This window comes from Tenacibaculum gallaicum (assembly GCF_003387615.1).
In the GTDB taxonomy this organism is placed as follows: domain Bacteria; phylum Bacteroidota; class Bacteroidia; order Flavobacteriales; family Flavobacteriaceae; genus Polaribacter; species Polaribacter gallaicus.
Map to the genome: position 1 here is coordinate 288241 of NZ_QUNS01000001.1, position 57671 is coordinate 345911.

A 57671-nucleotide genomic window follows, 5' to 3' on the forward strand; every position below is an offset into this window, starting at 1 on the left:
GCATTTCCAGACTCAGTAAAATCTAAGGCATTCCCTCCTGTCCTAATCCTTCCTCCTGATGTTATATTTTTTGCCACATTTACAGAATCATTACTTTGAATATATTCTGTATATAAGCTCGACCCAATGGTTTTAACACCTGTTATTGTTTGATTAGTATCAATCGTAACAAAATTTCCATTGGCTTCTCCTGATAGACTACTTAAATCTACTGTAAAAGTTGAGTTATCATCACGAGTAAATGTCGCTAACCCATTAGCATCTACAGTACCACTTACCAATCGTGCTAAATTAGTGTTATCCAAATAGGGTGTTAAATCAACTTGTGAGACACTTACTCCGTCTTTTAATAAATCAACCGTATTGGTTCCAGAAATTGGGGATAAGCTATATTCTGGAACTTGCTGTTCAGAAGCCACACTTACCTCTCCTGTTTCATCAATTACAAACCTTCGGTTTGCCTCTCCTTCGGGTTGTTTGGCATCAATATAACTATCAATTAAATCTGCATATTGTTGTTGTGTTGGCTTATCGCCTGTTTCAAAAAATTGTTTTAAGGTTTCTTTGTTTTGTTTCATTTTTTGTTCTTTTTTATCGTTTTTATTTTTTTTTTTGATAAAAAAGAGCCGCTAAAAACTGTATTTTGCTAGTGGCTAGACTTTTGTTTTTTAATTTATGAAGAGTATACGTTCGTCTGATAAATACCCGAAACTTTTATAGAACCATCTGTAAATGAAACTGATGAGTAGTAATTCACCGGGTTTCCTACTGTCCCATTATCGTGTTTTAACACACGAAATTGATTGCTAGAAAACGGGCTAGTATATAACAGGTCGTAATTAACATTTCCCCCCGTAGAAATAATAATATTTGTGCTTTTTTCAACATCAAAAATGTTAAAAATGTTAAAAGGAAATCCACCTATTATTAATTCTCCTGTTGGTGTTCCTGTTGTAGTTACATTATTAATACTATATGAAAAAGTTACACTATTTCCTACTCTTGAATAAACACCTTGACCATTAAAAGCATAAGTTGCTCCTCCCCCTAGGTCAACTAAAGTAGGCGTAAATGTCCCTTCCTCATAAAAATTTGCTTTTTGCAAACCAGCATTCGTAGCATCAGCTAAAGGTAAAACTGCATCTGTTCCTGTGCTAGAAGCTACCGTTCTTGTGGCTGCATCATATGATAAATTTGTAGTTCCTCCGCTACCTGCTGTCGCATTAATTATAGGTTGTAGAGGGTCTGTAGCATCAATCGTAATGTTTGAACCTGCTTGTAATTGTGGGATATCATTTAAATGAGCTATAATACCAGATTTACCTTGAAGTGTATGAACTGTGCTCCCTACAATATCTGCCTCAATGGTGGCTGAACCTCCATTTCCAGACTCAGTAAAATCTAAGGCATTCCCTCCTGTCCTAATCCTTCCTCCTGATGTTATATTTTTTGCCACATTTACAGAATCATTACTTTGAATATATTCTGTATATAAACTCGATTCAATGGTTTTAACACCTGTTATTGTTTGATTAGTATCAATCGTAACAAAATTTCCATTAACTCCTCCTGATAGACTACTTAAATCTACTGTAAAAGTTGAATTATCATCACGTGTAAAGGTTGCCAATCCATTAGCATCAACAGTACCTGATACTAATTGTGCTAAATTGGTATTGTCTAAATACGCTGTTAAATCAATTTGTGAAACGCTTACTCCGCCTTTCAATAAATCAACGGTATTAGTTCCTGAAATAAGTGATAAGGTATATTCAGGTGCTTGTTGCTCAGAAGCCACACTTACCTCTCCTGTTTCATCAATGACAAATCTGCGGTTGGCTTCTCCTTCGGGTTGTTTGGCATCGATATAGCTATCAATTAAATCGGCATATTGTTGTTGTGTAGGCTTGTCACCTGTTTCAAAAAATTGTTTTAAAGTTTCTTTGTTTTGTTTCATTTTTTGTTCTTTTTTATCGTTTTTAAATTATTTTCCTGATAAAAAAGAGCCGCTAAAAACTGGATTTGCTAGTGGCTATACTTTTTGTTAATTATTTTTAATACAACTAGCTTAATATCTCCTTTGATGTATATGAGAAGTTTATGTATAACGTTTCATTATCCCAAACCCTATCTTTAATATTTACTCTTCCTAAATCATGTCTTACATAACAACCATAATTCTCATGAGCTTGTATATTATAAACGGTTCCTGAGACAGATACACCAATGGGGAAACCATCAATGTTAGGTGCTATATATACTTCTCCATAAGTAGCTTGACCATCAGACGTTACACCTGATAATATTATATCAACAAAAACACGGTCTCCAATAGTATAATACTCACCTTTTACTTGTTGCACTGAAAATGAAGATCCTGCAGCAAAAAAACTAGGTGTAAATACACCTTCTGTAATATTAACTCTAGGAGCTGCATTAATCACTGGTTGTAAAGGATCTGTTTCATCAATCATAATATTAGTTCCTGCTTGGTAAGTTGGAACTTGCTGTTCAGAAGCGACACTTACCTCTCCTAATTCATCAATTACAAACCTTCGGTTTGCTTCTCCTTCGGGTTGTTTGGCATCGATATAACTATCAATTAAATCGGAATACTGTTCTTGAGTAGGTTTATCTCCTGTTTCAAAAAATTGCTTTAATGTTTCTTTGTTTTGTTTCATGTTTTGTTCTTTTTTATCGTTTTTAAATTTGTTTTTGATAAAAAAGAGTCACTAAAAAGAGTGTTAGCGACTAAACTTTTTCTTTGTCGTTGTTTTTTTGTTTTTCGGTTGTTTGCTCTAAGGTACCTTGCATACCCGCTTGTTTTAACAAACTGTGCAATGCTTTAAAGGGGTTTACTCCATAAATTTTGTTGTAGTTTTCTAAAATTGACTTAGTTTCGGTAATAGCTATAAATCCTGCTATTATTTTTAAAAAAGGAACTTCATTTACAATGTGTTTTTCTAAAAAATAAGCTGATATTATTACCAAGTTATAAATAACAAACTTAGAAATGGTATGTCCAATTCGTTCGCTTTTTATAGGTATTTGTAATTTTAACGAGGCATAGGCTCCTGTAATAAAATCAACTACTATTAGTAACATCATGGTAGTTAACACTCCATTTAAAGGCGACAATAAAGCAAGCAACCAAAAAATGAAATGCGAAAATTTATCCATTCTTTTTTAATTTTCTAAAGTCTAACACCCTTTTTTTAGGATATGCTTTAATGCTTACACTATTTCCTTGATTCCCTCCTAATAGATATACATATCGTTTGGTTTCTTTAATTAAAAAACCAATATGTCCTTTCCAACTATTAGGATTTTCTCTCCATAAAACTACCACATCTCCTGGTTCTGGATTTGTAGTAGAGTCTCCTACCGACAACCAACTACGCGCTGTTAATTGGTTAGTGTGTTCATAACCGGCTTTTTTGGCTACCCAATTTGCAAAGGCACTGCACCAAGCGGTTTCATCTTTAAATTTTCCTCCATCAAAACCTAATGAAGTAAAATAGTTTATAATTTGAGGATGATCTTTTGAGCCTTTCACCTCTTTGACTCCGTATTGCGATAACGCTACTGATATTAAATTATTCATACAAATGTTTAATTTTTTTAAAGCGCTTGCAGACAAAACTTGTAAGTTGTTGATTCTTTTTCTTTTTCTAGACCTGAAAGGGGTTAATCATAACTTTTTTTCGTTTCTGCTTACATTAAAGATTAATAAATAACAATGAACTGTTAGAAAAGCAAGACAAATATATAACATATTACAATTAAAAACAAAACAAATTACAAATATTTTGCATTATGTTTTAATTTAGAAATGTTCTCTGAAATTTTATAAAAGAAAAACCAACTAAATTTAAATTTAGTTGGTTCCAATATTAATACCTAATTTAGAAGGAAACTCACTAGATTACATTCTTTAAATAAAACTAATCTTCTATATTTTATATAAGTGCTAATAAAAAATTAACTCCTCAAAAGAATCACAAATAAATTGTAATCCACTCCCATCCCAATAAAGTAGATAAACAACACCATAATCTTCACCTTTAGTAGAAATACAATATGTAGCTCCTCCAGAATTCTGTCCAAAAGGATACAAAAAATAGGTAACTCTTTATCATTAATCTGATAGTTATCTATAATTTCATTAACTGTCACTAAATCATCTATAGCATCCAATACATCTTTATCCTCATACTTTGAATCAATTGAGTAGAAAAAATCGAAATCAAACTCTAAATCTACTTTTTTAGAATAAAAAAGATTTATCTGGATAACCTCCATTATGTTTTAAAATAAAATTCTTATAAGTGTCAGGTAGATTAAGATTAAACTCATTAAGAAAACTATTAAACTCTTCTAAACTAATTGATTTTTCACTTTCCGTTATTTTTATATCTTTCATTTTACTTAATAGTCATTATCTTCTGAAAGACCATTCAAAAACTCTTCAAAAGAATCCGCTAGAAGTTCAGGCTCAATTTCTCCCATATCCATTGGCAAGTAATAAATTTTACCATAATTTTCTCCTTCGTTCAAATCCATACATATCTGATTTCCCCCTGGATCATAAGCAAAAGGAAGATAACCAATAGGTAAAAAATCTTTTAAGTCTTTAATGTTTTCTTCAAGAGTATCGTCTCCATTTTTTATTGGGTTAAAATGAGCTACATTTACGCCTTGAAAATAATCCTTATCTGGAGCCCCTCCGTTAAATTTCAACATATGTGTCTTATATGTTTCTGGTAAAGTGAATTTAAATTTTTCTTCAAAAGCTACTAAATCTTCACTTATGATGTTTTTCTCTGTTAAAATAAAACTAATCATGTTAAATATTTTGTTAATAGTATTGAAAATACAGATTGTCCTGCTGATCCAAAGTGTTTATACGTTGCTTTATGAGCCTTTCTTGAAACTAATTGCATTGTACACCCTAAATTTTCATCTAAATCATCTAAATGATGCCAGGTATAGTTTTTTAAAATAGCTTTTTGTTTTTTTCTATCAGTTATTCCCATTTTTTTGAATGATTCCTTAAAATCTAAATCCCTACTTCCTTTTATTTGGATTCTAACGATACTTTTATCATTATACAAATGAGAGGTACCTTTGAAGTCAGGAGATGTACCATTTTTACTCATAGGAATATCATATCCTTTTTTCTTTGCATTTTCAGGATTATACTTTGATGAACTAGCTCTGAGCCTTTTATTAACCTTTTCTATTATTTTTTTTCTCTCTTCTTTTGTCTTTTTTGTAAACTTAATAAAACTTTCAAAATCTTCTTTTGCAACTCTGAAAATTATGTTTCCAAACTCATCAAAAACATCAATATTAGTCTTAAGAAATACTTTTACATAATTTCCCTTAGCAATAATTGATATTTGCTTTTCATAAGCACCAATCTCCTCTAATTCATCCAAATACTTTTTAGCATCAGCCTCATTAAGTTTTTTTAGTTTCTCAGCAAGTTCTTCTACTTCTTTTTTTGTTCCCCTGAAAAGCTCTTTACCATCTTTTACTAAAGCATATAGATTTTCTCCAACAGGCACTGGAACACCACTTGCCAACACAGGTTGCTGTGGCACTTTTTTAATGGCTACATCAAGCTTTTCAAAAAGTGTATAAATATCATCCCTAAAAGTTCTGGTTGCCTTAGATAACCCTTCAAAAAACTCATCTAACCATTTTCTTAGTGTTTTAAGGTGTTTTGGAATGTTTTTTATAAAGTCTGCAATAATAGTACCTACCTTTACAAATGTATCGATACCAAATTGTACAGTATTCCCTAACGCTTTTGCTGCTTTTTTAGGTATTTCTGCTAACGCTTTATACGATCGTAACGTTTCTTTTAACGCTTTAGCAATCGTTCCCGTTCCTCCTGTTAAAAAGAAGGTAACTACCTCTGAAGCTACAAAACCAACAAAGAAACCAATATAATACCCTAAGGCTCCTGGATCTATTTTTACTTTTATATCTGAGGTTAAAAACCTAAATACAATTTTTACAGCATATGCTGGCATACTGGCTATAAAGCCAAAAATAGCTTTTAAGTTCTCTAGCGTAAACAGCGCTACAAAACTATCCATAAGGTTTTCAAAACTCTCTGCAAACAAACTTAGGTAACTAGCTGGATTTTCAAAGAACTCAGTACTTTGTATGGCTGCGTTTAGCACATCAAAGAGCATTGCTAAAATATCAATAAACGATTTAACAAACTCTATAATACTGTTAATTAATCCTACTAAGAGTCCGTTGATGTACTCGTATAGGTTTAATAAATGGTTTGATACGCTATCAAAAAAGTCTCGTAGCTGTGTAGGAATAGCATCCAATACCTCTATTACCTTACTAATATCAAATGGTATCAATTTTGCAAATCGTCTTTTTTTAAGCAGTAGTTTTGCTATTGAAGTGGCTTGTGTAGCTGCTGGTTGTATATAGGTTTTATAAACGTCGTTGCTAAACTTTTCTACATCAAACAAATTATCTTCTCCTCGCAATTTGGGTAATAACGGATTGTATTTAGACCCAGATTCATCTTTAAAAGCCGTATTCCACCGTTCTTCTCCTAACTTTAATTTGTTTACTTCTTTACTTGCGTTTTTTAACCCGCCTGATATATCTGTAAAAACATCTTTGGTAGACCATCGTATGATTCTTCCTCCTTTCAATAGCTTTTTGGTAACCAGCAAATAAAACACACTATCTTCCTCTGCTAATTCTTCTTTGATCATTTCAGAAAGGTCATTGGTTTGTACCTGAACTCCAAAAGCTTTTGCTACTTTAGAAAGAGTTAATCTATCTACCTCTGGTAAAGTTTTTACATTTTTCCCTTTATGAATTCTGAATACCGTACCAAAAGCATTCGTACCTCCACCAGATTCTATAAACACAACTATTTGATGTGTATTTACTTTGGTAATATTTTGGTATGCTCTTTCTAGTTTTGCTCCGTTATCTGAAACAAATACCGTAATAAACGCATCGTATTCAATGCTGATTTCTTCTTTCTGTTTTGACTTTGAGCTGTTTTGAATCTCAAAAAAAACATCATCTTTAAGTATGTCTCCCCAAAGCTTTATATAAAACTTTTCGTTTATTTTATAATAGGAAATTTCTCCAAGACTAAAGTCATAATACGACTCTATAAACGCTGTGTTTTCTGGGCTTATATCGTAATCAAAATCATTTAAAATTTCACCTACTGGTTGTGGATTTTCTTGCAAAAAAAAATCTCCATATTCTCCAGATAATGTACTATTGATATGTAAAAACCACTTATTGGGATTTTGTACTCCTTTTTCTATTTCTACATATATATTGGGGCTTGGAACTGTTGTTTCTTTTATTTTTTGTTGCTGAACATCTGAAAACACCACCAATCCATTAAAATTGGTTTTGTGTTTAAAATGTTTGCTTCCATATTCATGAGCATGCATATTTTTTGTCTTTTATGATTAGTAAAAAACAAACCTCACCCTGCTCTTCTCTTTTAAAGCAAAGAGAAGAGTATTAGAAGTGTTATTACGAGCTATACTTGGCAATCCTTTAGGTTTAAAACTCTTGATACATAGATTGCTTCACTTTGTTCGCAATGACGTAAAAAATATAGGGTAAGATTTGTGACTGTGTGTATAGAAAAATGTTTGTTTAACAAACATTTTTACTGCACTTATGCTACATTGTTGGTATCGCCTACAATATCGTAATCTACACCATCTGGTCCATCTCCTATCTTATAGGTACTTACATCAAATAAGCCTTGACCTTCACAGTCTGGATTACACGGCAAACCTCCTTCATTTAATACTACAGAATCTGCTTGTAACACAGTTAACGTTGTTGGCACACGGGTTTCCCAAGTGCCTTCCACTTCACCTTCAATGGTTTGCATTTCTTCTGCAACAGAAACATATAAATCGTCATCCATATCGGTAACCATTCCTTGACCATTCCAAATTTCACCAGTTTTCATATACCAGTTTACAGCTTCTTCAAAACCTGGACGTACAGGTACTACTGATCTTGCCATACCACTTTGTAAAAAGGCTTGGAAAACAGGGTCGCTACCTTCGTTGTGCTCAAAATTAGCATCCCAATTACCTTCTGCTCCATAGAAATAAGGATAAAATGTGTACGCCATAATTTCCCAATCAAATGCTTGTTCAAAAAACTTAACTGTTTCAGCATGCTTTTGAAATTTAGACGTTCTCGCTACATGCTTAGCATCCGCTTCTTTACCATTCTCTTTATAATTATCCTGAGCGGTAACAACATCAAAAGGTTTTGTCATTAAGTCGATAGCAATACGCTTTAACTCACGCTTTTCGATACTACGATTGATTTGAGAACTCAATTCTTTTTTCTTTTCATTTTGCTCGTTCTCTGTTGCCTGAGACTTTACAAAGTCATTGTATGCTAAGACCCTTTCATTATATGCATTTATTATAGCTTTATAAGCCTCGTTTTGCCATTTTCTCAATGCTTCGTTAGTCCTATTACACTTTACAACAACATTAAAATTTCCTGTTAATGAATCAAAGCTTGAGGCAGAAACAGCTAATAAGTTTTTTGCTCCTGAAAAACTAGTACCTGATTTAAACGAGAATTCTCCATCTCCTTTTGCTTCATTTTCTTGAATAGTATTACCCACTGCTATACGAAGTCTTCCTCCTATTTTACCTGAATCATGGGAATATAAATTACCTACCACCTCAAAAGATTCTGTAATATAATTTTCTAAAATTTCAATCTCATCAGCAACAACACTTCCTTCTTGACCTTTTAAATCTTTAAAATCTAATTTATAAGATTTTGTTATAATAATCTCTTCCTCAGGATAATCAAAATGCTCAACTCCGTATCTAGATAAAACATTAGCATAATTATATTCATTTAAGCTAGAGGAAGTTATTATTTTCTCTGTCAATTCACTCGGATGTATCGGTTTTTTAGGAATAATTAACCCTTCAATAGTTTTTTCACTTCCTTCTCCATTTTTCAAATATGATTCAATATAAAACTTAGCTGGTTCTGGTAACGCAAATTCATACATTAAGCGCTTACCATAATTTATCAACTTATTCTTATAAATCTTATCTACCCAACGATACACTCCTGTGACATGCTTATCTCCTTTACGGTTATCAAATCCATGAGTATTATTCTCTTCATACTCTCGCAATATACGAGACGTACGTTTGGTACTAATCTTCTTTACCACTCGTTCTAAGGCTCTTTCTGTTACCTCTTGCGCATACGTTTGTGCTTGTAGGTTTGAATCTGAAGAAGAATTAGAAGATGAAGTATTAAAGCTTGTTCCTAAACTTAAACCAAAACCAGAATAACTAGCATTAGCCCCAAAACTAGTAGCATTATCACTATTTACAATAAACGACGCTTCGTTTTGCATTTCATTACGTTCTGTTGAGGTAGTGTCTGTTAGGTTTTCTACTTCTTTTTCTGTTGTTGTTTCCGTAGTTGTTTCTGAAACTCTTAAATCTCTAGTAGAACGCTCTTTATATTCGCGTGCCATGATATTTTCTATGTGTGACACTTCTCCAGGCACATAGCAATACACTTCTTGTTCTACTCGTCTAAAATCTGCTACTCCTAATTGAGATATTCCATAAAGAACACCTTTTCCATCAGCACTTGTACCCCCTGAGTCATTGCCACTAACTATACATTGACCAACAAACTTGTTAGCAATTTCATAGTATCCATCATCAAACTTAACCTGAAACATAATGTTTTTAAACTCTAACGACACTCCGTTACTTAAAACAAAACTACCGTCCAAACCAAATACAGGTCCTGAAATTAACTGCTCTAAATTTTCTGGAAATAATTCAATTCGTAACAATGTATCATCAAAACTAGCAGGACTGCTTTTAAATGAAGTACCACTATACGGTACTTGAGCATCAATATCATCTAAAGTATAGTTTGCTTCTGTTACTCTTACATTAGTAGAATCTTCAACCTTTAAAAACATAATAATTTTTGATCCTTTCCCCATTTGACCAAAAACATCTCCCGAATAAGAGTACAATGGTGTACTTTTACTAAGGTTATAATTTAGAGTACCTCCTTGAATAGAAACAGCTCTTACTTTTTCTGGAGTGTTTTCTAAAATTTTCTGATTCTCTTCTTTTATTTTTTGTCTAAGAACCGTTTTAGCCTCATAAAAATTATCATATAATTTGAGTCCTTCTGAATTTAATAAATCTTTAGTCTCTTCTGAATACTGAAAAGTAGTTGTCGTTGTACCATCCGCAGCTCTACTAATCTCTTCTGCTTTTTCAAATTCAAACTTAGGCAATTCTAAATCTGGATAAATTTCTAATCTTTTTTCAAATCCTGATTTAGCGTCTACAATTGTTTGAATCGTTGGTTGAGCCGCATTTTTTATATCTTCTACAGCTAATTCATGAGCTTGTAATGCTTCTTTATATCGTACCTGCTCACTTTTATTATAAACATACTCAGCTTTTTCAATTTCCTTTAAACCTAGCTCATATTGTTGTAAACGTGTTTTAGCCATCTCAACCTGTAAACTAGATGTCAAATACTCTGATGAACTAGGGCTTATGTTTGTAGCTCCTCCTTCAAATTGCTGATCTGAGATAACCACATCTTTAGGCACAATAACACTTGCATTCGCTCTACGTACGAATTCTTTTTCATTTTCTTCTGTAAAAACAATTTCCCCTTCTGTTTCTTGTGAAAAACTGTTAGTAAATACATTAAATGCTTTTAAAAACTTATTAGCTACCAACATTTGAATCAGTCCTTCTCGAACAATAGTAGACTCCTTATTAATAGTTTGATGAAATAAGTTTTCCCATAATACTAACTCTTCATTAACAGTAAGTTCTTGTGCTGCAGATAAATTAGCATCAATACCAGCATACGATAATACTGTCTTATTGCGCACTAACCATCCTGAAAACTGATACAATGCTTCGTGTAAATTTTTAATTTCTACCCTACTCGCTATTGGTGTAAAATTCGTGCTGTAAGCCCCTTTTAAGGCTGTTTTTCTTTCTTCATCTGTAGTAGCTCCTTGTATTGCTTGAAAAGCTAAACTTTCTGCTTTTTTTTCTTCTGGAAATGAAACAAATCCAACTTCTTTGTCTTCAATTAATTGTGGACTACGTAATGTTACAAACCTAAATAGGTTTGATTTGATTGGTTTTTTACTCATTTTTATAAAATTTAATTAATTTTTTAATCAAGCTCAAAAAGAGCCCTGTTTAATTGCTTTTCTAACAGTTCTTTTTTCTTGATTTTTGGTTTTATTCAAAAAAATGTTTGAATAAACGAGTATAGATTTCAAAAAAGTGAAGAAAATCAAGTTGAAATCTTAAAAACACAATCGCTAAAACCACACAAATGTTTGATTATTACAATTTTTTTGTATATTAGCAATTCATTAACGATGCAAATATAAAACATATTACACATTTAAACAAACAAAAGTTTAATTATTTTTGTAATATGTAAAAACATAAAATGTTATGGGAATTTCCGAAAAAATAGCAGCAATTAGAGATGCTTTTAACTTAAATAACTTTTCTTTTTCAAAAAAAATAGGTGTTACTGGCACCACTATAGATAGCATTATTAATGGGAGGCCTCAATCTAACGGTAGTAGAAAAAAAACAAAACCTGGTTACGATGTTCTTACTTCTATTATTAATGAATTTAACATTAATCCTGACTATCTCTTTGGAAAAAGTGATATCATGCTAAAAACCAAACCTACTAATATTCAAACATATTCTGGAGTACCCCAGGTTGTTTCTGTGAATTCTTCAGGAAATGAAAATGTAGTTTATGTTCCTATACAAGCAAGAGCTGGTTATTTAAATGGTTACGGAGATTCAAATTACATAGAACAACTTCCTTCTTTTAACATGCCACATCTTAACAATGGCACTTTTCGTTGTTTTGAAGTACAAGGAAATTCTATGGTACGTACTTTTTTTGATGGGGATCTAGTTTTTGGAAAGTATGTAGAGGGCTTACGCGATATTAAAGACGGTCGTGTATATATAATTGTAAGCAAAAACGATGGTATTGTTTTAAAGCGTGTAATTAATAGAATAGAAGAAAGAGGAAAGCTTATTTTAAAAAGCGATAATAAAGATGGTAATTACCCTACTTATACCATAAATGCAGAAGAAATTATGGAGGTTTGGTATGTAACTATGTTTGCGTCCAAACAAATGCCCGAGCCAATTGATGTTTACGACAGATTACACGATTTAGAAAGTAAAGTTGTGGAACTTGAAGAACAAATTAGTAGCAAAAACTAATTATTCTATGCTTAAAAAGCTGCTTTTTTTAGTTCTTTTATTCCCTTTTTACACATCCGCCCAATCCAACTGGCAACAGTTTAAAAAACTACAAGGAGCTCAAAAAACATGGGTACTACTCCACCCTTTTAAAGCTAAAAAAGCTTTTATTGTTTCACGTGAAGCATCAAGAGTAAATGACTCTCTAAGAGTTTCTCCCCTACTAGATAGCGACCATGCAGGTGGACAAGTAGATGCATTTCGTCATGCTTTTTGGATGACTTTATTACAACAAGAAATTGGAGAAAACGCAGCACGTTCACTTGGTAAAGCCCATGAAAAAGATAACCACAAAACATATAAAGAGAAAAAACTAGAAGACGGTGTTATTCCTGATAAGATTTCTTCTGAAATGGATTTATTTAACAACAAAGTTGGTTTAACACTTTCCAAAAAAGGTGGTAACCTTCCTAAAAATGGATTGATTTACAGAGTAATCAACGTCATTCATCAAGGAAAATTAAAAATTATTAAAAAAGATAAAAACGGTAATTTTCTGACTTGTAATAATGAGGTTATTTCAAAAAAATCATTAGTCGGAAAATGGGAAAACAACAAATGCTTAATTAATTCAAATTACAAAAGGTAAATGCAAAAAGTATATGTAATTTCAGGTACCATGTGTACGGTAGATTTATGGCAATTTGTTTTTTCCAAACTGAAAAACATACTTCCAGTTCACATTGATATTACTCTTGCAACTTCTTTTGAGGAAATTAATCAAATCGTTCTCAATCATATTGAAGAACCTGCCACCATTATTGGTTTTTCTTTAGGTGGATTTTCTGCTATGAATTTTGCTATTCATTATCCTGAAAAAGTAAAAAAACTAGTCGTCGTAGCTGCCAATACTAATGGGCTGAATGACTCAGAGATTCAGTTACGAAAAAGTACGATTGCTTTTTTAGAAAAGCATAGCTATAAGGGAATTTCACAAGCTAGAATTCAACAATTTTTACACCCAGATAATCACAGTAATTCCAAAATTATTTCTATTATAAAAAAAATGGATTCTGATTTAGGGAAAGATGTACTATTTCGTCAATTAAAAGCAACTTCAACTCGGTTAGATATTTCACAAAAAGTTTTAAAGCTAGACATTCCTATATTTTTTATTGCTGCTGAAAATGATGCACTCATCAATCCAAAAAAACTAAAAGAGTTTGCCAATAAAACTGAAAAAGGAATATATGTAATGATTAAGAATTGTGGTCATATGATTCCTCTTGAAAAACCTGAAGAATTGGCATCAATACTGAACTTAACCATCAACTAACAATATAAAATGTCAACTAGTCTTAACAATGTTATCAGTTACAGCCCTAATTTTTTAACTAAAAAAGAAGCTACAAAACTATTTCAGCAATTAACAAGCTTCTCTGAACTCACAAATATGATGGAAATGAAACTTCCATCCGATGAGGTAATTAAATATAATTTTGGTAAACTAATGTTTGTTGATTCTGATTTGATCAAGAAAAATGTTTTTCAAAAATCAGCCTGGGGAAACGTTATGAAATGGCCAGAATATATGCTACCGATAAAAAAACAAATTCAAGAGCATACTGGGTTAGAGTTTAAAACTTGTGTCTGTATTTATTATCCTGATGGAAACTCCGGTGTAAACTACCATTCAGATGAAATGGCTTTTGGAGATACGGACGTTATTCCTTCAATTAGTTTAGGAGAAGAACGCATGTTTTATCTTCGAGAAAATAAAACAATGATTGAAAGCAAAATACTTCTAGAGCACGGAAGTTTGTTAGTTATGGAAGATGGTTGTCAAGAATACTACGAACATAGCCTGCCTGAAAACCCTAAATATTTAAACCCGAGAGTTAATTTAACTTTTAGAAAATATGGTTTTTAAAATCCAACTAACTTAGAAAACTATAGAATTATTACGTTTTTATCCTTAAATATTAAGAAAAATAGCTTTTAACAACTACTATTTAAACCCATTCTAAATATTTAAGAAAACAATTCGTAAAGTTTGTTCAAGTACTGTGTTCCTCTTAAATTTGTGCTATTATTTAATCAACAAACAAAATAATGAGCGGATTACTAAAATCTTCTATCGGAAGAAAGTTTGCCATGGCACTTTCGGCATTCTTCCTGATGTTTTTCTTATTACAACATTTTGCAATTAACATTACTTCGATTTTTCCAGACAACGGAGCCACATTTAACAAAATGTCGCACTTTATGGGGACAAATCCGTTAATTCAATATGTAATGCAACCAGTTTTAATTATTGGTGTAGTGTTTCACTTTGTAATGGGATTCATCTTAGAAATTAAAAACAAAAGTGCACGTAAGGTAAGCTATGCTAAAAATAACGGAGCTGCAAACTCTACTTGGATGAGTAGAAACATGATTTACAGTGGAGCTGCTATTTTAGCTTTTATTGTATTACACTTTATCGATTTTTGGTTTCCAGAAATCAACACTAAATTTATTCAAGGTGATTGGAGTGGTTTGCACGATGGTGAGTTTAGGTACTTCCACGAATTACAACACAAGTTTGTAAGCCCAATTAGAGTTGGCGCTTATGTGATTGCTTTTGTGTTCTTAGCATTACACTTATTACACGGATTTAACTCTGCTTTCCAATCAGTTGGAGCAAACAACAAATACACTAAAGGATTGAAAACTTTTGGTAAGCTTTACGCAATCTTAATTCCGTTAGGATTCGTAGTTATTGCATTATTTCATCACTTCAATCATTAATACGCAACAAGTATGGCAACTTTAGATTCAAAAATTCCAAAAGGTCCATTAAAAGATAAATGGACAACTTATAAAGATAAAATTGACTTGGTAAACCCTGCTAACAAGCGTTTAATTGACGTAATTGTAGTAGGAACTGGTTTAGCAGGTGGTTCTGCTTCTGCAACTTTAGCAGAGTTGGGCTACAATGTTAAAGCATTTGCTTATCAAGATTCGCCCCGTCGTGCACACTCTATTGCTGCACAAGGAGGTATTAACGCAGCCAAAAACTATCAAGGTGATGGTGATTCTTTTTACCGTTTATTTTATGATACTGTAAAAGGTGGAGATTACCGTTCTCGTGAAGCAAACGTTTACCGTTTAGCTGAGGTTTCTGCAAATATTATCGACCAATGTGTTGCTCAAGGTGTACCTTTTGCACGTGATTATGGTGGGCAATTAGATAACCGTTCGTTTGGTGGGGTATTAGTATCTCGTACCTTTTATGCGAAAGGACAAACAGGTCAGCAGTTATTATTAGGAGCTTATTCAGCAATGAACCGTCAAATTGCTCGTGGTAAGATTGAAATGTTCAATCGTCACGAAATGTTAGATTTGGTAATTGTTGACGGAAAGGCTCGTGGTATTATTGCTCGTAACTTAGTTACTGGTGAAATTGAGCGTCACTCTGCACACGCAGTAGTAATTGCTTCTGGAGGTTACGGAAATGTATATTTCTTATCAACCAACGCAATGGGGTCTAACGCAACAGCAGCTTGGAAAGTTCATAAAAAAGGAGCATTCTTTGCAAACCCTTGTTACACACAAATTCACCCAACTTGTATTCCTCGTTCGGGAGATTATCAGTCTAAATTAACCTTAATGTCTGAATCGTTACGTAACGATGGTCGTATTTGGGTTCCGAAGAAAATGGAAGATGTATTAGCTATTAGAGAAGGAAAATTAAAACCTACTCAAATTGCTGAAGAAGATAGAGATTATTATTTAGAAAGAAGATATCCTGCCTTTGGTAACTTAGTTCCTCGTGATGTGGCTTCTCGTGCTGCAAAAGAGCGTTGTGATGCTGGTTATGGTGTAAATGCTACTGGTGAAGCTGTTTATTTAGATTTTAAATCGGCTATTGAGCGTTACGGTAGAGAGCAAGCAAAATTAAAGCATATTACCAACCCTAGTGCGAAAGAAGTATACGATTTAGGAAAAGCGATTGTTGAAGCTAAATACGGAAACTTATTCCAAATGTACGAGAAGATTGTAGATGACAATCCGTATGAAACTCCAATGATGATTTACCCTGCAACTCACTATACTATGGGAGGAATTTGGGTAGATTATAACTTAATGACAACAATTAATGGTTGTTATGCTATTGGAGAAGCTAACTTCTCTGATCACGGTGCAAACCGTTTAGGAGCATCAGCTTTAATGCAAGGTTTAGCTGACGGATACTTCGTATTACCTTATACAATAGGTAATTATTTATCAAACGACATTCGTACAGGAAAAATTTCAACAGACACTAAAGAATTTGAGGAAGCAGAAAAATCGGTTAAAGATCGTATTGATTTCTTCATAAATAATAAAGGAGAGCATTCTGTAGATTACTACCACAAGAAGTTAGGAAAAATTATGTGGGAAAAATGTGGAATGGCACGTAATGAACAAGGTTTAAAAGAAGCTATGGCTGAAATTAAAGAATTACGTGAAGATTTTTGGAAAAATGTAACAGTTCCTGGTGATCCAAATGAAATGAACCCAGAATTAGAAAAAGCAGGAAGAGTTGCTGATTTCTTAGAGCTAGGAGAATTATTTGCTAAAGATGCATTAGACAGAACTGAATCTTGTGGAGGTCACTTTAGAGAAGAATCTGTTGAATTAGACGGACCACAAAAAGGTGAAGCAAAACGTGACGATGCTAATTTTGCGTACGTTTCTGCTTGGGAATATAAAGGTGAACCAGCGGATGCTGTTTTACACAAAGAAGAATTAGAGTTTAACGATATTGAATTAAAACAACGTTCATACAAATAAGAGAAAATTATGAATTTAACACTTAAAATTTGGCGTCAGAAAAACGCAAGTGATAAAGGAAAAATGGTTGATTATAAGGTGACCGATATTTCTGAGCATATGTCTTTCTTAGAAATGATGGACGTATTAAACGAACAATTGGTAAATTCTGGAGAAGAACCTGTAGCGTTTGACCATGATTGTCGTGAAGGAATTTGCGGTATGTGTTCAATGTACATAAATGGTGAAGCTCACGGACCAGACCGTGGTGTAACTACTTGTCAGTTACACATGCGTATGTTTAAAGATGGTGATACCATTACGATTGAACCATTTAGAGCTGCTGCTTTCCCTGTAATTAAAGATTTAGTTGTTGATAGAAGTTCTTTTGAAAGAATTCAACAATCAGGAGGTTATATTTCAGTAAACACGTCTGGTAACACTACAGATGCAAATGCTATTTTAGTTCCTAAAGAAAACGCAGACCAAGCTATGGATGCTGCAACGTGTATTGGTTGTGGTGCTTGTGTAGCTACTTGTAAAAACTCATCTGCAATGCTATTTGTAGGAGCTAAAGTGTCTCAATATGCTTTGTTACCACAAGGACAGGTTGAAGCGACTGAGCGTGTTAAAAACATGGTTGCTCAAATGGATTTAGAAGGTTTTGGTAACTGTACAAATACAGGAGCTTGTGAAATTGAATGTCCAAAAGGAATTTCTTTAGAAAACATTGCTCGTATGAACTCAGAGTACTTAAAAGCGAGTTTTAAAGGATAAAATAGATCTTATATAACATAAAAAACGAAGCACTTGCTTCGTTTTTTTTATGCTCGATATTTACACACTCATGCCTTTTTTTAATTTAAAAAAATAAAAAGAATATACATTTGTCGCCGATGATTACAATATGATAATCTGTGGGGGACTATCTATTTACTAAATCAATCATATCTCAAATGAGATAAGAAAGCCTGAGTTTAAAAACTCAGGCTTTTAATTTATTAAACCTTATCTTTTTCTTTCCCTTTTTCTACATATCCCTTTATCTTAAGCATTTTTCTGGATGCTTTAGCATTTGATATAATAGTAATAGCTTTTGAAAACCCTCCTAATCTCTTCGTGTCATATGACACTTCTATTTGCCCTATTTCACCTGGCATAATTGGCTTTTCAGGTTTCTTTGGAATAGTACATCCACAAGTGGATTTAATATCTTTTATAATTAATGGTACTTTACCAATATTTTTAAATTCAAACACACGAACACCGCTTTCGCCCTGGTTAATTTTTCCATAATCAATTGATACCGTATCAAATTGAAATTCTTGTGCATTAACTGATACTGCTATTAAGCATACAGCTACTAATAATACAATTGCTCTCATTTTTATTGTTTTTTAAGTTAGTATACATTTTTATGTTTTCGAAATTAATCGGTTTATTTTCTACGTAAAAACTATTAGTACACACTACTTTAAAACATATACGAACAACTTATACTAGGTTATTGGTACAGAGCAAAAGGTAATTGGTACTTTATTTTTTGATTACACCTTATATTTTGTTTACTTTGAAATACACCATGAGCTTTATAAAAAAACATAGCGTAGAAATACTAATCCATTTACTTTTTTGGACTTTATTTGTTTTCATTTCTCTTTTTGTATTTACACCTTACTACTGGACTGAGAATCCATTTTCTCAATATTTCTTTATTCTAATCATCATAGTATATACAAACAATCAACTGTTACTACCTCTTTTTGTTAAGAAAAAATGGTATATGCTATACGGGATAGTTTTTATATTTATTTCAGTCCTAGCAACACAATTATATTGTAATATTTTTGCTCGTTGTGGATGTTCTATCATTAAATGTTTGAGTGATTATTTATGGCAGACATTGGTTCCTTTATTATTTTTCTCTTTTATATGGATGTTATTTAAGTTTATAAATGAACAAGAAAAACTTGTAAAAATAACTCAAGAGCGAACAGAAATGGAACTAAAGTTTTTAAAGTCTCAGATAGACCCACATGTTTTATTAAATAATTTAAACACGATTTACGCGTACTCTATCGATAAACCTAACCAAACCCCTAATTTAATCTTAAAACTCTCTGAAAACCTAAAACACGTACTTTATGAAACTAGCAATGAGCTGATTTCTCTTGAAAAAGAGTTACAGTTTATAGAAAATTATATTGATTTTCAAAAAATACGAACTGAAGGGGTAAAAGAGGTTAATTATCAATGTAAATTTGATAGCGATGAATACCGTATTGCTCCACTTCTTTTAATTACCATTATTGAAAATGCTTTTAAGCATAGCATTATACATAGCAAAATTGATATTACAATCAATGTGGAGAATTATCATTTGCATTTAAAAAGCAGCAATTTGTTTTATAGTACAAAAAATGAAAATTCTCAAACTATTGGCCTAGAAAACCTAAAAAAGAGGTTGCTTTTAATTTATCCTAATAACCATTCCCTTTCTATACATAAGCAAAAAAATATTTTTACCATAGAACTTAAAATAGATCAATTATGAAGTGTATAATTATTGAAGATGAATTGCCTGCACAAGCTATTTTAAAAAAGTATTTTGGTAAAATTCCAGATATGCTACTTATAAACTCATTTCAAACAGCCACACAAGCCAATGAGTTTTTAAAAAATAATACTGTTGATGTTGTTTTTTTAGATATTAACTTACCTGATATTTTTGGTTTAGATTTCATAAAGACTGTTAAAAACCCTCCTAAAGTTGTTATTACCACTGCTTATCCTGATTATGCTGTAAGTAGTTTTGAACTAGATACCATCGTGGACTATTTAGTAAAACCTTTTTCTTTCGATCGTTTTTTAAAAGCTGTAAATAAGGTAGAGAAACAATTGAACAAACCTAATACTACTGATAGTAATGTTATTTATCTCAATATTGATAAAAGTATTCATAGGATTAACTTAGAAGCTGTTTTATACATAGAATCTGATCGAAACTATTTGAATTTTATTACTTCTACTAAGAAATTGACAATTATTGATTCTTTGAAGAACTGGAAAGAAACCCTTAATTCTAATCAATTTATACAAGTACATAAATCGTACATAGTCAATTTTACAAAAATTGAAAAGTTTACAGGAACATCTCTTCATTTTGAAACCAGAAAAGTCCCTATTGGAAGAACTTATAAAAATAACCTATTAACTCTTTTAAAAGCAAAGAGTCAATAGGTTTTGAGGTTATTTCCAAGTGTTTTCAGCTTCAGTTGTATTCCATATTACTGTAGCTAAATACGGATTATCTATAAACGGATTTCTATTTCCTTGTTCGTTAGCCACAACATTATTACGTTGTATCTCTAAATCTGATACTGGATCTTCCGCGTTCCATTCTAACAATAAGTTAACCATATTACTATCAGAGGTTGCAATTGACCCAACTGTAACATTTTTAGGTAAACATTGGCTCCCATAACGTACATACATATACATTATCATACGTGCTACATCACCTTTCCATTCATCTCCAGGGTACCAATTGCCTGAAACATCTCCTGCGTTACCAGAACTTGTAGCAAATTTTTTACTTGACCTGTCATTATTAAATCTTACGTCAGAAGGTCTTAAGTGATGTGCATCTGCCCCTGGGCCTGATGTTCCTAAATTTGGATTTCCTAAGGCCTTAGGGTATACATGCTCTCTATTCCAATCTCTTGTATTTCCACCATTAACATCTTTATCACGAGTTCTATCTGTTACGTAATTTCCATCGGTATCATCATAACCATAAATTAAAACCACTTTACTGTTATCATTAAGGTCTAAATCTGATTGTTTTAATACATCCCAAACATCAGGAGTATATGATAAATTAGTTGTGTGAGTACTAATTATCGTTGTAGCTAAGGCATCTTTTAAAGAAGCTCCTGTTAACGTAAAATCTACATCTTTATAATACTCTGATAGTTCAGAAGGAATCTTAAAACTACCTGAGTTTCCTTCTGGTATATCTTTTACATTAATTATTACTGTAGCTGTAGAACAGCTATTAGGTGTAATCGTACTACAAATAGTGTACTTAAAAGAATCTGTACCTACAAAATCTTGCGCTGGAATATACGTAAATGTATTGTTGCTCTCTGTAATACTTCCATTTCTTGCTGAAGAGACCTCAAACGTTACTTTTATTTTTCCTGATGTATATGTGTCATTTGTTAAAAAACTAGGGAGTTCTGTTTCTTTATTTTCTTTTGCTTCAAAAGAGTCGTCAACTGCAACTACTTTATCTTCTGCTGGTATAACTACATTGTCACTACCTCCACAATTAATAAACAACACTATGATTGCTATTGCTCCTATTATTTTCTTCATATTTTTTAATAAAATAATTAGCCTTATTTATGTTTATCATGCACCTTTGTTGGTACATTCTCATTCCACACAGTTAAAATATCAGTAGCTACACTTGCGCCACTTCCTGCAGCGATAGCAAACTGACTTCTCCAACCTGCTAAAGTTCCACAAACATACAAACCTTCTCTAATTAAGTGATTAAAGTTTCGTAATTGAATTCTATCTTTCATAACGTTTGCACGTGTATGTCTTTCTACATATTGCTCTAAACCTGCTATATCAAATGGTTTAGAGTAATTAAGCGCTATAACTACATTTTTGCTATGGTACTCTTTTTTATTTGTAACAACTTTATAATTATCTTCTTCTTCCAAAACAGCTATTACTTTCTCGTTATCTATTTGAGAAACCTCAGGGTATAATTGCTCTAACTGGTCTCTACCTTCTTCTAGAATATCTTTTCCTAAAGTTCCTGGAGTAAGTCCAAGAACATTATTAAACAATGCATCTTGTAAATGAGAAGAACGTTGGTGCATAATGATACCTACTTTTTTGTCTTTTGCATACTCTTTGGTAAGCGCAGAACCTAAAACTAAAGCACATTGCATACCTGATACCCCACCTCCAATAATAAGTGTGTCAAAAACCATATTACGCTATTAACATTTTAAAATTAGCTGCAAATAATTTAACTGCAATGGCTAATAAGATTACACCAAATATTTTTCTAATAATTTTAATTCCGTTCGGTCCAATCACTTTTTCAATTTTTGTAGAAGTTTTTAACACGATATAAATTACAATTACATTTAATAAAACAGCTACAATAATATTCTCAAGGTTAAATTCAGCACGTAATGAAAGTAATGTTGTTAAACTACCTGGACCTGCTATTAATGGGAATGCTAACGGAAAAACGGTTGCACTAATTGCCTCTTCTTCATCGTCTCTATACAGAGTAATTCCTAGTATCATTTCTAATGCTAGAAAAAATAAAATAAAAGCACCTGCTACCGCAAATGAGTGTACATCTATACCTATTAAGTTTAATAGTCGCTGTCCTAAAAACAAAAACAGAATCATAATAAAACCTGCTATTACTGAGGCTTTTTCTGATTGAATGTGTCCTACTTTTTTACGTAAATCAATAATGATAGGAATATTTCCAACAATATCAATTACCGCAAACAATACCATAAAGGCTGTAAAAATTTCTTTGAAGTTAAAGTCCATAGTTGCTATATTTTCGCGTGCAAAATTATATAAGTAATGTTACAATCTAGTATTTTTGCATTTAAATTTACAGGAAGTTACTATAAACTTCCATTTTTAAACACAAATTATGTTTCAATTAGGAAAAACCATTGTTTCAGAAGACCTTATAGAAAAAGAGTTTGTCTGTAACCTGTCTGCGTGTAAAGGAGCTTGTTGTATAGATGGTGATGCAGGTGCTCCTCTGGAAAAAGAGGAAACAAAAATTTTGGAAGAAATTTACCCTAAGATAAAACCATTTTTACGAAAAGAAGGAATTGAAGCTATTGAAAAACAAGGCACTTGGGTTACCAGTGATTTTGGAGAGCTAGAAACTCCTTTAATTAATGACGCAGATTGTGCCTATGTTATTTTTGATGACAAAGGTACTGCCTTATGTGCTATTGAAGAAGCATATAATCAAGGAGTTGTAGATTGGAAAAAACCAATTTCTTGCCATTTATACCCTGTTCGCGTAAAAGACTATAGTGAGTTTGCTGCTGTAAACTATCATAAGTGGGAGATTTGTGACGATGCGTGCTCTTTAGGTAAAGAGTTGAGTGTTCCTGTGTATAAATTTGTAAAACAAGCGTTAATCAGGAAGTTTGGACAAAATTGGTATGATGAACTTGAAAAGGTAGCCGAAAAGCACTTGAAAAAATAAGACAAAAAACGACGCTAGATAGCGTCGTTTTTTATTTTATGTAGTGAGTTATTAACTAATATTTCCCATTATTTTTCTATGCAAACGAATAGCATACCCATCAGATAAGCCTGCAACGTAACTAGAAATTTGCATAATTCTATCATATAAATTTTCTTTGTTATGTTGGTATTCTTGTGGAATTAAATTCAGTACTAATTTATCATAGTTAGATTGTTTACTGTCAAACTTATTATTTAAAGCCGTTACAAAAACATCTAGTAAATCAGCAATAATTTTATATCCTGCAACTTCTTTCTCAACAACTTCTTTACTTCTGTAAATCTTATCGATACTTATTTTGATAATGTCATTAATTTGTGCTTCATATTTACATTTATCCAATAAACCTTTATCAAATGTCCCTTTTAAAATAGCTTCTTCATTATCTAAAAATATAGCTACTGCTTCGTTAATTAACACTCCTATGGCTAAAGCGCGTAGATAACTTACACGGTCTTTTGTATGTTGCAATGAATGATATTTCTTGCTATCAATGGTGTCTTTCACCAATTTAATCATATACTCTAAGGCATAATCTTCTTCAATTAAACCTAGATTGATACCATCTTCAAAATCGATAATTGTATAACAAATATCATCAGCTGCTTCTACTAAATACGCTAATGGATGACGATAATAAGAAACACCTCCAGATTCTTTTTTTAATAAACCTAAATCTTGTGCTACATCTAAAAAAGCTTCTTTTTCTGACTGAAAAAACCCGTATTTTTTATCTACTATATGGGTGGTAGGTTTCTTTGGCAAACTCTCTTTAGGATACTTTAAAAAAGCTCCTAGGGTTGCATACGACAAACGTAAACCTCCTTGAACTCCATCTCTATTTTCTGTAAGGATTTTAAATCCGTTGGCGTTTCCTTCAAAATCTATTAGGTCTTGGTATTCTGAATCGGTTAATTGATTTTTATACTGAAGCCCTTTTCCTGTTTTAAAATATTCTCCAATCGCTTTTTCTCCTGAATGTCCAAATGGTGGATTCCCAATATCATGCATTACAGATGCAGCAGCTAAAATCGCTCCAAAATCGTTAAAGGTATACCCTAACTCTTTTAAATGTGGATGACGTTCTAACAGCTCCTTACCTACTCTACGCCCCAACGTACGCCCTACAACCGATACTTCTAAACTGTGGGTTAAACGTGTATGAACAAAATCAGTTTTTGATAATGGGATTACCTGTGTTTTATCTTGTAGGCTACGAAAAGCCGATGAAAATATAATTCTATCAAAATCTACCTCAAAACCTAAACGTGTTTCATCTTGTTGTGCACGTTCACGTTTTTGGATATCACCAAAACGTTTTAAAGAAAGGAGTTGTTCCCAGTTCATCATTAGAGTAAAATTTTTTCGAAAATACTAAAAAAGAGAAGTCCTTCAACTTCTCTTTATCACTTTTGATTTATTTTTGGCTTAAGATCCACACATTAAACAATCATCTGGGCCTGCTTCTTTAGAAGCTTCAACCATGGCCTTAAATTCTTCTGGGCTCATTGGTTTTTCCTCTTCTTTCTTTTCTATATTTAATGTGAATTGCTTCGCGTTTACTGCAGATTTTGTACGTAAGTAGTACATTCCTGTTTTTAATCCAGATTTCCAAGCATAGAAATGCATAGAGGTTAGCTTTGCATAATCAGGATCTTGCATGAATAAGTTCAACGATTGAGATTGATCGATAAAATATCCTCTATGGCGCGCCATATCAATAATATCTTTCATACTCATCTCCCAAACAGTTCTATATAAATCTTTTAACTCTTGTGGAATAGCTTCAATATGTTGGATAGATCCATTGGCACGCATAATATCTTCTTTCATATTATTATCCCATAAATCTAACTCAACTAAATCTTCTAGTAAGTGCTTATTCACTACAATAAACTCTCCTGATAATACTCTACGTGTGTAGATATTAGAAGTATATGGTTCAAAAGCTTCATTGTTTCCTAAAATTTGAGATGTAGATGCTGTAGGCATTGGTGCTACTAACAATGAATTACGAACTCCGTGTTTTTTTACCTCTTTACGTAACTTCGCCCAATCCCAACGACCGCTTAATTCTTCATCTTTAATTCCCCACATATTGTGTTGAAATTCTCCTTGTGACATTGGTGATCCTTCGTAAGTTGAATAGGCTCCTTTGTTTTTTGCTACTTCCATCGATGAGGTTACTGAAGCAAAATATAAGGTTTCAAAGATTTCTTGATTTAACTTCTTCGCTTCTTCTGAAGTGAATGGTAAACGCAACATAATAAAAGCATCTGCTAATCCTTGAATCCCTAATCCTACTGGACGGTGACGATAGTTAGAGTTTTCTGCTTCTTTTACAGGGTAATAGTTACGATCAATTACCGTATCTAAGTTTCTGATAACCTTTTTAGTTACTTTAAATAACTTTTTGTGGTCAAAAAACTTATTTCCATTTTCATCTTCAGCAACAAACATTGGTATTGCAATAGAAGCTAGGTTACATACTGCTACTTCATCATCAGCAGTATACTCCATAATCTCAGTACATAAGTTTGAAGAACGGATTGTTCCTAAATTCTTTTGATTTGACTTACGGTTTGCTGCATCTTTATATAACATGTACGGAGTACCTGTTTCTATTTGTGATTCTAAGATTTTCTCCCATAAATCACGTGCTTTAATGGTTTTTCTTCCTTTACCAGCTGCTTCGTAACTTGTATACAAACGCTCAAATTCTTCACCATACGTGTCATATAAATGAGGACACTCGTGTGGACACATTAACGTCCAGTCAGCATCTTCTTGTACACGTTTCATAAATAAATCTGAAATCCACATAGCATAGAATAAATCACGTGCACGCATTTCTTCTTTACCATGGTTTTTCTTTAAGTCCAAGAAATCATAAATATCAGCATGCCAAGGCTCTAAATACATTGCGAAAGAACCTTTACGTTTTCCTCCTCCTTGATCTACATAACGTGCTGTATCGTTAAATACACGTAGCATTGGTACAATTCCGTTTGAAGTTCCGTTAGTACCTGCAATATAACTTCCTGTAGCACGGATATTATGAATAGATAAACCTATACCTCCTGCTGATTGTGAAATTTTTGCTGTTTGCTTTAAGGTATCGTAAATTCCATCAATACTATCATCCTGCATTTGTAGTAAGAAACAAGATGACATTTGTGGTTTTGGTGTACCTGAGTTGAATAACGTTGGTGTTGCATGAGTAAAGTATTTTTTACTCATTAATTCGTATGTAGCAATTGCTTCGTCGATATCTTCTTTATGAATCCCTATAGCAACACGCATTAACATTTGTTGTGGTCGCTCAACAATGTTTCCGTTTAGCTTTAATAAATAAGATCTTTCTAATGTTTTAAAACCAAAATAATCGTAGTTAAAATCACGACTATAAATAATTGTCGAATCTAACTTATCAGCGTTATCCATAATAATTTTATACACATCATCTGATAATAAAGGAGCTTTATTTTCTGTACGTGGATTGATGTATTCGTATAAATCGGTCATTGTATCCGAAAACGATTTTTTGGTGTTCTTATGTAAGTTAGATACGGCAATTCTCGCTGCTAATTTCGCATAATCAGGATGTGCAGTTGTCATTGTAGCAGCAATTTCTGCCGCTAAATTATCTAATTCAGAAGTAGTTACCCCATCATACAGCCCTTCAATAACACGCATTGCTACTTTTACTGGATCAACAATCTTGTTTAATCCATAACACATTTTTCTAACCCTTGCTGTGATTTTATCGAACATCACAGGCTCTTTTCTGCCGTCTCTTTTTACTACATACATATTGATATTGGTTTTTTGGTTAATAGCGTCGTCAAAACATAGTTGTTTAGACAACATGTAAAATGTTAATACTAGTTTGTTTCTTTTTGAAACGATTATAACGCTAAAGCACTAGAAAAAGTGCTCTAGCTGAGTAATACTGCATGTAGGGGAAATAGCAGTTTATTGGTTCCTAAAAATCTGCATCAAAGCTGATGCTTCCTGTACCACCAGATTTTACTCCGGCTTTTTGGTACTCTGATACTCTTTTTTCAAAAAAGTTAGTTTTCCCTTCCAATGAAATCATTTCCATAAAATCAAATGGATTGGTAGACTCATACTCTTTTTCACATCCGAATTCTAAAAGTAGTCTATCGGTAACATACTCTAAATATTGTGTCATTAACGTAGCATTCATACCTATTAAACTCACAGGTAAAGATTCGGTAATAAACTCTCTTTCAATATTTAAAGCAGAAATAATAATTTCTTTAATTCTTTCTTTTGGCACTTTATTTACTAAGTGATTGTTGTGTAAGTGTACAGCAAAATCACAGTGCATACCCTCATCACGAGAAATTAACTCGTTTGAGAATGTTAATCCAGGTAATAATCCACGCTTCTTTAACCAAAAAATTGAACAAAACGATCCTGAAAAGAAAATTCCTTCAACTGCTGCAAAAGCAATTAAACGCTCAGCAAACGAATCAGATTCTATCCACTTTAATGCCCAATCTGCTTTCTTTTTTATGGCAGGAAAAACATCAATTGCTTTAAACAACTTGTCTTTCTCTTCTTCATCCTTAATATACGTGTCAATTAATAATGAATACGTTTCAGAATGAATATTCTCCATCATGATTTGAAAACCATAAAAGAATTTTGCTTCTGAATATTGAACTTCATTTACAAAGTTTTCCGCTAAGTTTTCGTTTACAATTCCATCAGATGCCGCAAAAAATGCTAAAACATGCTTAATAAAGTAACGTTCATCGTCTGTTAATTTAGAATTCCAATCCGTTAAGTCTGAATGTAAGTCAATTTCTTCTGCAGTCCAAAAACATGCTTGTTGCTTTTTATACCATTCCCATAAGTCGTTATGTTGAATTGGAAAAATTACAAATCTGTCTTTATTTTCTTGTAAAATTGGTTCAATCGATGCCATGCTTTTTAAGCTCTTTTTAGTGTGTTATTTTTTATTCCCTGAGATAGAAACAAAGATTGGAAAAATTGCTAAATTCTGAAAGCTATACTTATTCACAAATCCCTTGAAGTTTTTAACAAATTACTTTTCCTTCTTCAATTTACAACATTTTTATGTTTTTACAAAAACTTTAAAATCAATACTTTAAAATTTAAAAAAACGCTTGATAAGTGATACTCACTGAGTTTCTTATTTTGTGTTTTTACATAAAAAAAGTGACACAAAATGTGTCACTTTTTAAACTCTTATATTCTTCTTTTTTAAGGTTATTTTTCAACCTTTAAAACGTCTTCAATTATTTGTTCAATTTGTTTTTTTGGTAACGCTCCATGAGCCATTTGAGGATCCTCGTTAGCAGGACAAAATAACATAGAAGGAATGCTTCTTATTCCAAAAGCAGCAGATAATTCTTGTTCTGCTTCTGTATCAATTTTATAAATATTAATTTTTCCTTCGTACTCTGCACTTAATTCTTCTAAAACAGGAGCAAGTGCTTTACATGGTCCGCACCAATCAGCATAAAAATCAATTACAGCAGGTAGTCCTCCTTCAAATTTCCACTCTTTGTTTTCTTCATAGTTAAAAACCTTTTTTAAAAAAGCTTCTTTGTTTAAATTTTCAGTCATGTTTATTTCAATATTGTAGTTAGGTAAAGGTAGTCGTTTTTATTTCAATAGGTTTACACGGCTGTTTTTGTTAAAATCGTCTTAAAATCAATAGCTATGATTGTTTTTCTTCTAACTTTGGTCAAATTAACCAATTTTTTAATCATGAGAAAAATCCTTCTTCCCATTATTTGTGCAGGAACAATTTTAGTTTCTTGTAAAGAAGAAAAGCAACCTAAAAACAATATTAGTGTGAACTATCCAGAAACAGCTAAAAAACCTGTTGTAGATGAATATTTTGATACTAAAGTAACCGATAACTATCGTTGGTTAGAAGACGATAGAAGTGACGAAACTGAAGCTTGGGTAAAAGCAGAAAATGAAGTTACTTTCGATTACTTAGACAAAATTCCATATCGCGAGCAATTAAAAAACCGTTTATCTGAGTTATGGAACTACGAAAAAGTAGGGACTCCATTTAAAGAAGGTGATTATACTTATTTTTATAAAAACAACGGACTACAAAACCAATATGTTTTATATAGAAAAGATAAAGATGGTAAAGAAGAGGTTTTCTTAGACCCTAACACTTTTGCTGAAGATGGAACAACATCATTAGGTTCTGTAAGTTTTACCAAAGATGGAAAAACTGTAGCCTACGCAATTTCTGAAGGAGGTAGTGATTGGAGAAAGGTTATTGTTATGGACGCAGAGACTAAACAAATCAAAGAAGATACTTTAGTAGATGTAAAGTTTTCTGGAATTGCTTGGAAAGGAAACGAAGGTTTTTACTACTCTAGTTATGATAAACCTAAAGGAAGTGAATTATCTGCAAAAACAGATCAACACAAACTATACTTTCATAAATTAGGAACCCCACAAAGTTCTGATGAGGTTATTTTTGGGGCTACTCCAGAAGAAAAACACCGTTATGTTGGTGGATATTTAACTGAGGATAATAAATACTTATTAGTATCTGCTTCTACCTCAACTTCTGGAAACAAGTTATTCATTAAAGATTTAACCAGTTCAAACAGTAAATTAACTCCTATCATTGACAATTTTGATAGCGATACTGGTGTAATTGATAGCAAAGGAAGTAAACTATACTTAGTAACCAACTTAAATGCACCTAACAAAAAAATTGTTACCGTAGATGCTTCAAACCCTACACCAGAAAACTGGGTAGATTTTATTCCTGAAACAGAAAATGTACTATCTCCTTCAACAGGAGCTGGATATTTCTTTGCAAAGTATATGGTAGATGCTGTTTCAAAAGTAGTACAATATGATTTCGACGGAAAACTAATCCGTGAAGTAAAATTACCAGGAGTGGGAACTGCTGGTGGTTTCGGTGGAAAAACTGACGCTAAAGAATTATATTTCTCTTTTACCAACTACAACACCCCAGGTTCTTCATACAAGTTCAATCCAGAAGATGGAACCTATGAATTATACTGGAAACCTGCTATTTCATTCAACTCAGATAATTATGAAAGCAAGCAAGTATTTTACACTTCAAAAGACGGAACGAAAGTTCCTATGATTATCACTTATAAAAAAGGTTTAGAATTAAACGGTAAAAATCCAACTATTTTATATGGTTACGGAGGATTCAATGTAAGTTTAACACCTAGCTTTAGTATTGCAAATGCAGTTTGGATGGAACAAGGTGGTGTGTATGCTGTACCAAACCTACGTGGTGGTGGTGAATATGGTAAAAAATGGCACAATGCAGGTACACAATTAAAAAAACAAAATGTATTTGACGATTTTATTGCTGCTGCTGAATACTTAATCAAAGAAAACTATACTTCATCTGATTATTTAGCAATTAGAGGAGGCTCTAACGGAGGTTTATTAGTAGGCGCTGCGATGACGCAACGTCCTGATTTAATGAAAGTAGCTTTACCTGCGGTAGGAGTACTAGATATGTTACGTTATCACACATTTACAGCAGGAGCTGGTTGGGCTTATGACTATGGAACTTCTGAGCAAAGCAAAGAAATGTTTGAATATTTAAAAGGATATTCACCTGTACATAACGTGAAAGAAAATACTCAGTATCCAGCAACCATGATAACAACTGGAGATCATGATGATCGTGTAGTACCAGCGCACAGTTTTAAGTTTGCTGCTGAATTACAAGACAAGCAACAAGGAAACAATCCTATTTTAATTAGAATTGAAACCAATGCTGGTCACGGAGCAGGAACTCCTGTAGCAAAAACTATTGAACAATACTCTGATATTTTTGGTTTCACCTTGTTTAATATGGGGTTTGAATCGTTACCTAATGCACCAAAATCTAAAATAAAAAGTTAAAAACTGTAACAATTTTATAAAAATACACTCTTATTTAGAGTAAATTTACTACCTCGAGGCAAAATCCTCGAGGTAGTTTGTTAAAATTAAGATTCATTCAAAAAACATTAAAAATGAAAACCATTCAAAAAATGCTGTTTACTACTGCAGTTGCTTCTTTAGGGGTTATTGCATGTAAAACAGACAAAAAGCCTGAAGAGAAAGTACAGGCAATTGTTTTAGAAAACATGGATACCTCGGTTAAACCAACCGATGATTTCTTTAGATATGTTAACGGTTCTTGGATTGACAATACCGAAATTCCTGCAGATGAAACTTCTTGGGGAGGGTTTAATCAATTAAGAAAAACTACTACCAAAGATGTATTAGCTATCTTAAACAAAGCTATTGAAGAAGGTAACTTCCCAAAAGTAAAAGATGCTGAAGGAAAAGAGATAGATTCTGACCAAGAAAAAGCGGTAAACTACTACGAAACCATTATGGATACCGTAGCTAGAAACAATGCTGGTAAAGCTCCAGTACAACCTTTTCTTGAAAAAATTGAAGAAATTAAAGACTTAAACGACGTACAAACATTCATTACCAACATGGCTCCTTATGGGGGTGCTGGTTTTTATGGTTTTGGTGTGTTTAACGACCTTAAGAACAGTAGTATGAATGCTGGTTACATGGGAGCTGGTGGACTTGGTTTATCAAGAGATTACTATGTAGATGAAAAGGTAAAAGACAAACTTGAAAAATATGAAGTATTTGTAGCTAAAATGTTACAAGAGTTTGGTGATGATGAGGCTACAGCTAAAGAAAATGCAGCTACTATAGTTGCTTTCGAAAAAAGTTTAGCAGAGCCTAGAATGACTAAAGAAGAACGTAGAGATACACGTAAAATTTACAACCCAATGACCATTGCTGAATTAACTGAGTTAGCTCCAGTAATCGATTGGGAAGCTCATTTAAAAGGAATTGGTGTTGATCTTGAAGGGTTAGATGGTGCTAAAGGTCTTGAAAAGATTATTGTTACAGATCCAGGTTACTTCAAAGCAATGAATGATGTTCTTAAGAATAGTCCTATTGAAACGGTTAAATTATCATTACGTTGGAACGCTATTAACAACTCATTAGGTTTATTATCTACCGATTTAGAAACTGCAAACTGGGAATTTTACAGCAAAGAAATGCGTGGTGCTAAACAACAACGCCCAAGAAACGAGCGTGCTTTAGCAAACTTAAATGGAGCTATTGGTGAGGCTTTAGGTAAATTATATGTAGATGAAAAGTTTCCACCTGAAGCGAAGCAAAAAGCTAAGGAAATGATTGACAACGTAATGTTAGGTTTCGAAAAACGTATTGCGCAATTACCATGGATGAGTGAAGAAACAAAAGAAAAAGCTTTAGAAAAATTACACAAATTAACTGTTAAGATTGCATACCCTGATAAATGGAAAGACTACTCTGCTTTACTTGTTAAAGGATTAGATGAAGGTGGTACATATTTTGACAATGCTGTAAACGTTCGTAAGTGGAACTTTGAAAAAGATATGGCTAAGTTAGGTAAAGAAGTGGATAGAACTGAATGGGGAATGTCTCCTCAAACAGTAAACGCTTACTTTAACCCTGTAAACAATGAAATCGTATTCCCAGCAGCAATTTTACAACCTCCTTTCTATAACTACAAAGCTGATGAAGCTGTAAATTATGGAGGAATTGGAGCTGTTATTGGTCATGAAATCTCTCATAGTTTTGATGATTCTGGTGCTCGTTTTGATGGTGATGGAAACCTTAAAAACTGGTGGACAGAAGAGGATTCTGAAAAATTTAAAATAGCAGGTGCTAAATTAATAAAACAATACAGTGATATTATTGCTATTGATAGCATGCATTTAAATGGAGAATATACTTTAGGAGAAAATATTGGTGATTTAGGGGGTGTACAAGCTGCCTATGAAGGATTACAGGTTTTCTTAGGAAAAAATGGTCGTCCAGAAAAAATTGATGGATATACACCTGAACAACGTTTCTTCCTTTCTTGGGGAACTATTTGGAGAACAAAAATGCGTGATGAAGCTCTTAAAAACTTGATTATGACAAATACACATGCTCCAGGGCAATACAGAGCCTATATGCCTCTTAAAAACGTAGATGCTTTCTATGAAGCATTTGATGTTAAAGAAGGAGATAAAATGTATTTAAAACCAGAAGATCGTGTAAGAATTTGGTAAATTCAATAAAAAAATAAGTACCTTTAAACCAGTGTATAAGCACTGGTTTTTTTATTTTAAAAAATTAATAATAGAGTATTGTATATTTCAAAAAATAGTAAGTAATTCGCTCACCTTAATTTTAAAAAATGAGACTAATTGGAAGGGTTGAAAAAATATCCTTTTTAAACTGGGAAATAGAAGATTTGCCCGTAAAGATTGATACAGGAGCTTATACTTCTGCGATACACTGCAAACATATTGAAGAAAAAGACGGTGTATTAGAGTTTATACTATTATGTCCTAAGACAGAAAGATATAATAATAAATTGCTCCAAACAACAAAATATAAAGTTAAAAGCATAAGAAGCTCAAATGGAAAAAAACAAAAAAGGTATGTTGTTTCCACCTCCGCTATTTTTTATGGAAAAAAATATAAAATAAAGCTATCGCTATCAGATAGAGGTAAAATGAATTATCCAGTATTAATTGGTAGAAAATTTTTAAACAAAAAATTTATTGTGGACGTTTCACAAAAAAACATCACATCAAAAGAAATATAAAAAATGAAAATTGTTGTTCTTTCTAGAAACCCTAAATTATATTCAACTAAACGCTTAGTAGAAGCGGGCGAAAAAAGAGGGCATGAAATGGTCGTATTAGACCATACTAAATGTGACCTTATTATTGAAAAAAAGAAGCCTGCTATAGTGTACAATCATGAACTTATAACTGATGTTGATGCTATTATACCACGTATTGGTGCTTCAGTTACTTTTTATGGTACTGCTGTAGTACGTCAATTCGAAATGATGAAGGTGTTTTCTGCTGTAGAATCTCAGGCTTTAGTACGATCTAGAGATAAACTGAGCAGTTTACAGGTGCTTTCAAGAGCAAATTTAGGGCTACCAAAAACCGTTTTTACCAATTACTCTAAAGATACTTCTGAAATCATCAAAAAAGTAGGAGGAGCTCCTTTAATTGTTAAACTTTTAGAAGGAACACAAGGTTTAGGTGTTGTGTTAGCAGAAACCAAAAAAGCTGCAGAATCTGTTATAGAAGCTTTTAACGGCTTACAAGCTCGTGTAATTGTTCAAGAATATATTAAAGAAGCTAAAGGAGCAGATATTCGTGTTTTTGTTGTGGATGGTGTTGTTGTTGGAGCTATGAAGCGTCAAGGAAAGGAAGGAGAGTTCAGATCAAACTTACATAGAGGAGGAACTTCAGAAATTATAGAGTTAACTGATGAAGAAGAAAACGCTGCTTTAAAAGCTGTAAAAGCAATGAAATTAGGTATTGCTGGTGTAGATATGTTACAGTCAGATAGAGGTCCGTTAATTTTAGAAGTCAATTCTTCTCCTGGTTTAGAAGGTATAGAAAAAGCTACAGAAAAAGATGTAGCAAAAAGCATTATACGTTACGTAGAAAGAAGCGCTTAAAAACAAAACCGATACAGAGAGTATCGGTTTTTTGTTTATAACTAAACAATTACTTTTGTAGCTATGCTACAAGTAAACAATATTTCATTCACTTATCCGTCAAAAGAAAAAACTTTAGAAAACATCCAATTTACACTTCAAAAAGGAGAGCATCTCTGTGTAATGGGTGAAAGCGGTTGTGGGAAATCTACCCTTTTAAAAATTGTATATGGATTACTCGATGTTGATCATGGAAGTTTACACTGGAACGATACACAAATATTAGGGCCTGAACATTACCTTGTTCCTGGTATGGAGTTTTTTAAATACGTAGCGCAAGATTTCGATCTAATGCCTTTTACCTCGGTAAGCGAAAACATTAAGAAATTTTTATCTAGATTTTACCCAAAAGAAGCAGAAAACAGAACTCAAGAATTACTTGAAGTTATTGAAATGACTGAATTGGCTAACGAAAAAGTTAAAAACTTAAGTGGCGGACAGCAACAACGAGTAGCCATAGCAAGGGCTCTTGCAAAAGAACCTAAATTATTATTGTTAGATGAACCTTTTAGTCAAATAGACAACTTTAAAAAAAACTCTTTAAGAAGACGGTTATTTGCTTATTTAAAAAAGAAAAGCATTGCCTGCATTGTTGCAACACACGACGGAAATGATGCACTTTCTTTTGCTGATACTATGATGGTAATTCGCAACCATCAAATCATTGCATACAACAGTCCATCAAACCTATACAAACATCCTAATGAAAAATATATTGCATCATTATTTGATGATGTAAATGAACTTACTATTAACAAGCAAACACTACTGCTATACCCAAATTTACTTGAGATTACTCAAGAGTCATCAAAATTAAAAGGAACTGTACTAAAATCTTATTTTAAAGGAGGATATTGGCTAATTGAAGTTGCTTATAATAACCAATCAATTTTTATAAATCACTTTGAGAGTATTGAGTATAAAAAAAGAATCTCTTTTAAGTTAAAAGAGATTCTTTAAACCAATAATAACTATCTCAATAATTATTACTCAACTATCTTAAAATAAATTGCTTAAAAAAAATACACCCTTACCGTCTAAACACCAAAAGATAAAAGTGTATTATAGCTTCTTTTTCTGTTCTGGTTATAACAACCTTTCCTGCATTTAGAACAAGTAGTTTTTATTTTACCCTACCTTATGCTTTAAAAAACTTTTTTAATGGTACTTTTCCCTCCGTTAAACTCAAAAGACTCTCCTTCTTTTTTTCCTAAGATTAACTTTCCTATGGGTGAAGATGGAGATACAGCAAAGTATTTTTTATTTTCAACAACTAACAAACCTACACTTACACTAATAAAATAATTTATGGCTGAGTTGGTTATAACCACACTACCTAAATGAGCATTTTTTGAAGTCATCTCTGTATTAATTTTAGCTAGTGTTTCTTTCATTTGAGAAATTCCACTAAGTTGCTGACTCGCTTTTTCCATTTCTAACTGTAGCATTGCTCTACCTGTTTCATGTTTATCTCCTGCAGAACTCTTTGTTTCTGATTGCAAAGCTTTTTGATGAGAGGTAATCGTTTCTTCTACTGTTTGTAAACGTTTATTCACATACAACTCACATTGTTTATATAATTCTTCTTTAATATTCATTTTTTTACCTCTCTAAACAACATTAATCCATAAGTTCGGCTAGCTCCTTCCCTACCAAACTTCCTATAGCAACCCCCATTCCACCTAAACGAACTCCACAAAAAACATTATTTGAAAGCTGTTTTACTATGGTTTTTTTTTGATTTCCAACTCCCATAATTCCGCTCCAACGATGTTCAATTTCAACTTTGGTATTTGGTAGGATTGTCGTTTTTAAAATTTCCTCTAACTTGTTTTGAATAAGTACTGTCTGTCCAAAATCAGTAGTTTCTTCACCTTTGAAATCAAGATTCCTCCCTCCTCCAAACAAAACTCTATCATCAATATTTCTAAAATAATAATACCCTTTATCTAAGTGAAAGGTTCCTTTGATATGTAAATTTTCAATTGGCTTGGTAATTAGTACCTGTGCTCTTGCTGGTTGCACTTTTTCGTTTAATAGCTGATTTGCAAACCCGTTGGTAGCAATAAATAGCTTTTTGGTATTAAACGTTATTTGATTTGTTTTTACTGCAACTTGCTCATTGTTTTCAATAAAGTTTTCAACATGAATAGTATTAATGATTTTGATTCCTGAAGACAACACTTTTTCTAACAACTTTGCAGCCATTTTACCTGTATCAATCTGACCTTCAAAATTATTGGTAATATAGTTTCGATAAATCTTTTTAAAATGAAATTTATTATCATCAACAGTAAAAACATCTGAAGAAAATAACGGTTGTAAAAGCTTATTTATAGCTTCTTTTTTATGCAAACACGATTCATATAACTCGCTTGTTAAAAACAATTCATATCCTTTATTTTGTTGAAAATTGATGTTTTTATCACCTAGTATAGTTCTTAAAAGTTGTAAGCCTTCCCATCGTTTTTTTACCAAATTAAAAACTTCATCCTCAGTATGTGTTTCTAAATCATCAATTAACTCTGATAAACTCCCAAAACAAGCAAATCCTGCATTTTTAGTACTAGCTCCTTGCGGTAATACTCCTTTTTCAAGAATAAGAATTTTGGCTTTCGGGTAATTTTTACTCAGTTGTAATGCACAATTTAGCCCTACAATTCCACTTCCAACTACAGTAAAATCAACATTTGTAAACCATTCTTTTAATTCCCAATAACTGAAATTCAACTTCATATAAATCTGATTATATTTGTGACTTGGCACACTCCTTGAATATCTAAATGTAAACATTAAAAAACAACTCTATGAAATTAATTGGAATCTTAATTTTAGCTTTAAGTTTTACGAAATGCGCAAGTGTAAAAATGGAAAACAATCATCCTTTCAAAATAGAATCAGCAAGTTATTCTCATGTAACTGGTGGTGTAAAAGGTAGCTACAGCTCTACTAACTTAATTATTTATTTTGCTACTGAAGAGTCTGTTGATTTTCAAAAAGTATATTTTCAAAATAGAGTTACCAAAGCTGTTGTTGAACAGCATAATGATAAAAAGTTTATCGCTGCACGCTATAAAACCTCACTTGGTGATGATCGAAAAGATATTATTTTACATGCTGATCCTAAAAAAGAGTTTGGAAACACCCCAAATGCTCCAACAGAAGAATTTCCCTTTAATTTAAAAGAAAATGAAGCAATGGTTTCTTATGTAATAGGTGAGAAAATACACTATGTAAAAGTAGAAAACATTGTAAAAAAAGACAACGTCTTTATGCAATAAAACCTTATTAAAAAGTAATAAAAAACACCTCAAAAAGAGGTGTTTTTTATTTTTGGCACGTAATTTGAAAACTTATTAGCATAATCATAAAACGAATGCTTATGAAACGTATAAAATTACTTTTAGTACTACTTATTAGTGGTGTAACACTTACGTCGTGTGTTGTAAGAAATGATATTGTAGATGATAGTTTTTCATTACATCAATATATTTCAAGTTATGATTTATGGTATGTAGATTATCACAGAACTACAGGTAGTGGCGAAGTACCTTTTTTATCAAGAGCTTTTACCATTTCTTTTTTAAACGGAACCATGTATGCGAATAACAATATTGTTGATGTTGGTAAAACAGGCAACGGACTAGGGGTTATCGTTGGTAATTATGATACTTATGGTACAGTTTTAGAAACTCGACACAATATTGATGGTCGTTTTGATTTTGATGTTGTTCAACTTTCTAGTAATGAAATTAGAATTGATGATTTGTCTCAAAATGTGAGTTATTATCTAGTAGGATACCAAGTAGATACATTTGATTATGACATGTTATTTTATGACAATATTGAATATTTTTTACAAGAGTTTAAAGCTTGGGAAAGAACTGATGAAGCTGGAGGTACACCAACCCCTTTTGATAACGAGCATTATTTAAAGTTTACCCATGAAAATGATGTGACATTCTATTCATCACACGACCCTTTTGGCACAAATGTTGATTACATAAGTTGGGACTTTGAAGGAAGCTATATTGTCAGAAATGTTACAGGTGAAAACAACCTAAAATATTTAACACTTAATTATGATAACGGAGATACTGAAGAGTTTGATTTAACCGTTATAAATGACGAAACAATACGATTAAAACACGTAAGTTCAAGAACAACATATATTTTTTCTGGTATAGAATTTATACAATATTTAAAAGGAGAAAAAACAAGTACTACAAAACCAGCTGTAAGGAATAGCGGTAGAAAGCGTACTAAAATAGAAAGAGAAACAGTTCCGAAAAGGAAATAAAGATAAAGTTTGGTTAGTTGATTTTTGGTTGGTGTAGTAGCCAACTGAAAAGAACCGCCCTTCACAGGGCGGTTTTTCATTTTATAATAGTAGCTTAACATAAAAAAGTTTACCTTTATACAAAACAAAAAACCATGCAACAAACTGCTTTAATTACTGGAGCAACTTCAGGTATTGGTAAGGCAACCGCTCAGCTTTTTGCAAAAAAAAGCATCGACTTAATTATTTGTGGTAGGCGTATTGAAAAACTACAACAATTACAACAAGAACTATCACAATTCACCAAGGTACATATACTTCAGTTTGATGTTCGTTATAATAAAGAAGTACAGAAAGCAATCAATAGCTTACCTAACGACTTTAAACATGTTGATATTCTTATTAATAATGCTGGAAATGCCCATGGATTAAATAGCATTCAAAATGGAAATATTGATGATTGGGATGCTATGATAGATGGAAACGTTAAAGGACTCTTATACGTTTCAAAAGCAATTATTCCTCAAATGGTGGAACGTAGTAATGGGTTCATCTTAAATATCGGCTCTATTGCAGGAAAAGATGTATACCCTAACGGAAATGTGTATTGTGCATCAAAGTTCGCTGTAAACGCCTTAAACAAAGGAATGCGTATTGATTTGAATCAACATAACATTCGTGTATGTGCTATTCATCCCGGGTTGGTAGAAACTGAATTTTCTGATGTTCGTTTTAAAGGAGATTCTGAAAGAGCTAAAACCGTATATCAAGGCTACAAAGCACTACAACCTGAAGATATTGCAGATATTATTCACTTTGTAGTTACTCGTCCGTACCATGTTAATATTGAAGATTTAATTGTATACCCTACGGCGCAAGCCAGTGCAACTATTGTGAATAAAAACGCTTAAGTTGTGATTAACAAACGTCTTTTAATTAAAAACTTACTGTCTCATAACGACGAGAATAGTTTTTATGATAAAAAGCAAAAGCTATCTTTAGGTTCTAAAGAGGGAAAAGCTAAGTTTATAAAGCACGTTTGTGCACTTTCTAATTCTAACCCTAACAACAACTCCTATATTGTTATTGGTATTGAAGATGAAGAAAATAAAATTATTGGAGTCGATTTTTACGATGATAGTAAAATCCAGAATCTGGTAAATGCTTACCTTAAAAACCCTCCAAAAATAGAATATGAAAATGTTCCTTTTCCGCGTTTACAACGTCATAAAGTAATTGGTTTAGTAACTATTTATCCTACTAAATTAATTACCTCTTTAGCTAAAAATGCGTGGAAATATCGTAGAGGAACTATTTTTTATCGCAGAGGTAGTAACTCTATGCCTACCGAAGATAGTTTTATACTTAAAAACAACAATAAAGCTATTGTTGAAGCTATTGAAAAAAATGCCAGTAACAATATCCAACTTACACTCGACGGTGTTTTTGATTTTATTGATAGGCACAAACCAGAATATAACCCGCAGTACAAAGTATTTAACGAACAATTTGTGCTTTGTTGGGCTGGAAAAAAGAAAATTATAAATGATGAAGAGTTTTTTACACGGGTTGATATTGAATTGATAAACGAGCAAGTTCGTTTATTTTTTTCTTCGTTAGATGATGTACAAATTAGTTATAACGAACAATCATTTATTATTACTGAATATATTGTTTTAGGAATTGATAAGAGTGAAAAACGCTATCCGTTAGAAAAAACCATTATCAACTTTAAAGATAACGGAAAGCATGATATTGTAACGGAATTTCTCTTTGAAGCTCCTCAATATCATAACGATATATTACAGCTTATTTATAAAAACAATAATAGTATTGTTGCAAAAATTGTAAAAAAGAAGCCCCTTTCAGTTACTGAGCATGAAGATGTGTATCGATTACCCACCTCCTATTTAATTTGTTATTTAAACGGTTTTGAAAGTGCTCCTCTACAACTTAAAAAAGCAAAAAGTTATATCAAAAACTTAGAAGATAAAACTACCTATATTAAATACAAAGAAGCCATGCGCGTAATACGTAAGGTGAAGTATAGTTAGAATATTTTAATTAGAAATAATTATCACAATTTCAACCTTAATCTATCTTTTCAAATTTTTGAGAATACCCTTCGTTAGAAACAAAATTTAAAACCAGATATTGGTTCTTTAGTTCAAAAAAACAATTGCTATATTAGGGTTTTGACAACCTGTAGCTATGGTATTGTTGTCATAAGTTCCATTACTTTTAAACTCAATGGTTTTATTACTTTCAGGGGTTGGAAGGTTCCACTCCCATCCTCTGGATCAGCTAAAACCCCAATTAATTTCCACTTTCCTATCAATTATATTTCTTGACCTTCTTGATTATTACTACATGAGAACATAAGTCCAATGGCTACTAAAAGTAAAATTTTCTTTTTTATGTTTTTTAATTTACCCACTGATAATAAGATATTTAATTATGTAAAAGGCTACGTCAAATTTACAAACAACATGATTTTAGACACATTAATCGACAAATAAAAGATGGCTGTAATCCCTAAAACTGAATAACAATATGAAGTTTATATCTTTCATCGTTTTTTATTCTAACATCGCAACCACTCTTGCAGGTGCGGCAGAAGCTCCTACAATTTTTAACGGAAATACCGCTACTTTAAATCCAGCTAAGGGTAATACATCTAAGTTTACCAACTGTTCCATATGACAATACTCCTTGTTTTGTCCTACCAAATGCCCTTCCCAAAACAATTCAGAATTGTTGGTTTCTTTTGCTTTTTGAATCATATACGGAAGTGGTAAATCCCAACCCCAAGCATCAATACCCATCACTTTAATTCCTTGGTCAATTAACCATTCCGTAGCTTTTGCACTTACTCCCGTACCTTTTTTATGAAAATCTTTTGTTCCGTTAAATTTATCGCGTCCTGTTTTAATTAATACAATCATGTTCGGTTGAATTTCTAACTGATTGTTTTTTAAAAATTGTTGAATATCTTCTACGGTAATCGGATCAAAATCTACTTTATGTTTCATATCAATCACAATACCTTCTCCAAAACACCAGTCTAACGGAACTTCATCTATTGTTTTTGCCCTTTCTCCGTTTACGATTGGTGAATAGTGCCAAGGAGCATCAATATGGGTTGTAGAGTGTACGCCCATTTTATGAATCGTATCGTCCGCCCAACCTGTAAAGTTTTTTGGGAAAAGCTTAAATGGTAACCCTAATATTCTAATTAACCATTTTGCTTTATGGTGTGGTTTATGTTTTATTTTAACTTTCATAAACCAAGGATCCTGCTTATTGTATTGAATAGGTTTGGATAGATCTATAATTTTCATAGTACCGTTAGTTGTTCCAAACAAAGATAAAAGAAAATCCCTCGCTAATTGCGAGGGGTTTATATCGTTTATTTGTTGCTCATTTCGAAGACAATTTCACCACCATTAACAATATCTTGATGATTCAATAAAAAATCGTCTAGCTTTTTACCATTAACGGTTACGCTTTTTACATATATGTTTTCTTTACCTTGGTTTTTAGTTATAACTTTAAGTGTTTTCCCATTTTCTAAATGAATGGTCGCTTCTTTTACGTTAGGACTTCCTATAGCATAATAAGGCGACCCTGGAGTTACCGGGTAAAAGCCTAGGCTACTAAAAATATACCAAGCACTCATTTGACCCGCATCGTCATTTCCGCATAAACCTTCCACAGTATCTTCATACATCGTGTTCATTATCATACGAACGCGTTGTTGTGTTTTTTCTGGGTTTCCTGTCCAGTTATATAAATACGGAATATGATGTCCAGGCTCATTACCATGAACATAGTTACCTATAATACCATCTCTCGTAATATCTTCATGATGCGCAATATATTTATCCTCTATTTCTGTTGTAAATAATTCATCTAATTGTTTGCTAAATTTTTCTTTGCCTCCCATCATTTCAATCATATTATCAATATTTTGAGGCACATATAATCCATAATTCCAAGCATTTCCTTCAATAAACCCTTGACCGTGTGTATCCATCGGATCAAAATTCTCTCTAAAATTTCCATTAGATAATTTAGGACGCATAAAACCTATGGTTGGGTCATATACGTTTTTATAATATTCTGATCTTGCCAAATACTCTTTTTCTGTAGCTTCTTTTCCTGCTTTATTTGCTATTTGTGCAATACACCAATCGTTGTACGCATATTCTAATGTTTTTGAAACCGATGAACCGCTTTTATCTTCTGGAACATATTTGTAATTTATATAATCTCCTAATCCATCAAAATATCTAACTGTAGCAGTATTAGTGGATGCTTTTAAAGCATTATTTACATCAAAATCTCCCACATTTTTTGCCAATGCATCTGCAATTACAGAGGTTGCATGATAACCAATCATACACCAGTTTTCGTTGGCATAATGGCTCCAAATAGGTAACATTTTATGAACGCTTTGATCATGATGTGCTAACATCGATTTTATCATATCGTTATTTCGCTGTGGTTGAGTAATGTTATATAATGGATGTAAGGCTCTATAGGTGTCCCAAAGTGAAAAAATAGTATAGTTTGTAAAGCCTTCTGAAGTATAAATATTTTGATCTAATCCACGGTATTTTCCATCAACATCTTCATATAAAATTGGAGATAAATTTGTGTGATATAAGGCTGTATAGAATGTTGTTTTATCCTTTTCTGAAATGGTTTCTACATCAATTTTATTAAGCTCTTTATTCCACTTATTCTTAGTTTCTTCTTTTGTTTTACTGAAATTCCAATGAGGGATTTCAGTTTTTAAATTATTGAATGCTCCATTAGTACTTACCGGTGATAATGCAAATTTCACCTTAATTTTCTCTCCTTCTTTTGTATCAAAATTAAAATAAGCTCTAATGTCTTTTCCTGCCATTTCAGGAAAATTTTCATCTTGTTTAAACTTTCTATAAAAGCCATCATAAGTTTCTTTATTATATTTTTTATGCCCATAGCTTTTAAATGGCTTAGAAAACTGCATAGCAAAGAACACTTTTTTTGTTCTCGCCCATCCTTTTGTTTGTCTATACCCCGTTACCAAAGTATCGTTCTCTACTCTAATAAAAGTCCAAACATTTTTATTATCGTGGTGATATACATTATACACTAAATCTAAAAGAATGTGTGCGTTGTCTGATTTTGGAAATGTATATTGATGAAAACCTACTCGCTCACTCGCTGTAAGTTCAGCTTTAATATTATAACTATCTAAGTTTACTTCATAAAACCCTGGTGAAGCTTTTTCTGTATCATGTGAAAAAGTAGAATAAAAACCTTTGGTTCCTTCTTTTGTTTTTAATGGATCTAGAATTAAGTCACCAGTAGTTGGCATTACTAAAAAATCTCCAAGGTCTGCATGTCCTGTACCACTAAAGTTTGTGTGCGCAAAACCAATAATGGTTGAATCTTTGTATTGGTATCCTGCACAATATTCATATGTTTCTTTATTATACTTCCCATCTTGATTAAACATTACCTCAAAGTTTGTTTGAGGGCTTAATTGTACCATACCAAAAGGGGCAGTTGCACCCGGAAAAACATGTCCCATTTTACTAGTTCCTATTAATGGGTTTACATATTTTGTATAATCTTTTAAATCTGTACTTTTTTCTGTTGGTGTTTTCGAGTCTTTATTACATTTTACAGTTAATAAAAGTGTAAAAAAAAGAAGTGATAAGCTTATTATTTTTTTCATATCCTTAATAAATACAATTGATGTCACTAAAAAAATAAAAAAAAGTAAGAAATATGGATTTGAATTTTTAAATTCATAAAAAGATATAATTATAAACTTATTGTCTCTTTTTGTTTTATACTAAACAAGTAACCTTCCTGAAAAATTACAATAGGTGTTAGTTATTTTTCCTTTTTACCATCTAAATTATCTTGCAAATTTTTAAGTTCTTGCCATTTACCTTCGTAAGCTAATTTTGCTTGTTTGGGCCATGTATTAGGTTTATGAACTCTATAACGATCTCCTCCACTTTTTAATACTTCTTGACATTTTTCTACAGACGTTTCTGCTAACAACTTCCAACTATTTATACTAAAATTATGGAAAAGTTCTTCAATTTTAGGTCCAATTCCTTCAACTATTTTTAAGTCATTCTTTTTTATTTTTCTGCCAAAAATCTTTTTAACTTCATCTATATTGAATGATGTTTGTTTTTCATGTATAGATGATGCCATACTAGATTTTGCTAATTTTAAATCAGTTTCTAGTACTGACTTACTTTCTTTACAGTTCCTTAAACTAGACTCTAATTTTGCTATTTTATTCTTTAAAAGAACTATTTCGTCTTTCCTAATATTTTTACTCGATAGTTTTCCTAATAAATAGCCTAAAATAGCGGCAATTACTGCTACTGCTAATGAAATTAATATACACCAATTCATGATTTAATTATTCGGTTAATAGTTAGTTAAATTACTGATTTTTAATTTATTAAAAAATATTAAATCTGTTAAGAGATTTTTAAGAGCTTATCTTAAATAATTGTTAAGTCTATGTATTTGTTGAAACGTTTTGTTTTTATAGGCGTCTTTTAGCTGTAACCTAATCATAAAAAACTTAACATCATGAAAAAATTTGTATTAACTGCTTTAGCAATCGCTTTATCTTTCGGAACTATTACTGCTGCTTCAACTTCATATGAAGCACCTGTGAAAACTAATCTAGAATACCCTAATGTAAGTACTTTTTGTAAGTTAATTAGAGCTGGAAACTTTGAGGCTGTAAAAGCTATGGTTGAAAACGGAACAGATATTAACAGAAAATCTACTGGATTAACTCCTTTAATGTTTGCTGCTAGATATAACAAAGTAGACATCGTTAAACTTTTAATTGATAACGGAGCAAAATTAAAAACAAAGTCTGAAAGAGGATATACTGCCTTAGAATATGCTAAAATGTCGAAAGCACATGAGGCCTATAAAGTTATTTCTGTTGCTTTAGAAAAATAATATAAAACTTGTTTAAAAGCAAAAAGTCTCATCTTTCGATGAGACTTTTTTATATTTAGAAAACTATGTTTTCTTATAAATCGAACTTAATTCCTTGTGCTAAAGGTAATTCATCAGAATAGTTTACAGTATTTGTCTGACGACGCATGTATACTTTCCAAGCATCAGATCCAGACTCACGTCCACCACCTGTTTCTTTTTCACCACCAAAAGCTCCTCCAATTTCAGCACCTGAGGTACCAATGTTTACATTTGCAATACCACAATCAGATCCTGCAAACGATAAGAATTTTTCAGCTTCTTTCATTTCACTTGTCATGATTGAAGAAGATAACCCTTGCGCAACTCCGTTTTGTAATTCAATCGCGTTTTCAACCTCTCCAGAATACTTCATTAAGTATAAGATTGGAGCAAATGTTTCGTGTTGAACGATTTCAAAATGGTTTTCAGCTTCAATAATCGCTGGCTTCACATAACAACCACTTTCGTAACCTTCTCCTTCTAAAACTCCACCTTCAACTAATACGTTTCCTCCTTCAGCTTTCGCTTTTTCAATAGCTGCTAAATATGTATTTACAGAATCTTTATCAATTAATGGTCCAACGTGATTATTTTCATCTAATGGATTTCCTATTTTAATTTGACCATAAGCCCCAACAATAGCGTCTCTTACTTTATCATACACAGATTCGTGAATAATTAAACGACGTGTTGATGTACAACGTTGACCACATGTACCTACAGCTCCAAATACAGCTCCAGGAACTACTACTTTTAAATCAGCAGTTGGAGTAATTATAATTGCATTATTTCCTCCTAATTCTAATAAAGATTTACCAAAACGCTCAGCAACTTTAGCACCAACAATACGTCCCATTCTTGTAGAACCAGTAGCAGAAACTAAAGGAATACGTGTATCTTCAGTAAGATATTCACCCACTTTATAATCTCCATTAACAATACAAGAAATTCCTTCTGGTAAATTATTATCTTTTAAAACCTCTGCAATGATATTTTGACAAGCTACTGAACATAAAGGTGCTTTTTCTGAACCTTTCCATACACATACGTTACCACAAATCCAAGCCAACGCTGTATTCCAAGCCCAAACAGCCACAGGAAAGTTAAATGCTGATATAATACCAACAACACCTATTGGGTGCCATTGCTCTCTCATTACGTGTTCTGGTCTTTCAGATGGAATTACTTGTCCGTTTAACTGACGAGATAAACCTACAGCAAAATCACAGATATCAATCATTTCTTGCACCTCACCTAAACCTTCTTGGTAAGATTTACCCATTTCGTAAGAAACTAATTTACCTAACGGTTCTTTTAACTCTCTTAATTTGTTTCCAAATTGACGAACAATTTCTCCACGTTGAGGTGCAGGCATAGTTCTCCAAGTTTTAAATGCTGAAGTAGCAGCATCCATCACCTTTTCGTAATCTTCTTTGGTAGAAGCTTTTACTTTTCCTATTAACTTTCCATCTACTGGTGAGTATGATTCAATAATTTCACCGTTTGAAAAGTTTACTGAACCTATTGAAGTTCCTTCATTTATTTCTTGTAAGCCTAAAGTAGCTAACGCTTCTTTAATACCAAAATCTGCCATATTTTTATATTCTAATTTTAGTTGTTTAAATTTAAAGCTCAAAACTACGAATAATTTTACAATTAATAAATTAAACAAACACAGTTGTTTTTGTTTAAAAATTAACAAATAATCATGAAAAACATTTATTACTTTCTATCTTTACTGGTAACATTAACAGCTTGTAATTCGCCTAAAACAACTTCAAATAAACAAAATGATACTCCTGTAAATGAGTTCGCTATTATTATTCATGGAGGAGCTGGAACTATTCTGAAAAAGAATATGACCCCTGAAAAAGAAGCTGCTTATAAAGCTAAACTAGAAGAAGCTATAAAAACAGGATATAAAATTTTAAAAAATGGCGGTTCTAGTGGTGATGCTGTTGTAAAAACTATTCAAGTAATGGAAGAATCTCCTCTGTTTAATGCGGGGAAAGGAGCTGTGTTTACCCATGATGAAACGAATGAACTTGATGCCTCTTTTATGGATGGAAAAACATTGAATGCGGGAGCTGTAGCAGGTGTAAGTACTATTAAGAGTCCAATTGAGGCTGCTAGGACTGTAATGACAAATTCTGACCATGTGATGTTATCTGGAAAAGGAGCTTCTCAATTTGCTAAAGAACAAGGATTGAAAATTGTAGATCCAAGTTATTTTTATACTGAAAGTCGTTTCAAATCTTTACAACGAATTAAGGACAAAGAAAAAACAGCATTAGACCATGATGATAAAGAAGCTGCTTTTTATAATGCTGATATTAAAAATAGTAAGTTTGGTACTGTTGGTTGTGTGGCTTTAGATAAAAATGGAAATATTACTGCGGGAACTTCTACCGGTGGTATGACTAATAAACGTTGGGGGCGTATTGGAGATTCTCCTATTATTGGTTCGGGTACCTATGCTAATAATAAAACTTGCGGTGTTTCTTCTACTGGTTGGGGTGAATATTTTATACGATCACAAGTAGCTTACGATATTTCTGCACAAATGGAATATCAACAAAAATCATTAAAAGAAGCTACCAAAGATGTTATTCAAAACAAACTAACCAAACTTGGTGGAACTGGTGGTGTGGTTGCACTTGATAAAAACGGTAATATGTCTTTTGAATTTAATACTTCGGGAATGTACAGGGCATCAATGAATGATAAAGGTGATTTGATTATAAAAATTTACAACGATTAAAACTGGTAGTTTATACCTGTATAAACTCCTATAAAATAAGGTTGAAACCCATTTGAATCATTTTTAAATGTATTTAACTGGGTTTTTAGCATCGGGTTTATATTTAAAGACCATTTTTTGCTAAACTTATAGCTAAAGTCTACCCCTAAATTTCCACTAAAATTAATACTATTTAAATTACTAGCTTCTCCTGAAGTTGAAAAAACAGTAGTTTTTAAATCTACTTCATTCTTATTTAAAAATAAGGAACTAAAACCAACTACTAATTGTGTTTTTAACTTTTTTCCTTCTATTACGCTATATTTAACTTCCACCGGAACTTCAATATATCCGTAACTTTGGTTTAACTCACCATCAAGGCTTCCTGAACTTATAGATACAGAGTTTGTACTAAAATCTGTTTGAGAAGTATCATTTAATGTATAATTCTCTCCAGAACTAAAGGCTACATTAGAGCTGCTTGATTCTACAGGGTTTACAGCTACATTAGTATTAGAATACCCCATTTCTTGTAAATGTATCCCCGATTGAAGTGTCCATTTTTTATTTAATTGATATGCTACTTGTATTCCGTAGGAATAACTTGTATTTCCTTTTGTAGTGTTTGATAAATTTACATCTATAGGGGATGATTCAGAAAATGAATTAGAGTTTAATACAGCTACAGTTGGTGAAACAGTCCACAGTTTCTTTTTTTCTTCCTCTTCTTTTTTGTTTTCTTCACCATTTACAACTGCTAAAAAGTCTTTTTTAGGTTTTACAACCTTATAAATTGTATCCTTTTCTTTTTTAAGAACTGGCAAGCTATTTTCAAGCTTGCCAGTAGAGTTTTCTTCTTTCACAACATCTTTTTTAGCCAGTAAAGCCCCTTCAACTACTCTACTTGACACATTATTGCTATCTTTTTCTTGCAACTCTTTTTTGCTAACCTTCACAACATGATTAGCGGTTAAAACTCCATTTTCATGAAGCTTTTCTTTCAATACTTTTTTCTTTTTCGTTTCTTCTTTTACGATAGGTGTTTCTCTTATATTTTCTTTTGTTGGTTTTATCAATAAATTATCTTTTAATTCCTCTTTTTTATTTTCTTGATCTTCTGGTACTGGTTTTGGCGATTCAACGAGAATTGCATCTGTATCCTCTATATTTTCTTGTTCATTAGCAAAGGGATAAAGCAAAAGACCTAAAACAAGTATAGCAGCAACCCCTCCAGAAAACCACCAAATAGGAAAAACACGTTGTTTTTTCTTTTTTTGTAGTTTTTCTTCAATAGCATTCCATACGCTTTCATTAGGAGTTACCTCCAAATCTTTAAGTTTTTCTTGAAATAGTCTATCGATGTTTTTTTCTTCCATCAGTTATGCGTTTTCCTCTTTTGCTTGATACCGTTCCATTTCCTTTTTCAATATCTGTCTTGCTCGTGATAAATTTGATTTTGATGTTCCTACAGAAATATTTAATAGTTCTGCTATTTCTTTATGTGAGTAATTATCTAATACATATAAATTAAAAACTAAACGATACCTGTCTGGTAAATTTTGAATTAAATCTAACAAAACATCAATATTAACATTTTCTGTTTCAAGGGCTACTTCTTCAACTATTTCCTCATCAGGAGCTTCTGAAACTAAGTGTAAAGGTGATTTTTCTCTATACTTTTGTAATGCTGTATTTATGGTTATTCTTTTCATCCACCCTTCAAAAGAACCTTTATGTTGATATTGAGGCATCTTTTTAAAAATAGTTAAAAAACTATCTTGTAAAGTATCTTCCGCATCTTGATAATTACGAGAGTACTTTAAACAAAGTGCAAAAAGTTTACCAGAAAATAACTGGTAAACTTGAGCTTGCGCTGTGATATTTTGATGACAGCATCCTTGTATGAGTTTTTCTAAATTGATGTTACAAATTTACTGGAATTACCACTTCTTCGTATACATCTTCTCCTTCATCATTTTTACCTTTCCAAAACTTAAAAACATAATCTTCTTCCTGAGTTGCCTCAACAGGAAAAGCATATTCTTCTTGTCTCTCTTCTTCAGTACAAGCAACATCAAGAGCTACTATTGCTGTACCAGCTACAATTCTGGTTGTATCTACTTTTTGGTAGTATAATCCATCAAAAGAATAACAACTATTAGGCAACGTATACTTTATCTTAATTGTATCAACTTCTCCGAATGTAAAACTTTCAGGAGTTGTAGCACTATCAACCTTTAAAAACTCATACCTAACATTAGGGCCGTCATCATCTAAACAAGAATAAAACGTAAATACACTTAAAAAAAGAATTAAAATTTTTTTCATGACATATATAATTGGGGTTATTATTATTTTAATTTTCTATGGTTTATATACTAGATGAAAAAAAATTAAAAAGGTTGCGTCGAATACTCTTACTTTTGTAGAAGTTTATGAAAAACACCATTTTTAACATACAGTCTACAGAAGATTTCAATAAAACTGCACTACAAGTTTTTAAACATCAGTTTACAAACAACAAGGTGTATCGTTCTTTTTGCGATTTAATATATGTTCATCCATCTGATGTAAACACTATTGAACAAATTCCGTTTTTACCTATTCAGTTTTTTAAAACTCGTGAGGTACTTTCTTCTACCGAAGAAATTCAAGAAACTTTTACAAGTTCAGGAACTACAGGAAGTACAACCAGTAAGCATTTAGTTACTGATTTATCTTGGTACGAAACCAGTTACTTAAAAGGGTTTGATTATTTTTATGGAAATATAGAGGACTATGTAGTATTAGCTTTATTACCTAATTATTTAGAACGTAAAGGATCCTCTTTAATTTATATGGTAGATGATTTAATTAAACGTTCTAAAAACCCTGAAAGTGGATTTTACCTCAACAATTTAGATGAACTTGCTCAAAAGCTTACACATATAGATTCACAAGGAAAAAAAGTATTACTTATAGGTGTTTCTTTCGCTTTGTTAGATTTAATAGAACAATATGATTTCAATCTTTCTAATACTATCATTATGGAAACTGGTGGAATGAAAGGAAGAAGAAAAGAACTTATTCGTAACGAACTACATACTATTTTAAGTAACGGATTTGGTGTAAATGAAATTCATTCTGAATATGGAATGACAGAATTATTAAGTCAAGGATATTCAAAAGGAAATAGTGTTTTTTACTGTCCACCTTGGATGCAAATCTTAACTCGTGATACTGAAGATGCTTTAACGATTTTACCTAAAGGAAAATCAGGCGGAATTAATGTTATTGATTTGGCAAACTATAATTCTTGTTCTTTCATAGCTACGCAAGATTTAGGAAAGGTATACCACAAGAATCGTTTTGAAATTATTGGTCGTTTTGATAACTCTGATATTAGAGGTTGTAATTTAATGGTTTTATAATCCTTTTTATTTTTTTGCTATCTTACCTTGCTATTAACCTCTATTAGTTCAAGGTATTATGAAAAACTGGGCAGAAAATGTACAGTGGAATCCATCAACTGTTGCTTTCCCTCATTCAGAAAATGAAATTCAACAACTTGTTTTAAAAGCGATTCGATTTAATCAAAAAATTCGGGTTATTGGTTCAGGTCATTCCTTTACTTCGCTATGTAGTACTGATGAAATATTGGTGACTCTCGATAATTTTCAAGGAATTATTTCGGTAAACAAAGAAAAAAATCAAGCCACTGTAAAAGCAGGAACAAAGCTTTCATTATTAGGAGAATTGTTATTTAATAAAGGACTAGCTATGGAAAACATGGGAGATATCAACGTTCAATCAATTGCAGGAGCTATTAGTACAGGAACACACGGAACAGGTGTCGGACTTAAATCCATCAGCAACCAAGTAATCGGATTAAAATTTGTGAATGGAAAGGGTGAAATTATGGAGTGTTCTACCTCAAAAAACACAGAGCTATTCAAAGCAGCACAAGTGTCTTTAGGATGCTTAGGAATTATTACAGAGGTTACTTTACAATGTGTGCCAACCTACAAACTAAAGCTTCAAAACAAAAAAGAAAAATTAAGTGATGTTTTGACAACCTTGGACGAAAGAAACTCTCAAAATAGAAATTTTGAATTTTACTGGATTCCTTATACCAATACTGCTTGGACAAAAACTTCAAACGTTGTAGAAGATTCTGAACCCGATAAAGTGAATTTTTTCAACTACTGGACTGAATATATACTAGAAAACCATGTTTTTAAACTCATGTGTGAATATGCTAATCTTTTTCCATCACAAAATAAAACAGTAGCTAACATCACTGCGGCCAGTATAAGCAACGTGAAAAAAGTATATCACAGCCATAAAGTATATGCCACCCAACGAATGGTAAAATTTCATGAAATGGAATACAATATTCCTGCAGAAGCTTATCATGATGTGTTTAAAGATGTGCAAAAAATTGTCAACTCTAAGAAATTCAATATTCATTTTCCTATTGAGAATCGCTGGGTTAAAGGTGATGATGTATACATGAGCCCTGCTTACAATAGAGACTCTGCTTATATCGCATGCCATGTCTACAATAAAAAAGATAGCAGTGCTTATTTTGCTGCTTTAGAAGAAGTTTTTAAAGCTTATGATGGAAGACCTCACTGGGGTAAAATGAATACGTTTAATACAGAAGAAATTGCAAAAGCATATCCAAAATTTACGGAGTTTATGACTTTTAGAAAAGAACACGATCCAAAAAATATATTTGTGAATCCATATATTCAAAAACTGTTAAGTATTTAATTCTATGGATATGTATTTTAAAACCCTAAATAAAGAACTAAAAAACTACCAACGAGCGATTCCTTGTTTGTTAGTAGATTTAGATATTTTAGATGAAAATATTGCAGAAGCGCTTTCTAATTTTAGAAATAATGCTTCACTCAGAGTTGTAGTAAAATCATTGCCCTCAGTTCAATTGATTGATTATATCTTACAAAAAACAAACTCTAATAAGTTGATGGTATTTCATCAACCTTTTTTATCCGATTTAGCTGCTCGATTAAATAACAAAGCAAATATTTTATTGGGCAAACCCATGCCTATAAAAACAGCGGAGTATTTTTATAACAACTTACCTCAACTACATAACGGATTAAATCCGTACACGCAAATTCAATGGTTGGTAGATACCGAAAAAAGAATTAAAGAATACATCAACTTAGCCAAACAACTCAATCAAAAATTACGATTAAACATTGAAATTGATGTGGGATTACATCGCGGTGGATTTTCTTCCGTACAAACCTTAAAAAAAGGATTATCATTGATTCAAAAAAATCAAGAATTTGTGGAGTTTTCAGGATTTATGGGCTACGATCCTCATGTGGTAAAACTTCCAACAATTATTCGTTCTGAAAAAAAGGCATTGCAGTTAGCCAATCAGTTTTATGAACAATGTAAAAATTTGCTTCAAAAAGAATTCCCTTTATTATGGAACGAGAGTTTAACTTTTAACGGAGCCGGAAGCCCAACCTTAAACTTACATAAAGAACAAAATTCTCCAATAAACGATATTGCCATTGGCTCATGCTTTGTAAAACCTACAACTTTTGACATTCCTTCTTTAAAAAACTACATTCCTGCAGCTTTTATTGCCACACCTGTTTTAAAAACTTTTTCAAACACTACGTTACCAGGATTAGAAGCTTTAAAGAATCTATTCACTAAAAAATCAGCCTTTATTTATGGTGGTTTTTGGAAAGCTAACTATTACTATCCTAAAGGAATAAAACAGAATAATTTGTTTGGAGCATCTACCAATCAAACCATGATTAATATTCCTAAAAATGCATCTTTACAGGTAGATGATTTTGTGTTTTTAAGACCACACCAAAGTGAATTTGTTTTTCTTCAATTCGGAGAAATTTTACCCATTAGAAAAGATAAAATTCAACAGCCTTGGCAATTATTAAACAATTCCTAGCTGTAATTGTAATGTTCATTGTTTTTCATCGACTACTCATAAAATCTACAAACAATGAAAAACTTTTTTACACTGCTTTTGGTAGTAATTTCTACTGCATTGTACGCTCAAAAAACTGATTATAATACCAAAAAAGGCTACGTGTCCGAAGGTTACGACGTTGTTTCTTACTTTACAAATAGTGAACCTATTGAAGGAAAAAAGAAGTTTCAAACAACTTACGACGGAGCAAAATTTAAATTTTCTTCGGAAAAAAACTTAGTGCTCTTCAAAGAAAACCCAACAAAATATATTCCTCAATATGGTGGGTATTGTGCTTACGCGGTAGCCGCTAAAAAAACAAAAATGTATATAGATGCTGAGGCTTATGAAATTAGAGATGGTAAATTATATCTTTTTTATAGTTCGTGGATTTCTAGTAAACTTGATGATTGGAAAAATGGTGATACTAAAAAATTACAAGCTCAAGGAGATAAAAATTGGGAAGAACTAAAACATAAAAAGGATTAAAATGAAACATTTTTTTATCTTCTTTCTATTTTTTTCAAGTATTGTCTTCTCACAAGAATACAATACTAAAAACGGAGTAGTCGCTAAAGGCTATGATGTAGTAAGTTATTTTAATAATAAAGCCGAAAAAGGAAATAAAAAACTTGCGACTAAATACAACGGTGTTTCTTTTCGTTTTTCATCAAAAGAAAATTTAGCTACCTTTCTTAAAAATCCTGAAAAATACAATCCTCAATATGGTGGATATTGTGCTTATGCCATTGGTAAAACAGGTGAAAAAGTAGATATTGATCCAAAAACTTTTGAAATACGAAATGGTAAACTGTATTTATTTTATAATTCTTGGGGTACCAATACATTAAAAATGTGGTTAAAAGAAAATCCTGAAGAACTCAAAAAACAAGCAGATATAAATTGGAAAAAATTAAATCGTTAGTTTAGATTTAATAGTTGCGGGGGCGACTTCTGAAAGGGCTGATAATTTCAGCTCTTTTTTTATACCTATCGTTTCTTTTTATTCTTATTTTTGGTTGATAAAAACAGCTCTATGAATAATTTCTCTTCTTTCAATAGAAAAAACATTCAACAAGAATTACAAACAACAGAATTTGATATTCTAGTAATTGGCGGTGGTATTACTGGTGCAGGTATTGCTTTAGATGCAGCATCACGCGGAATGAAAGTTGCCTTAATAGAAAAAAATGACTTTGCTTCGGGTACTTCAAGTAAATCTACCAAACTAATTCATGGAGGTTTACGCTACTTAAAACAGTTTGATTTTTGGTTGGTGAAAGAAGTAGGTACTGAACGTGCTATTGTTCATAAACTAGCTCCGCACTTGGTAATTCCTGAAAAAATGATTTTACCATTAATTGACGGCGGAACTTACGGTTCATGGTTAACATCTATCGGATTAAAAGTATATGATGTACTAGCTTCTGTTGAAGGAGATGATAAACGTAAAATGCTTGATAAAAAGGAAGCATTAGAAAAAGAACCTTTGTTACCTGAAAGTATTTTAAATGGCGCTGGTTTTTATGCTGAATATCGTACGGATGACGCTCGTTTAACTATTGAAGTTTTAAAAACTGCTAGCCAATACGATGCACAAATACTTAACTATACGCACGCAGACGAATTTATTTACGAAAATAAACGTGTCGTAGGTGCTAAGGTAACTGATACTTTTACTGATGAAAGTTACGATATCAAAGCTAAATATGTAGTAAATGCAGCAGGCCCTTGGGTAGATGAATTACGTCAAATAAACAATTCAAAAATTGGAAAGCGTTTACATTTAACCAAAGGAGTTCACTTGGTTGTACCGCATGAAAAATTACCTGTAAAACAATCGGTGTATTTTGATATTCCTGATGGTCGTATGATGTTTGCTATTCCTCGTGGAAAAGTAACCTATTTCGGAACTACAGACACCAATTATCAACAAGACAAAGATTCCGTTGAAACTTCAATGGTAGATGCTTTATATTTAATTGAAGCGGTAAATAATATGTTTCCTGATATCCAATTAACTATGGATGATATTCAATCATCTTGGGCAGGATTACGTCCGTTAATTCATGAAGAAGGAAAATCGGCTTCGGAATTGTCTCGTAAAGATGAAATTTTTGTGTCTGATACCAAATTAATTTCTATTGCAGGGGGTAAATTAACGGGTTACAGAAAAATGGCAGAACGTATTGTAGATATTGTTGCTAAAAAAATGAAACGTCGCTTTGAAGTAGAATTTGACCCAATTCAAACTGAAGAAATTGTTTTATCAGGAGGACCTTTTCAAAATTATAAATCAGTAAAATTATATAGTAATCAGGTTTATAAACGTATAAAATCATTTGGTTTTTCAGAAAAAGATGCTAGCTATTTAGTGCACAACTATGGTAAACAAACTGAGCTTATTTTAGATAAGTTTGATGAGCTAAATGAAAAAAATATACAAGAACGTTTATTAAAAGCTGAGGTATGGTTTACTATAAAACATGAAATGACCTGTACTCCTACTGACTTTTTTATGCGAAGAACAGGTCGTTTGTTTTTTGATAAACCAAGTGTAGATCTATACAAAAACTTTGTTATTCAAGAGTTTACAGAACGTTTTAATTGGACTAAAAACACAACTTTAAAGCAC

At 32.2% G+C, this 57671-nt stretch carries 54 protein-coding genes (1 of these 54 running past the window's edge); 27 read left to right on the forward strand and 27 right to left on the reverse strand.

Annotated features, from left to right (window positions below):
- The 10 genes from C7448_RS15755 to C7448_RS01445 all read right to left on the reverse strand — a co-directional run.
- Positions 1 to 578 (reverse strand): hypothetical protein (locus C7448_RS15755; RefSeq protein ID WP_170136985.1); only part of this gene is annotated, 578 nt, incomplete at its 3' end.
- Between the two features lie 95 nt (positions 579 to 673).
- On the reverse strand, positions 674 to 1957 hold the full coding sequence (locus C7448_RS01405; protein WP_115899576.1) for a hypothetical protein: 1284 nt from the start codon (positions 1955 to 1957) through the stop codon (positions 674 to 676).
- A gap of 106 nt (positions 1958 to 2063) precedes the next feature.
- Positions 2064 to 2681, reverse strand: coding sequence for a hypothetical protein (locus tag C7448_RS01410; RefSeq protein WP_115899577.1), 618 nt, complete (start codon positions 2679 to 2681; stop codon positions 2064 to 2066).
- Positions 2682 to 2751: 70 nt separating this feature from the next.
- Positions 2752 to 3180: a phage holin family protein gene (locus C7448_RS01415; RefSeq protein ID WP_047788116.1), complete on the reverse strand. Its 429-nt coding sequence runs from the start codon at positions 3178 to 3180 to the stop codon at positions 2752 to 2754.
- Positions 3173 to 3604 (reverse strand): TIGR02594 family protein, encoded by a 432-nt coding sequence (locus C7448_RS01420; protein WP_115899578.1) that lies wholly within the window; start codon positions 3602 to 3604, stop codon positions 3173 to 3175. Before C7448_RS01420 ends, C7448_RS01415 begins: the two co-directional genes overlap by 8 nt.
- A 366-nt stretch (positions 3605 to 3970) precedes the next feature.
- The gene (locus C7448_RS16140) at positions 3971 to 4117 is read right to left on the reverse strand and encodes an SMI1/KNR4 family protein (protein ID WP_394342453.1); all 147 of its coding nucleotides are present in this window, start codon (positions 4115 to 4117) and stop codon (positions 3971 to 3973) included.
- Between the two features lie 150 nt (positions 4118 to 4267).
- Positions 4268 to 4423, reverse strand: coding sequence for an SMI1/KNR4 family protein (locus C7448_RS01430; protein ID WP_115899580.1), 156 nt, complete (start codon positions 4421 to 4423; stop codon positions 4268 to 4270).
- 5 nt (positions 4424 to 4428) lie between these two features.
- Positions 4429 to 4845 carry an SMI1/KNR4 family protein gene (locus C7448_RS01435; protein WP_115899581.1) on the reverse strand — a complete coding sequence of 139 codons (417 nt, stop codon included), beginning with the start codon at positions 4843 to 4845 and terminating at the stop codon, positions 4429 to 4431.
- On the reverse strand, positions 4842 to 7460 hold the full coding sequence (locus C7448_RS01440; RefSeq protein ID WP_115899582.1) for an HNH endonuclease signature motif containing protein: 2619 nt from the start codon (positions 7458 to 7460) through the stop codon (positions 4842 to 4844). Before C7448_RS01440 ends, C7448_RS01435 begins: the two co-directional genes overlap by 4 nt.
- Before the next feature lie 233 nt (positions 7461 to 7693).
- On the reverse strand, positions 7694 to 11230 hold the full coding sequence (locus C7448_RS01445) for a hypothetical protein (protein ID WP_115899583.1): 3537 nt from the start codon (positions 11228 to 11230) through the stop codon (positions 7694 to 7696).
- A 313-nt stretch (positions 11231 to 11543) separates the two neighbouring features.
- On the opposite strand from C7448_RS01445, the gene C7448_RS01450 reads away from it, so the two are divergent.
- The 7 genes from C7448_RS01450 to C7448_RS01480 all read left to right on the forward strand — a co-directional run bounded on the left by C7448_RS01450 (position 11544) and on the right by C7448_RS01480 (position 17897).
- Positions 11544 to 12344: a S24 family peptidase gene (locus C7448_RS01450; protein ID WP_115899584.1), complete on the forward strand. Its 801-nt coding sequence runs from the start codon at positions 11544 to 11546 to the stop codon at positions 12342 to 12344.
- Entirely contained in the window at positions 12316 to 12972 is a 657-nt protein-coding gene (locus tag C7448_RS01455; protein ID WP_245939406.1) for a DUF6973 domain-containing protein, read from the forward strand. The genes C7448_RS01450 and C7448_RS01455 overlap by 29 nt, the downstream gene beginning before the upstream one ends.
- Positions 12973 to 13659: an alpha/beta fold hydrolase gene (locus tag C7448_RS01460; RefSeq protein WP_115899585.1), complete on the forward strand. Its 687-nt coding sequence runs from the start codon at positions 12973 to 12975 to the stop codon at positions 13657 to 13659.
- A 9-nt stretch (positions 13660 to 13668) separates the two neighbouring features.
- Positions 13669 to 14253, forward strand: a complete 585-nt coding sequence (locus C7448_RS01465; protein WP_115899586.1) for an alpha-ketoglutarate-dependent dioxygenase AlkB — start codon at positions 13669 to 13671, stop codon at positions 14251 to 14253.
- A 182-nt stretch (positions 14254 to 14435) separates the two neighbouring features.
- Positions 14436 to 15113 carry a succinate dehydrogenase cytochrome b subunit gene (locus C7448_RS01470; protein WP_115899587.1) on the forward strand — a complete coding sequence of 226 codons (678 nt, stop codon included), beginning with the start codon at positions 14436 to 14438 and terminating at the stop codon, positions 15111 to 15113.
- 12 nt (positions 15114 to 15125) lie between these two features.
- Positions 15126 to 17141 carry a fumarate reductase/succinate dehydrogenase flavoprotein subunit gene (locus tag C7448_RS01475; protein ID WP_115899588.1) on the forward strand — a complete coding sequence of 672 codons (2016 nt, stop codon included), beginning with the start codon at positions 15126 to 15128 and terminating at the stop codon, positions 17139 to 17141.
- Positions 17142 to 17150: 9 nt separating this feature from the next.
- Complete coding sequence (locus tag C7448_RS01480) at positions 17151 to 17897, forward strand: succinate dehydrogenase/fumarate reductase iron-sulfur subunit (protein WP_115899589.1); 747 nt, start codon at positions 17151 to 17153, stop codon at positions 17895 to 17897.
- 224 nt (positions 17898 to 18121) lie between these two features.
- Here the strand turns inward: C7448_RS01480 and C7448_RS01485 are convergent, their stop codons facing one another.
- Positions 18122 to 18505, reverse strand: a complete 384-nt coding sequence (locus C7448_RS01485; protein ID WP_115899590.1) for a DUF1573 domain-containing protein — start codon at positions 18503 to 18505, stop codon at positions 18122 to 18124.
- Between the two features lie 398 nt (positions 18506 to 18903).
- Here C7448_RS01485 and C7448_RS01490 point away from each other — a divergent pair, with 398 nt between their 5' ends.
- Together C7448_RS01490 and C7448_RS01495 are read left to right on the forward strand one after the other, a co-directional pair.
- Positions 18904 to 19674, forward strand: coding sequence for a sensor histidine kinase (locus C7448_RS01490; protein WP_245939407.1), 771 nt, complete (start codon positions 18904 to 18906; stop codon positions 19672 to 19674).
- Entirely contained in the window at positions 19671 to 20360 is a 690-nt protein-coding gene (locus tag C7448_RS01495) for a LytR/AlgR family response regulator transcription factor (RefSeq protein ID WP_115899592.1), read from the forward strand. Before C7448_RS01490 ends, C7448_RS01495 begins: the two co-directional genes overlap by 4 nt.
- A 9-nt stretch (positions 20361 to 20369) precedes the next feature.
- On the opposite strand, the gene C7448_RS01500 is transcribed toward C7448_RS01495, so the two are convergent.
- The 3 genes from C7448_RS01500 to C7448_RS01510 are packed head-to-tail and all read right to left on the reverse strand — an operon-like array spanning position 20370 to position 22715.
- Complete coding sequence (locus C7448_RS01500) at positions 20370 to 21500, reverse strand: endonuclease (RefSeq protein ID WP_115899593.1); 1131 nt, start codon at positions 21498 to 21500, stop codon at positions 20370 to 20372.
- Between the two features lie 23 nt (positions 21501 to 21523).
- Positions 21524 to 22132, reverse strand: a complete 609-nt coding sequence (locus C7448_RS01505; RefSeq protein ID WP_115899594.1) for an FAD-dependent oxidoreductase — start codon at positions 22130 to 22132, stop codon at positions 21524 to 21526.
- A gap of 1 nt (position 22133) precedes the next feature.
- Positions 22134 to 22715 (reverse strand): MarC family protein, encoded by a 582-nt coding sequence (locus C7448_RS01510; protein ID WP_115899595.1) that lies wholly within the window; start codon positions 22713 to 22715, stop codon positions 22134 to 22136.
- A gap of 109 nt (positions 22716 to 22824) precedes the next feature.
- Here C7448_RS01510 and C7448_RS01515 point away from each other — a divergent pair, with 109 nt between their 5' ends.
- Positions 22825 to 23397, forward strand: coding sequence for a DUF3109 family protein (locus C7448_RS01515; protein WP_115899596.1), 573 nt, complete (start codon positions 22825 to 22827; stop codon positions 23395 to 23397).
- 51 nt (positions 23398 to 23448) lie between these two features.
- Here C7448_RS01515 and C7448_RS01520 read toward each other — a convergent pair whose 3' ends face one another.
- The 4 genes from C7448_RS01520 to trxA form a co-directional block, all read right to left on the reverse strand.
- Positions 23449 to 24786: a deoxyguanosinetriphosphate triphosphohydrolase gene (locus C7448_RS01520; RefSeq protein WP_115899597.1), complete on the reverse strand. Its 1338-nt coding sequence runs from the start codon at positions 24784 to 24786 to the stop codon at positions 23449 to 23451.
- Between the two features lie 81 nt (positions 24787 to 24867).
- A complete protein-coding gene (locus C7448_RS01525; RefSeq protein ID WP_115900109.1) occupies positions 24868 to 27252 on the reverse strand; it encodes a ribonucleoside-diphosphate reductase subunit alpha in 2385 nt (794 codons plus the stop codon).
- Positions 27253 to 27424: 172 nt separating this feature from the next.
- Positions 27425 to 28396 (reverse strand): ribonucleotide-diphosphate reductase subunit beta, encoded by a 972-nt coding sequence (locus C7448_RS01530; protein WP_115899598.1) that lies wholly within the window; start codon positions 28394 to 28396, stop codon positions 27425 to 27427.
- Between the two features lie 305 nt (positions 28397 to 28701).
- A complete protein-coding gene (gene trxA, locus C7448_RS01535) occupies positions 28702 to 29061 on the reverse strand; it encodes a thioredoxin (RefSeq protein WP_115899599.1) in 360 nt (119 codons plus the stop codon).
- A 144-nt stretch (positions 29062 to 29205) separates the two neighbouring features.
- Between trxA and C7448_RS01540 the strand changes: the two genes are divergently transcribed.
- The 5 genes from C7448_RS01540 (at position 29206) to C7448_RS01560 (ending at position 35998) form a co-directional block, all read left to right on the forward strand.
- Positions 29206 to 31365: a prolyl oligopeptidase family serine peptidase gene (locus C7448_RS01540; protein ID WP_115899600.1), complete on the forward strand. Its 2160-nt coding sequence runs from the start codon at positions 29206 to 29208 to the stop codon at positions 31363 to 31365.
- Positions 31366 to 31478: 113 nt separating this feature from the next.
- Positions 31479 to 33581, forward strand: a complete 2103-nt coding sequence (locus C7448_RS01545; protein ID WP_115899601.1) for a M13 family metallopeptidase — start codon at positions 31479 to 31481, stop codon at positions 33579 to 33581.
- A 128-nt stretch (positions 33582 to 33709) separates the two neighbouring features.
- On the forward strand, positions 33710 to 34123 hold the full coding sequence (locus tag C7448_RS01550; protein WP_115899602.1) for an ATP-dependent zinc protease family protein: 414 nt from the start codon (positions 33710 to 33712) through the stop codon (positions 34121 to 34123).
- A 3-nt stretch (positions 34124 to 34126) separates the two neighbouring features.
- Positions 34127 to 34999: a 30S ribosomal protein S6--L-glutamate ligase gene (gene rimK / locus C7448_RS01555; RefSeq protein ID WP_115899603.1), complete on the forward strand. Its 873-nt coding sequence runs from the start codon at positions 34127 to 34129 to the stop codon at positions 34997 to 34999.
- 63 nt (positions 35000 to 35062) lie between these two features.
- Positions 35063 to 35998: an ABC transporter ATP-binding protein gene (locus tag C7448_RS01560; RefSeq protein WP_115899604.1), complete on the forward strand. Its 936-nt coding sequence runs from the start codon at positions 35063 to 35065 to the stop codon at positions 35996 to 35998.
- 185 nt (positions 35999 to 36183) lie between these two features.
- Here the strand turns inward: C7448_RS01560 and C7448_RS01565 are convergent, their stop codons facing one another.
- Positions 36184 to 36636 (reverse strand): GreA/GreB family elongation factor, encoded by a 453-nt coding sequence (locus tag C7448_RS01565; RefSeq protein WP_115899605.1) that lies wholly within the window; start codon positions 36634 to 36636, stop codon positions 36184 to 36186.
- 22 nt (positions 36637 to 36658) lie between these two features.
- The gene (locus tag C7448_RS01570; RefSeq protein ID WP_115900110.1) at positions 36659 to 37768 is read right to left on the reverse strand and encodes an NAD(P)/FAD-dependent oxidoreductase; all 1110 of its coding nucleotides are present in this window, start codon (positions 37766 to 37768) and stop codon (positions 36659 to 36661) included.
- 77 nt (positions 37769 to 37845) lie between these two features.
- Between C7448_RS01570 and C7448_RS01575 the strand changes: the two genes are divergently transcribed.
- The 4 genes from C7448_RS01575 (at position 37846) to C7448_RS01590 (ending at position 41371) form a co-directional block, all read left to right on the forward strand.
- Positions 37846 to 38319: a hypothetical protein gene (locus tag C7448_RS01575; RefSeq protein ID WP_115899606.1), complete on the forward strand. Its 474-nt coding sequence runs from the start codon at positions 37846 to 37848 to the stop codon at positions 38317 to 38319.
- Positions 38320 to 38420: 101 nt separating this feature from the next.
- Entirely contained in the window at positions 38421 to 39338 is a 918-nt protein-coding gene (locus tag C7448_RS01580; RefSeq protein WP_115899607.1) for a hypothetical protein, read from the forward strand.
- Between the two features lie 134 nt (positions 39339 to 39472).
- Positions 39473 to 40228, forward strand: coding sequence for an SDR family NAD(P)-dependent oxidoreductase (locus tag C7448_RS01585; protein ID WP_115899608.1), 756 nt, complete (start codon positions 39473 to 39475; stop codon positions 40226 to 40228).
- Positions 40229 to 40231: 3 nt separating this feature from the next.
- Positions 40232 to 41371 (forward strand): ATP-binding protein, encoded by a 1140-nt coding sequence (locus C7448_RS01590; protein WP_115899609.1) that lies wholly within the window; start codon positions 40232 to 40234, stop codon positions 41369 to 41371.
- A 525-nt stretch (positions 41372 to 41896) separates the two neighbouring features.
- Here C7448_RS01590 and C7448_RS01595 read toward each other — a convergent pair.
- The 3 genes from C7448_RS01595 to C7448_RS01605 all read right to left on the reverse strand — a co-directional run bounded on the left by C7448_RS01595 (position 41897) and on the right by C7448_RS01605 (position 45749).
- The gene (locus C7448_RS01595) at positions 41897 to 42658 is read right to left on the reverse strand and encodes a cyclase family protein (protein WP_115899610.1); all 762 of its coding nucleotides are present in this window, start codon (positions 42656 to 42658) and stop codon (positions 41897 to 41899) included.
- A 68-nt stretch (positions 42659 to 42726) separates the two neighbouring features.
- The gene (locus C7448_RS01600) at positions 42727 to 45048 is read right to left on the reverse strand and encodes a GH92 family glycosyl hydrolase (protein WP_115899611.1); all 2322 of its coding nucleotides are present in this window, start codon (positions 45046 to 45048) and stop codon (positions 42727 to 42729) included.
- Positions 45049 to 45209: 161 nt separating this feature from the next.
- Positions 45210 to 45749, reverse strand: a complete 540-nt coding sequence (locus C7448_RS01605) for a hypothetical protein (protein ID WP_115899612.1) — start codon at positions 45747 to 45749, stop codon at positions 45210 to 45212.
- Between the two features lie 183 nt (positions 45750 to 45932).
- On the opposite strand from C7448_RS01605, the gene C7448_RS01610 reads away from it, so the two are divergent.
- On the forward strand, positions 45933 to 46316 hold the full coding sequence (locus C7448_RS01610) for an ankyrin repeat domain-containing protein (RefSeq protein ID WP_115899613.1): 384 nt from the start codon (positions 45933 to 45935) through the stop codon (positions 46314 to 46316).
- 73 nt (positions 46317 to 46389) lie between these two features.
- Here the strand turns inward: C7448_RS01610 and amaB are convergent, their stop codons facing one another.
- Entirely contained in the window at positions 46390 to 47931 is a 1542-nt protein-coding gene (gene amaB / locus C7448_RS01615; RefSeq protein WP_115900111.1) for an L-piperidine-6-carboxylate dehydrogenase, read from the reverse strand.
- 114 nt (positions 47932 to 48045) lie between these two features.
- Between amaB and C7448_RS01620 the strand changes: the two genes are divergently transcribed.
- On the forward strand, positions 48046 to 49098 hold the full coding sequence (locus C7448_RS01620; protein ID WP_115899614.1) for an isoaspartyl peptidase/L-asparaginase family protein: 1053 nt from the start codon (positions 48046 to 48048) through the stop codon (positions 49096 to 49098).
- Here C7448_RS01620 and C7448_RS01625 read toward each other — a convergent pair.
- Genes C7448_RS01625 through C7448_RS01635 form a run of 3 tightly spaced genes read right to left on the reverse strand, consistent with a single transcriptional unit; the run spans position 49095 to position 51405 of the window.
- On the reverse strand, positions 49095 to 50453 hold the full coding sequence (locus C7448_RS01625) for an outer membrane beta-barrel protein (RefSeq protein ID WP_115899615.1): 1359 nt from the start codon (positions 50451 to 50453) through the stop codon (positions 49095 to 49097). The genes C7448_RS01620 and C7448_RS01625 overlap by 4 nt on opposite strands.
- A 3-nt stretch (positions 50454 to 50456) precedes the next feature.
- Positions 50457 to 51008, reverse strand: a complete 552-nt coding sequence (locus tag C7448_RS01630; RefSeq protein ID WP_317124705.1) for an RNA polymerase sigma factor — start codon at positions 51006 to 51008, stop codon at positions 50457 to 50459.
- On the reverse strand, positions 51001 to 51405 hold the full coding sequence (locus C7448_RS01635) for a hypothetical protein (RefSeq protein WP_245939408.1): 405 nt from the start codon (positions 51403 to 51405) through the stop codon (positions 51001 to 51003). The genes C7448_RS01630 and C7448_RS01635 overlap by 8 nt, the downstream gene beginning before the upstream one ends.
- Before the next feature lie 107 nt (positions 51406 to 51512).
- Between C7448_RS01635 and C7448_RS01640 the strand changes: the two genes are divergently transcribed.
- From C7448_RS01640 to C7448_RS01665, 6 genes are all read left to right on the forward strand, one after another.
- Positions 51513 to 52487 (forward strand): LuxE/PaaK family acyltransferase, encoded by a 975-nt coding sequence (locus tag C7448_RS01640; protein ID WP_115899618.1) that lies wholly within the window; start codon positions 51513 to 51515, stop codon positions 52485 to 52487.
- 58 nt (positions 52488 to 52545) lie between these two features.
- Positions 52546 to 53832, forward strand: a complete 1287-nt coding sequence (locus C7448_RS01645) for a D-arabinono-1,4-lactone oxidase (protein WP_115899619.1) — start codon at positions 52546 to 52548, stop codon at positions 53830 to 53832.
- Between the two features lie 10 nt (positions 53833 to 53842).
- Positions 53843 to 55015: an alanine racemase gene (locus tag C7448_RS01650; RefSeq protein WP_170136986.1), complete on the forward strand. Its 1173-nt coding sequence runs from the start codon at positions 53843 to 53845 to the stop codon at positions 55013 to 55015.
- 54 nt (positions 55016 to 55069) lie between these two features.
- Positions 55070 to 55525 carry a YHS domain-containing (seleno)protein gene (locus tag C7448_RS01655; protein ID WP_115899621.1) on the forward strand — a complete coding sequence of 152 codons (456 nt, stop codon included), beginning with the start codon at positions 55070 to 55072 and terminating at the stop codon, positions 55523 to 55525.
- A gap of 1 nt (position 55526) precedes the next feature.
- Complete coding sequence (locus C7448_RS01660; RefSeq protein WP_115899622.1) at positions 55527 to 55961, forward strand: YHS domain-containing (seleno)protein; 435 nt, start codon at positions 55527 to 55529, stop codon at positions 55959 to 55961.
- A 111-nt stretch (positions 55962 to 56072) separates the two neighbouring features.
- A protein-coding gene (locus tag C7448_RS01665) for a glycerol-3-phosphate dehydrogenase/oxidase (RefSeq protein WP_115899623.1) crosses the window boundary here: on the forward strand, positions 56073 to 57671 show its 5' portion. It continues 48 nt past the right edge of the window; the window shows 1599 of its 1647 coding nt (coding positions 1–1599); it begins with the start codon at positions 56073 to 56075; the stop codon falls past the right edge of the window.

What these genes read in the sequence shown, in the direction of transcription:
- C7448_RS01505 (WP_115899594.1), bottom strand. Translation starts at nt 22,132, where the DNA reads ATGGTTTTTGACACACTTATTATTGGAGGTGGGGTATCAGGTATGCAA.
- C7448_RS01410 (WP_115899577.1), bottom strand. Translation starts at nt 2,681, where the DNA reads ATGAAACAAAACAAAGAAACATTAAAGCAATTTTTTGAAACAGGAGAT.
- C7448_RS01465 (WP_115899586.1), top strand. Translation starts at nt 13,669, where the DNA reads ATGTCAACTAGTCTTAACAATGTTATCAGTTACAGCCCTAATTTTTTA.
- C7448_RS01640 (WP_115899618.1), top strand. Translation starts at nt 51,513, where the DNA reads ATGAAAAACACCATTTTTAACATACAGTCTACAGAAGATTTCAATAAA.
- C7448_RS01495 (WP_115899592.1), top strand. Translation starts at nt 19,671, where the DNA reads ATGAAGTGTATAATTATTGAAGATGAATTGCCTGCACAAGCTATTTTA.
- C7448_RS01430 (WP_115899580.1), bottom strand. Translation starts at nt 4,423, where the DNA reads ATGAAAGATATAAAAATAACGGAAAGTGAAAAATCAATTAGTTTAGAA.
- C7448_RS01650 (WP_170136986.1), top strand. Translation starts at nt 53,843, where the DNA reads ATGTATTTTAAAACCCTAAATAAAGAACTAAAAAACTACCAACGAGCG.
- C7448_RS01525 (WP_115900109.1), bottom strand. Translation starts at nt 27,252, where the DNA reads ATGTATGTAGTAAAAAGAGACGGCAGAAAAGAGCCTGTGATGTTCGAT.
- C7448_RS01545 (WP_115899601.1), top strand. Translation starts at nt 31,479, where the DNA reads ATGAAAACCATTCAAAAAATGCTGTTTACTACTGCAGTTGCTTCTTTA.
- C7448_RS01655 (WP_115899621.1), top strand. Translation starts at nt 55,070, where the DNA reads ATGAAAAACTTTTTTACACTGCTTTTGGTAGTAATTTCTACTGCATTG.
- C7448_RS01540 (WP_115899600.1), top strand. Translation starts at nt 29,206, where the DNA reads ATGAGAAAAATCCTTCTTCCCATTATTTGTGCAGGAACAATTTTAGTT.
- C7448_RS01635 (WP_245939408.1), bottom strand. Translation starts at nt 51,405, where the DNA reads ATGAAAAAAATTTTAATTCTTTTTTTAAGTGTATTTACGTTTTATTCT.
- C7448_RS01470 (WP_115899587.1), top strand. Translation starts at nt 14,436, where the DNA reads ATGAGCGGATTACTAAAATCTTCTATCGGAAGAAAGTTTGCCATGGCA.
- C7448_RS01660 (WP_115899622.1), top strand. Translation starts at nt 55,527, where the DNA reads ATGAAACATTTTTTTATCTTCTTTCTATTTTTTTCAAGTATTGTCTTC.
- rimK (WP_115899603.1), top strand. Translation starts at nt 34,127, where the DNA reads ATGAAAATTGTTGTTCTTTCTAGAAACCCTAAATTATATTCAACTAAA.
- C7448_RS01420 (WP_115899578.1), bottom strand. Translation starts at nt 3,604, where the DNA reads ATGAATAATTTAATATCAGTAGCGTTATCGCAATACGGAGTCAAAGAG.
- C7448_RS01480 (WP_115899589.1), top strand. Translation starts at nt 17,151, where the DNA reads ATGAATTTAACACTTAAAATTTGGCGTCAGAAAAACGCAAGTGATAAA.
- C7448_RS01415 (WP_047788116.1), bottom strand. Translation starts at nt 3,180, where the DNA reads ATGGATAAATTTTCGCATTTCATTTTTTGGTTGCTTGCTTTATTGTCG.
- C7448_RS01580 (WP_115899607.1), top strand. Translation starts at nt 38,421, where the DNA reads ATGAAACGTATAAAATTACTTTTAGTACTACTTATTAGTGGTGTAACA.
- C7448_RS01530 (WP_115899598.1), bottom strand. Translation starts at nt 28,396, where the DNA reads ATGGCATCGATTGAACCAATTTTACAAGAAAATAAAGACAGATTTGTA.
- C7448_RS01460 (WP_115899585.1), top strand. Translation starts at nt 12,973, where the DNA reads ATGCAAAAAGTATATGTAATTTCAGGTACCATGTGTACGGTAGATTTA.
- C7448_RS01450 (WP_115899584.1), top strand. Translation starts at nt 11,544, where the DNA reads ATGGGAATTTCCGAAAAAATAGCAGCAATTAGAGATGCTTTTAACTTA.
- C7448_RS01475 (WP_115899588.1), top strand. Translation starts at nt 15,126, where the DNA reads ATGGCAACTTTAGATTCAAAAATTCCAAAAGGTCCATTAAAAGATAAA.
- C7448_RS01440 (WP_115899582.1), bottom strand. Translation starts at nt 7,460, where the DNA reads ATGCATGCTCATGAATATGGAAGCAAACATTTTAAACACAAAACCAAT.
- C7448_RS01515 (WP_115899596.1), top strand. Translation starts at nt 22,825, where the DNA reads ATGTTTCAATTAGGAAAAACCATTGTTTCAGAAGACCTTATAGAAAAA.
- C7448_RS01485 (WP_115899590.1), bottom strand. Translation starts at nt 18,505, where the DNA reads ATGAGAGCAATTGTATTATTAGTAGCTGTATGCTTAATAGCAGTATCA.
- C7448_RS01585 (WP_115899608.1), top strand. Translation starts at nt 39,473, where the DNA reads ATGCAACAAACTGCTTTAATTACTGGAGCAACTTCAGGTATTGGTAAG.
- trxA (WP_115899599.1), bottom strand. Translation starts at nt 29,061, where the DNA reads ATGACTGAAAATTTAAACAAAGAAGCTTTTTTAAAAAAGGTTTTTAAC.
- C7448_RS01510 (WP_115899595.1), bottom strand. Translation starts at nt 22,715, where the DNA reads ATGGACTTTAACTTCAAAGAAATTTTTACAGCCTTTATGGTATTGTTT.
- C7448_RS01600 (WP_115899611.1), bottom strand. Translation starts at nt 45,048, where the DNA reads ATGAAAAAAATAATAAGCTTATCACTTCTTTTTTTTACACTTTTATTA.
- C7448_RS01445 (WP_115899583.1), bottom strand. Translation starts at nt 11,230, where the DNA reads ATGAGTAAAAAACCAATCAAATCAAACCTATTTAGGTTTGTAACATTA.
- C7448_RS01560 (WP_115899604.1), top strand. Translation starts at nt 35,063, where the DNA reads ATGCTACAAGTAAACAATATTTCATTCACTTATCCGTCAAAAGAAAAA.
- C7448_RS01500 (WP_115899593.1), bottom strand. Translation starts at nt 21,500, where the DNA reads ATGAAGAAAATAATAGGAGCAATAGCAATCATAGTGTTGTTTATTAAT.
- C7448_RS01435 (WP_115899581.1), bottom strand. Translation starts at nt 4,845, where the DNA reads ATGATTAGTTTTATTTTAACAGAGAAAAACATCATAAGTGAAGATTTA.
- C7448_RS01550 (WP_115899602.1), top strand. Translation starts at nt 33,710, where the DNA reads ATGAGACTAATTGGAAGGGTTGAAAAAATATCCTTTTTAAACTGGGAA.
- C7448_RS01625 (WP_115899615.1), bottom strand. Translation starts at nt 50,453, where the DNA reads ATGGAAGAAAAAAACATCGATAGACTATTTCAAGAAAAACTTAAAGAT.
- C7448_RS01490 (WP_245939407.1), top strand. Translation starts at nt 18,904, where the DNA reads ATGCTATACGGGATAGTTTTTATATTTATTTCAGTCCTAGCAACACAA.
- C7448_RS01610 (WP_115899613.1), top strand. Translation starts at nt 45,933, where the DNA reads ATGAAAAAATTTGTATTAACTGCTTTAGCAATCGCTTTATCTTTCGGA.
- C7448_RS01575 (WP_115899606.1), top strand. Translation starts at nt 37,846, where the DNA reads ATGAAATTAATTGGAATCTTAATTTTAGCTTTAAGTTTTACGAAATGC.
- C7448_RS01620 (WP_115899614.1), top strand. Translation starts at nt 48,046, where the DNA reads ATGAAAAACATTTATTACTTTCTATCTTTACTGGTAACATTAACAGCT.
- amaB (WP_115900111.1), bottom strand. Translation starts at nt 47,931, where the DNA reads ATGGCAGATTTTGGTATTAAAGAAGCGTTAGCTACTTTAGGCTTACAA.
- C7448_RS01565 (WP_115899605.1), bottom strand. Translation starts at nt 36,636, where the DNA reads ATGAATATTAAAGAAGAATTATATAAACAATGTGAGTTGTATGTGAAT.
- C7448_RS01595 (WP_115899610.1), bottom strand. Translation starts at nt 42,658, where the DNA reads ATGAAAATTATAGATCTATCCAAACCTATTCAATACAATAAGCAGGAT.
- C7448_RS01645 (WP_115899619.1), top strand. Translation starts at nt 52,546, where the DNA reads ATGAAAAACTGGGCAGAAAATGTACAGTGGAATCCATCAACTGTTGCT.
- C7448_RS01520 (WP_115899597.1), bottom strand. Translation starts at nt 24,786, where the DNA reads ATGAACTGGGAACAACTCCTTTCTTTAAAACGTTTTGGTGATATCCAA.
- C7448_RS01605 (WP_115899612.1), bottom strand. Translation starts at nt 45,749, where the DNA reads ATGAATTGGTGTATATTAATTTCATTAGCAGTAGCAGTAATTGCCGCT.
- C7448_RS01405 (WP_115899576.1), bottom strand. Translation starts at nt 1,957, where the DNA reads ATGAAACAAAACAAAGAAACTTTAAAACAATTTTTTGAAACAGGTGAC.